Here is a 57,671-nt window from a genome sequence, read left to right as displayed (position 1 = left end):
CCTGTTTCGATATAAAAAATAAAAAATACGTGGACTTCCTTGTCAATGATAAGCTGGATAAGGATTTTTACCAGAAAGTCAGAACAATAAAAGCAGGCATCAACAATCAGATATGGCTTATATCCGACAATAAAATAAGGCTTGTAAAAGTAAATCCCATCGATAAAAAACATAAGCAACCGGAAATAGAACCCCTGAAAATAGGCGACAGTTACGAATTCCTTTCAGACGAATTATATCCTAAACTGGCTTTGGACGAAAAAGGCAATGCATGGATCACAGGAAGAGGGTATCTCTCTGCTTACAAAAGGAATAATAACGGGGAGCTCGTTTTTGCGGGAGGAGGCGATAATTATATAGGCACAGGAGTCCGGAATATTTGCTACAACGACTCCCGCCTGTGGATCACCTACGAGAAAGACCTGAAAGAATACCAGATAGAAAATAATAAATACATATTGCTGAATCAGCTTGAAATAAACACGAAGAGCGAGCTTGTATCACTATGGGTCGACAATAAATATGTATGGGTCATGTCGAATGAAGTGCTTGTACAGGTTTCCAAAAACAGTAATCCTTTGCAATTTACAGAACATAAACACTCCTCGTTTAATCCTCGTTCTGCAGGCAATGACATGAACAATATGTTTATCGACCGGAACAATAACCTGTGGATTTCGACCTGGGGTGGCGGAATTTCCTATGCTAATATAGAATCACGCTTCTTCAATACGATTCATTACAGTCCTCTGCCCTCTCAGAAAACAGTTAACTCAGAATTCATCAGCTCAATGCATTACAGCAGTGACGGACATGTATATATCGGCAGTAAACAGGGGGGACTGAGCAGATTCAACGTTAAAAGCAAACAAACAGAGCCTGATTATTGTGTTTCAGACCAGTTATTACCCAGTATAACAAGTATACAGTCCGACGCAGACAATGTGTATGCCGCTGTAAAGAATGATCTGGTGATAATAAATAAAAAAAGCAGAAGTATAACCGCTTCTCTCAGGACGGTAAACGAAGGTTATATTTTCTGGCTGACATTCGACAAATATAACCGTTTATGGGCCGCGACTCATTCGGGCTTGCAATGCTTCGAAAAAGTAAATGGCAAATGGGCAAACACGCAGGTCTACACAAGTTCCACACACGAGCCTTATAGCCTATCTACTAACCAGTTGCATAATATTTATTCGGACACTGTGAAGAATGAGCTCATTGTTACCTCTGCCATGGGTATTAACAGGGTGATATTTGACGAGATGGGAAATCCAAAACGGATTGTAAAATATCTGGCCCGTGAAAATTACGAATACAGCCTCAGCAGCAACTATGTCTGGCCTATCGATAAAGGGAATGATTCAATATACTGGATCGGAACAATGGGAAGCGGCCTGAATAAGGTCATTTTAAAAGACAATCCGGACGGGTCGTATGACTATGTAGCCACGAATTATGGAAAAGAAGCGGGAGCTACATCAAATGATGTGGAAAGTGTTGAGGTGGATAAATTTGGCAATGTGTGGTGCGGTGGATTTTACCTTAGCTGCTTTGACGACCAGTTGAAAAGATTCAATGTCTTTGATACCAATGACGGGCTGCAAAGTGAAGTTTTCGGGACATCATCGTCATGCAAGGACAGTGAAGGCAACCTCTACTTCGGAGGAGCAAACGGATTTAATTATTTTACTCCCAAGCCACAAACGGCAGACACAGCTTCATATCATATTTATTTCTCCAGATTATATATAAACGGAGAACTGATAAATTCCGATATAGAGTATTCAGGAAACTTAACGCTAGATTATCCCGACAATAACTTTTCAGTCGATTTCACATCCTTACTGTTCGACCTCAAACAGCATATACGCTATAGATATAAACTGGAAGGGTATGACAATGACTGGCGGTTTATAGAAACAGGGAAGAACCCGACAGTTTCATATCAGAAAATCCCGTATGGAAAACATAAATTGCTGGTAGAAGCAGGGAACTGGGGTAACTGGAACGGAAAACAATATACCCTGACTATCTATTCTCAACCTCCATTCTGGAGAACATGGTGGGCTTATGCATTATATGCTCTCTTACTTGTGCTATTGACCTATGTTGGTATAAAGTATTTTTTGAGATGGGTACAAATGAAGAACACTATTACCATGCAGCGGGAAGAGGAAAAACGGAAAGAAGAAATGATAGAGATGAAAATGCGCTTCTTTACCGATGTTTCACACGAATTCAGGACACCTCTGACTCTGATCAACTCGGCCATAACCGAAATTGAGGAAACCCAGCATATAGGCCCGGATAAATATCTTGATGTAATAAAACGTAACGCTGGAAAATTACTGAAACTTGTAAATGAATTACTGGACTTCCACCGTTCTGATATAAAAGTCGAAAAGATCAATGCGACTTATATCTCTATCCCGGAATATATACAATGCATCTATGAAGAATTTAAGGCCTGGGCAGAGTCTCTTCAGATCAATATGACGTTAGACTTACCTGCCACCGATATAAAAATGTGGATGGACCAGGGCCATTTCAGTAAAATTCTGTCAAATATAATTTCTAACAGTATACTCTACTCCAAAACAGGAAGCGAAATAAATATAAAGGTATCTGTAAATGATTTTGAAAAGTTCGAACCTAAACATAAGAATTCTTTCCGGAATACATCTGCAATGCTGGGCGGAGAGCAGCTTATTGTCTCTGTCAGCGATAGGGGAATAGGAATTGAAAAAGATTCATTATCACGGATTTTTGACCGGTTTCAAAGGCTGGACGGTAGCACAAGCAATAAATCAGGTTCCGGAATCGGGCTCTCTTTAGTTAAATCGCTGGTAGAACTTCATCATGGAGGAATAGTGGTGAGCAGCACAATAAATGAAGGCACCGAATTTACCATTGCCCTGCCGCTAAACGACAACTATCTGTCAAAGGAAGAAAAGTCTGATGAATCTGATTTCAGCATAGAAGAATATCTATCAGATTATGCCCTTGAGTATGAATCTTTAGAAGCAACAGAAACAACGGCAATACATAACGAAGAAAAGCCTACAATACTGATAGCTGATGACAACTACGAGATTCTTATGGTATTACGCGAATACCTTGTAAAAGAATACAATGTTATTATGGCTGTAGATGGCCAGGATGCTTTGGATAAGTGCAATACCCATTTTCCCGACATAGTTATTTCGGATGTCATGATGCCAAAAATAAGCGGCATCGAGCTATGTACAACCCTGAAAGAGTCTCTGCGCACCGGCTTCATCCCAGTGATCTTATTAAGTGCAAAGGCATTGATTGAGCATCAGATAGAAGGAATAGAGACCGGAGCGGACGCATACATACCCAAACCTTTCAACTTCAATCTATTGAAGGCCACCATCCGCAATCTGCTAAAGAAAAGCCAGCAAATCAAAAAGTCGATGCCGGCTGACAATATAAGGCAGAATATAATAGAGAAAAAACAAGACAAACTGTTTGATAAACTGACAGAGCTGGTGAATGCTAATTTAACGAACAAGGACTTTTCTGTCGATCACCTGTGTCTTGAGCTCGGTTTGAACAGGACAAAATTATATGAAACCATTAAGACTACGACAGGTATGTCATTGGGTAACTATATCCGTAAAATACGGCTCGACAGGGCGGCGGAATTACTTAAAACGACTGCTATGTCAGTAAGTGAGGTGGGCTATATCGTAGGGCTCGAAAGCCCGTCCTATTTCACCCGGTCGTTTAAAGAGCAATTTGGAGTATCTCCATCAGAATATATTAAAACAAAATAATAAAATATCTAAACAAAATAATGCCTTATGAAAAAAGTAATTCTTAATTTAATAGGACTAATTTGCACGATAAGCTTCATAGCCCAGGAAACCAGGGAAATTGACTTATTACCCGGCGAAAAATGGTGGGGAGGAGCGACCGGGATAGGCTATATGATGCCATTCGAAAATAATACAAATAAAGTAGATCTTAGAACACAGGATTTTAATAATCAGACGTCTCCATTGTTAGTGTCAAATAAAGGACGCTATATCTGGAGCGATTCTCCGTTTACTTTCCAGTTTAAAAATGAAAAGATCGTATTATCTTCTCAAAAGGGAGCGATAGATTGTGTCGAAGCGGGAAAGACATTGAAAGACGCTTATCTGGGTGCTTCTCAAAAGCATTTTCCGCCATCAGGAGTTCTTCCTCCCGATTTATTTTTCTCTAAGCCTCAATATAATACATGGATCGAACTTATATATAATCAGAATCAGGAAGACGTTCTTAAGTACGCTAAAGATCTAATTGACAACGGATTTCCTCCGGGAGTATTGATGATCGACGATAACTGGCAAAAATACTATGGCAATTTTGAATTCAGACCTGATAAGTTTCCGGATCCGAAAGCAATGGTCGACCAGCTTCATGCGATGGGCTTCAAGGTTATGCTGTGGGTAAGTCCGTTCGTCTCTCCTGACACACAAGAATACAGATACCTGAGAAATCAAGGCTATCTGGTAAAAGACCGGAATAAAGACCGGCCTGCTATCCTGGATTGGTGGAACGGCTTGAGCGCATGCTACGATTTAAGCAACCCCGATGCCTACAACCACCTGTTGAAAACATTACAAAATATGCAATCGGATTACGGTATAGATGGATTTAAATTTGATGCAGGAGACCAGGAAAGATATCTGGAAGAAGACATAAGAGTATACGACAATAAATCGTTCGACACGGAACAAACATATCTGTGGGCCAAGCTGGGACTCGAATTCCCGTATAACGAATACCGTGCCTGCTGGAAACTGGGTGGCGAAGCTTTGGTACAGCGCCTGGGTGACAAACAATATTCGTGGAGAGATGTGGCTAAGTTAGTACCCGATATGGTCGCAACAGGATTAGTTGGCTATGCGTATGCCTGTCCCGATATGATCGGCGGGGGTGAGTATTCAAGTTTTCAGGGAGTTGATCCTGCTAAATTTGATCAACGGCTGATTGTACGTTCCTGCCAGATTCATTCCATGATGCCTATGATGCAGTTTTCGGTAGCTCCATGGCGGATTCTCGATAAAAGTCATCTGGATATTTGTCTCAAGTATGCCAAATGGCACGAAGAATTAGGTGACTATATATTGTCTCTGGCACAGCATTCATCAAAAACAGGCGAACCGATAGCCAGGCATATGGAATACATGTTCCCTGACGAAGGTTTTGAAGATTGTAAAGACCAGTATATGCTAGGAGATAAATATCTGGTTGCTCCTATCATGTCAGAAAATGATACCCGTACGGTAAAATTGCCTAAAGGAAATTGGACAGATGATCTCGGCCAAAAATATAAAGGAGGGAAAGTATATACAATTACGGTTCCTATCGACAGACTTCTATGGTTTGAAAAATCTAAGTAAAAAATATGAATCAGTAGTTAAAAAAATTAAGTAGCCGGGTAGTTACAGTTTTCACAATCCAACTACTTAGTCACACAACTATCTAAAATGAACATGGGCAAGATCATAATAAGACCTTGCCGGAGAGAATATTATGCCTTTAAATATGAAAACGAAAATGAAAAAAAAACTATATATTACTGTAATACTGGCTTTTGCTATAACAATAGGGATTGTAGCTTGCGGGAAAAGAGATGATTCAGGACACGCCGAGGATACCGATAAGCCTGTGAATAAAAACCTAGAAACAATAACTTTTGCCGAATCAAAGGAAAATATCCCTAATCCTGAAAGGGGTTTATATACTTACAAGGAATTTATCACAGGTGAAACATCTACATTAACTGCCAATGAAGTAAGGACATACAGAAAAGACCAAAGCATCACTTTGTTCTATACTATTTACTATATGCCTGATTTCAGGAACAAACCAATATCAGACGACTATCTCCAACGGATAAGAGCCAATATGCAGGCACTGAGGGATGGAGGCGGCAAAGCTGTATTAAGGTTTTCGTATACCAAAAGCGAAAACGATAAGCCCTGGGATGCTCCATGGGAAATAACGAAAAATCATATTGAACAACTAACCCCTATCTTTCAGGAATATATGGATGTAATAAGTTTTCTTCAGGCCGGATTCATCGGTGTATGGGGGGAATGGTATTATACCGACAACTATATTTTTGAACCCAAAGAGAATGAATACGCCCCCCGTAAGCAGGTTTTAGATGCCCTATTGAAAGCGCTGCCAAAAGAGAGAATGGTATGTATACGTTATCCCAAAGCTAAAATCAATATTTTGGGGATAACACATGCCGATTCCATCACCATTGCAGAAGCCTACAATTACTCAGACCGTTCACGGATTGCCGGACACAACGATTGCTTTCTTGCCGACGACGACGACACAGGCACATTCAATAAGAACATGAGTCACAGGAAGTACTGGGAAAACGAATCCAGATATTATGCGATGGGAGGAGAGACCTGCGCGCCATCTTCGTACGCAGAATGCACGAATGCAATGATCAATTTCAGAAAATACCATTGGTCATACCTCAACATCGATTACAGGACAGAAGTTATTGAAGACTGGAAACTCAATGGTTGTTTTGATGAAATTCAGCGTCTGTTGGGATACCGGATAGTTCTAAGTAAGGTTGAATATGAACCGGAGACAACAAAAGGGAATACACACGAAATGACTTTAACTCTTAAAAATATAGGATGGGCAGCCCCCTACAATCCCCGTAATGTAGAAATTGTGATGATCTCTACTGACGGGAAACAAAAGAAAGTATTCAAACTGGACGAAGACCCGAGATTCTGGTTTACCGACAAGGAAATAAAACTGGATGTAAAAGTTGAACTGCCTTCGGATATGCAAAGTGGCAAATATAATGTCTGCCTTAATTTACCCGATCCGACAGAAACACTCTATTCCAAGCCTGAATTTAGCATACAATGCGCCAATAACGGTGTTTGGGATAGCTCGACCGGATACAACAAACTTTACGAATTGAAAGTGAAATAACACTATTCTTAAAGAAGGGCCGGATCAGTGATCCGGCCCTTCCTGCTATTCTAAAGACAAGCGGTATAAATTGCTATTCCGCTGTATAAACCCCAAACTCTGATACAATTTATTTGCTGCAATCCTGTCAGTCCCTGATGTCAGGTTTATACTTGAGACATTTAGTTTTTTTGCATAATCTATTGCATGGCAAACCAACTCCTTCCCTATATTTTGTCCACGGGCGCTGCTGTCTACAACAACATCTTCTATCCATGCTTTGGATCCGGAAAGGGTTTTCATTATAACCAATGTAAGTGTACCGACTATACCGGGATTACAGCCGATAAACAAATACGTGTTTTTTGATTCTATTATTGTTTCCATGTCCTTTCTGTCAGGAACCTGATTTTGATTTGTCAACTGGGGAATCAATAATGAAAAAGCATCGATAATTTCGGGGGTTATCTTTGTTACTCGTTTAATTTCAATCATAGGCCGGTAGCTTCGTTTTTGAATTTAAAGATACAATATTTTTAGTTTTTCCATGATTTACATTCATATTTATCTTATCCATTTTATCTTCGATCATTTTACATATAAATAAAAACAAAGGGGCTGTCCCAAAAGTAATTTTTGATTTCTTTCTGTCATCCTGAACGGAGTGAAGGATCTTCTTTTGAGAGTTGAGATTCTTCGTTACACTCAGAATGACAAAAGAAAGTAACACTTTGATAGTGTAATCTTACTTTTGGGACAGCCCCTTTGTTTTATTATATCCTTAATTCAGTTTCCTTATCAATCCTTATGGGAACGACCCAGATAATAGGATAAAAAAAACGAACCTACCTGAAGCGCCATCAGTACCATAAATGCATTCCGGCGTCTGTTTTTACGTTTCAGTTCTTTCAATTCCGCCTTTTTCTCTTCATACAATAACTCTTTATCTGTTTCCATAAGCCTATCTTATTTTTTGTTTCTTTCTATATAACAACCGGATCGTGGATTTTGTTAAAAGAGAAATATTAAAAAGAATCAATCCAGTAAACGAAGTTGCTCTCTCAGACGGCTTATCTCGGTCTGCATATTATCCATTCTGTCCAGCAGATTGCGGATAACATCTATCCCTTCTATATTGATGGAAAGGTCGTAATACCAGCGTGCATATTCTTCCAGCGGTTTAAACTGGGAGTCATCGATCCAATACTCATTATCTATGAAATGAAGCTCAATAAGATTCTCTTTTTCTAACAGATATAAAAAATCCGTTTCTATTCCGTTTTTGGAGCAATATTCTGTTATTTTAATTATATATGGACTCATAACTCTGTATTTCTTATTGTGACTTCGCCAGTTTTTCAAACAATTCTTTTTGCTCTGCAGTCAGGTTGACAGGAATAGTAATATTGTAGGAGATAATTAAATCCCCAAACTTCCCATCCTGTTTATACACTGGGAATCCTTTTCCTTTCAACCGCACTTTCGTCCCGTTCTGCGTTCCTGCCGGAATCTTCAGTTTTACTTTTCCGGTATAAGTATCTACGGTTTCCTCTCCACCCAAAACGGCAATATATAAACTGATATCAGCGTTAGTGTACAAATCGTCCCCCACCCGCTTAAACCTGCTATCTTCTGCTATTACAAATGTAATATACAAGTCCCCGTTAGGACCTCCATTTGCTCCGGAACCTCCCTGGCCGGCAAGCTTGATAGTCTGGCCGTCCGCAGCTCCGGCAGGAATGGTAATCCTCAGGTTCTTACCGTTAACAGTGATTGTACGTTTATGTGTTTCATAAACATCTCTCTGGCTCAGATGAAGTTCCGATGTAAAATCCTGCCCTCTGAATCCTCTTGCACTACGGCTTCCCGATGATCTTGCACTGCCGAATAATGATTCGAAAAAGTCGGAAAAACCGCCATCGTCATCTCCGCCGAAACTGTAAGAACCTCCGCTAAAGCCTCCAAAACTACCGAAATCGGCGAATCCGCCATGCTGGGATTGATACTGACGGGCTTTTTCGTACTCCTCGGCATTCTTCCAGTTCTCACCATATTCATCGTATTTTTTACGCTTTTCGGGATCGGAAAGCACTTCATTAGCTTCATTTATCTGTTGAAACTTTTTCTTCGCTTCTTCATTATTCGGATTAATGTCGGGATGATATTTCCTGGCCAGCTTGCGATAAGCCTTTTTTATCTCATCCGCACCGGCTGTTTTGGAAATCCCCAATATGCTGTAATAATCAATAAATGCCATATACTTACTTCACTTTTTCTCTGTATACCAATTCTTTATATATCTTCAGGCAAGCCCACGCGTCAATGGCCGCATACATCTTCTGCGCATCGGAAAGTGTATCGGCTTCCCAGTTTGACAGGCGTTGCCCTTTCGATATTCTTTTTTCAAAAAGTATGCCATAAATACGTTGCAGTCCATTATCTTCGATACCATAATCTTTCACAAAAGACTGTAGCTCAATAAAATTAGAAGGTACAATCGGTTTGCGTTTATGAATAGCAGAGAAATCATCTTTGAGTGAAAGTCCGATCTTTTTTATCGCCGGATTTATAAGAATATTGCCAAGGCAATCGGGCAATCCGATCACATTCAAACGGAAAAGGAAGCAGGTATCATCGGTGGATAATTGCATAAGAGCTATTTTATGCGAAACCCCTTTTTTGAAAGCCGGACGTGTCTCGGTATCGAAGCCAATGGCATTGTATTTTTCGAGATAGGCACATGCTTTTTCGGCTTCTGCTTCGCTTTGTATAATAATTATCCGGCCCGAAAAGGTTTCCTGAGGCAAAACAGACAGTTGTTCTTTTGAAATCGTATTCACCATAATTCCTCCGTATCTTCAGGTTCAAAGCCTTCGTCCTCTAAACTCTCATTATCCTGGGAATATTTAAGCGAATGCAGCGCACGCAATACATTTACCAGCTTTTGTCCCCAGTATGCCTTAAAATTCTCCGCACAGAGGTATAAGGCATCATTCATATTTTCGGTAATTCCCCGTTCAAATACAGTAACAAAATTCTTCAGATCCTGGTATATATCGGCAAGGTCTTCGCTGATACTGGCCGAGATCGGGGTCTCGCTGTATTTCATATCCTGAAGGAATACCTCGAGGTAAGTATCATTATTGAGGAATATGTTGTATAATTTAGACGAAATATAGTTATAATCACTTTCCATTACACTAATCTCCGGGGCGTCGTCGTTGACTGTATCGGTCTCGGGTACAAGAGTCGCTTTGAGATAAAGCAATGGCAATATCTTTGTTAATTTATCGGTAAGTTCCGATTCTGTTGTTTCCGCAAAATCCTCCAGAAAGGCGCAATATTGAACTGCTACAGTAACAAATTCAATAGAATCGCGGGAATATACTATTTCTTTTAAATGTTCAGTCATCATTCTCCTTGTTTAATAAGTTAACAAATTTAGAAGATAATTTGTTAACAAACGAAAGGGAAAAGTTTTTTTAATCATTATTCCCTCTTATCTCTTATAATTTATTCCGGCCTTACGCGCCTGTGCATGCTGCATGCGCCGGGGTACAGTATAAAGTTTGCCATCCTTAATAAAGCTTGTTCCGGTTTGTTTAAACCAGAAAGAAATATCCTTTTCCACACATAGATCGTGGATTTCCATCACCCAGTCGAAATCACAGGAACGGGTAACCTGTCCCGATTCGCCACCGACGGTAACATGCTCTATCCACTCTTCTATATTATATGGTCTCAGGTCTATCCTGCCCAGCATGGGTTCACAGATTATTATTTTGTGCTTTATGGGAGCTTCGCGGTAAATAGGCAGTCGGTAATCTGCCCTGTCCTGATTTTCCACAGTACAACAAATAGTCATATTATCGTATCCGTCTCCCCAATCGTCGGGTAAACAAAGATGAAAACGATCGATACGCTTAGTGATCATGAGGAAATTCAGGTCGCTTCGTTCCTTTATCATCTCCCATGCTTCGGGACGCCATTCGTCAGCAGCATCGATAAAAAAATCGGAAGTGAAGCATAGGTATACATCATTTCCCGGAGGTATCTTATATTCTCCGTTTCGCTTTTTACGGACAGGAACATCGAAATTTTTGGTTTTAGTAACAATAGTGCTATCTATGCCTCTACGGGCATCGCCCCTGTAGACATAACAATTCCTGCAACCTTCGCTCAGTTTGTGGCAGCCATGCCACGGATTCCATATCGACGCCATTGTTTATATAATAAAACCTAAAAATACAAAAAGCAGGGTGAATATTCACCCTGCCTCGTACAGAAATAACACTCCAAACTTTATTTACCCAATTCGCTCAATTTTTCTTTACCGTTCTCAAACCCATATTCGAGACGTTCTTTTACATATTCTGCCTGATTTTTACTTACATCTACCAGATTCTTAAAATTCTTCTTTGTTTTTCCTGCAAATTTGTTCATATCGTTACACACGCCATCAAGTTTTCCTTGTTGATACAACTTGTAGATAACAACTCCTGCGGCTAAACCAATGGCTGTTCCTATTAAAATCTTTTTCATAATCGTTTCGCTTTTATATTCTTACATATTGAATTATTCTTTTTTCTTCTGGAACAATGATATTATCCATAGCAGGACGATGGCACCGATTGTAGACATCACCAGATTTCCCAGGAGAGAATCGACACCCAATCCCAGCAGCGTGAAGATCCAACCACCTAATAATCCGCCGACAACCCCGACTATCAGATTCAGTATAAGGCCGAACCCACTACCTTTCATAATCTTTCCGGCAATAAAACCTGCCGCAATACCTATTATTATTGACCAAATAAATCCCATGATGTTATATTTTTAGTTTGTAATTGGTAGAGAATATTGAATCTCCATGTTTCTTTATATAACACAGCGAATGTTAAGAAAGTTCTGAAAAAAGGCACATAAAAAAATAGAGAGTGTAAGAAAACGCCCTCTATTCTATCATTATAGAAAAAATAATTCTATGTTTATTTCTTTATATAATCCTGCAATGCTTTCACATATTTGTCGAATGCATTAATACCCCCGGGCGTAATTTTGCATACAGTACGAGGCTTTTTGCCATCTATAAATTTCCTGACCTCTATATATCCCGCTTCACTAAGTTTGTCTATCTGTACGCTCAGGTTTCCGGCCGTAGCTCCTGTCTTCTCCCGGATGAAGACAAAGTCGGCTTCTTCGACCGATAGCAGCAAAGATATAACAGCCAGCCGCAGTTGAGAGTGCAAAAGAGGATCGAGATCTTTAAACATTTACTTTTGCTTTTTTATTTAACATATGTCCGGGAAGGCTGAAACCAAGAATCATACAGATGGCGAGTATGACAAACTGGATTTCTACGGTTTTCCCGAATAGTGGAAGTAATAACATACACAGAATGGCACCACACCATAGAGTAAAAGCACCCCACAAAAAAGGTTTAAACCTTGTTGTAGCAGCTGTAGCATATTGCGCCAAGCCTGTCAGGGTCAATATAACAGGATTAAACAGCAGACTCAGAATCCAGGTTTCGGAAATGTATATAAGACCGAAGATAACTATAAGTAATACAACGACCGAGATAGTGAAAGCCTTCCATGTCTTGCCAACGATTGTATCCATATATGTCCTTACAATCGCTTTTTTATCTCTCTTCTTTTCGATGAAATGCTGGATAATAGCATAAGGGATCATCAGCATCCAAACCCAGAAAGAGAAATATGGTTTATCCAAAGTATGTATCAATATAATATTAAGGATGGCAATCGTGGCAACCGTATATCCGGCCATTACCATTGACGATGCTGCTCCGATCTGTATATTGCTGTTAACCTGGGCAATCATCTGGTTGATGACTTTCAGGCTGTCCTGTTCATTAAAATCCTTTTCCATATCAGTAAGTTTTACTTATGCGCCGCCTCTGCTTCTTCAGAAAGAACAGAGGCAGCAAAGTTAATCATTTAACAGCAGATACAAGATTTATTGTTACTGAAGTATTTCCATTCACATCAAAACTACACTCATCAAAATTGGGAGCACGTTTTATCAGCGCGGGATCTACATTATTGCTGAATCCATATTTTTCCTGCGGTATGCCCCACTCACCCAGATCGAGCTTCCCGTTTTTATTCCCATCCTGATAAATAGCTATGGCATGCCGCCCATTTTCAACATCTTCAAAAATAATTGTCATAGAATTGCTGTCTATTTCAATTATTTTTCCCGCAATGGCTTTATTAGAGAGAAACGGCACATTTGAATCATAGAGTGCGACGTACAAATCGCCTTTAGGACTATCTATCCCTGTTACATTTACAGTCATACTGCTTTGTGCGTTTACACCAACGAAGATTCCTAATAAAATACTGATTAATACCAACTTTTTCATAATACAATCTGTTTTAAGTTATACTTTTGTTATTTATTTAATCACAATCACAATGCAAATATAAAGTAGTTTATTTTATAAACCAAATTATTTTGTAAATTATTTTATTATAAAATTAAAAATATTGCATAATCCATTGATTATTTATATATTTATATCAGTATTAATTTAAGGTAAAGAGTTATGGATGAGTTAGTAGTTGTAAAAACATCGGATTTTGAGGCAGATTTGCTTATTGCCCAATCTTATTTATTGGACAATGGGATTGATTGTGTTATAAATAAGGGGTATATAACAATATCTATGCCCGGCAGAGGTTCGGCTTCGCTGGAGGTGCGTTCCGAAGATTATCAGCGGGCAATGGAACTTTTGATAGAAGGCGGGTTTGCTAATAGCGAAGAAGATTAATACTCCTCGTATTTATCAAAATAAAAAGTTCCCGGTCGCTAAAATCGGGAACTTTTATTCTTATTTATATCAATACTATTTCAACAGGCTTTGCGGATCGAGGTGTGTACCTTCTATGTCCTTAAAGTACCTGTAAGTACCTACTTTCAGTTCTTCGGTGGCAGCTTCATCACAAACGATGATCCCTTTAGGATGCAATTGTAATGCAGTGATTGTCCACATTTGATTTACTGAGCCTTCAACCGCCTGAGCCAAAGCCCTGGCTTTGTTGTGCCCGTTAACCATTATAAGTACTTCTTTGGCATCGAGCACCGTACCAACTCCGACTGTAACAGATGTTTTCGGAACTTTATTAACATCATTGTCAAAGAAACGGGAATTAGCGATGATTGTATCTTTAGTCAGCGTTTTAATACGTGTACGCGAAGATAATGACGATCCCGGTTCGTTAAACGCTATATGGCCGTCAGGACCTATTCCGCCTAAAAACAGATCAACGCCACCCACAGCCTTCATTTTGGCTTCATAAGCTTCACATTCTGCGGTAAGGTCTGCGGCATTACCGTTCAGTATATTCACATTCGAAGCCTCTATATCGATATGGTTGAAGAAATTCTCCCACATAAATGTGTAATAGCTCTGCGGATGGTCTTTAGGCAGACCTACATACTCATCCATATTGAATGTGATGATATTTTTGAACGATACCCGCCCTTCCTTATTATGCTTAATAAGTGCTTTATACATACCAAGGGGAGAAGATCCGGTTGGTAATCCGAGCACAAATGGTTTTTCTTTTGTCGGTTGTGCCGTATTGATTTTAGACACGACATAATTAGCCGCCCATTGGGATAAGGAATTGTAATCAGGTTGAATAATTAATCTCATGATGTTTATATTAGTAGTTAGTAGACAGTAGACAGTAGTTAGGCAAAAAAAATACTTTTCTACTGTCTACTATTTTATTATAAAGGATGATACTCTACAAAAGCCTCAATAGCTTCATAAGAGGCAAGCCCCAAATGCCTGTACAATTCGGCGGTAGCCTTGTTCCTATCCTCTGAACGCTGCCAGAACAGGCGCTCATCGTTACCAAGGAACGGTGCACTCTCCATTTGTGACTGATGCTTCAAAATCGCATTACGTTTAGAGCGAAGTTCCTCCGGAGAAATAGGCACAGCCATTTCTATATGGTCTATTTCCCACTCTGCCCATGCTCCCCTATACATCCAGAAACGGCAATCTTTCAGCCATTCTGCACCCTTCAGTTCATCCACAGCAGCTAATATAGCATCCAGACATACCTTGTGTGTTCCATGTGGATCGGCAAGGTCTCCGGCCACGAATACCTGATGAGGTTTCACCTCTTCCAGATATTTTTTCACGATCTCGACGTCCGGTGCGGATATCGGATTCTTTTTCACACGTCCCGTTTCATAGAACGGAAGATCGAGGAACCGTACATTCTTCGTATCCACTCCTACATAGCGGCAAGCCGTTGTAGCTTCTTCGCGACGGATATAACCTTTCATGAACAGGATATCAGGAGTATCAATATCCCCTTCTTTTTTATCGTGCAACAGATACTGAAGTATCTCTGCATATTTCTTCTTCAGGACTTCATTACCAGGATCGTATTTTTTCCTTACATCTTCGAGCAAAGAAACATAGCGGATCACTTCTTCATCACCTACCGCAATATTTCCAGACGTCTGATAAGCGACATGTACATCATGCTTCTGATCGACAAGTCTCCGGAATGTACCTCCCATCGATATAACATCATCGTCGGGGTGCGGGCTGAATACAATAACTTTCTTAGGGAAAGGCTTAGCTCTTTCGGGACGGTTTGTATCGTCTGCGTTCGGTTTTCCGCCCGGCCATCCGGTAATTGTATGTTGCAGATCGTTGAAAATCTTTATATTCACGTTGTATGCAGAACCATACAGAGCAAGTAGTTCTTCCAGGCCGTTATTCTGGTAGTCTTTATTTGTCAGTTTCAAAATCGGCTTATCAACTTTGAAGCACAGCCAGACTATAGCCCGGCGGATAAGTTTGTTGTTCCAGTCGGCACTGGTCACAAGCCACGGATGATTGATACGGGTTAGTTCGAATGCCGCATTCAGGTCAATATATACACTAGCATTCTCGTGGGCTTGCAGGCAGGAAGCAGGGATAGCGTCAGACATTACTCCTTCTACCACATCCTTCACACTCTTGGCCTTATCTTCTCCCCATGCAATCAATGCAATTTCTTTAGCTTTCATAATGGTGGAAACCCCCATTGTTATAGCGCTCGGCGGCACAAGATCGATAGAGCCGAAAGTATTTACCGCTTCTTTTTTAGACTGCGTGTCCAGCAGGATCAGCCTGGTCTGCGAACTCATGCTCGATCCGGCAATATTAATACCGATATTTCCGGCACGTCCCAGCCCCAACAGCAGGTAGTCTATTCCACCCAAACGCTGAATAGTAAGTTCATATTCCCTGCAATAATTCAGGATCTCTTCTTTCGGAGTAAAGCCGTCAGGAGAGTATATATTTTCAGGATCGATATCCACATGATCGAGGAACGACTCTTTCAACAGATGAAGATTACTGTTTGCCTGGGTAATCAAGGGATAAAACTCGTATATGTTAAATACAACGACGTTTTTGAAACTTAATCCTTCTTCCTTGTGCAGACGGATCAGTTCCGAATAAATTGTTTGTGGAGAATGTCCTCCGGGCAGTCCCAGAACAAACGAAACTCCTGAATTTTGTTTTTCCTTTATTTTCTTTGCTATTTCTCCGGCTATTTGCAGAGATGCTTCTACAGACGATTCAAAAATTTTTGTAGGCACTTTTTCGAAACGGGTAAGGGCTGAAAGCTCAAACTCATTCTCGGGTCGGTAGTATCTGGGCGATACCCTGTCTAATACGATTTGCGAACTTAAATCTAATCTCATATCAAAGGTTTATTTTATGTAAATAATAATTATTAAATTCAAAATAAAAATTGTCGTTGCATTCTTGTCATGCTGACGACAGGAAGCATCTCCTATATGAGGATCGAGATCCTTCCCTTTAGTCAGGATGACATGCGACAGTAAATATTTTAGATTACTTATCTTCCTCCTGTTTAAAATACGAGTGCCGCCGCACCCAACAGGTTAATATCTTCTCTTTGGGAAACCAGGATGTTGATGTTCTCAATCGTTTCCTTGAATGGGAAACTCTGTATATTATCGAACATACTTTGAGAAAATAATTCGTAACCTATTATTAAATCACCTCCCAGAATTATAGCCTGAGGATCATACACAAGCAGGAGGGTTTTGATAAGTTCTCCGATATGCCGCCCCAATTCGTTCCACAAAGAGAGCATTTCCACATCTCCCTGCAAGGCCAACCGGTAAGCATCACCGACCGTAGTCCCGTTCATGACAAAGAACTTCTGTCCGCAATACCTTTCAAAATCGTAATGCAGATACGGCAAACTACCAATTTCCCCGGCTCCTGTATTAGCCCCTTTGTACAATTCGTTATTTATAATAATTCCCGCGCCCACACCTATACTAAGGGTAACGCACACAATATCGTGATAGATAGTCCCCTCGCCATAATAGCGCTCTCCGAATGCAAAACAGTTGCAATCGTTATTAACAAATACAGGGATACCAAATTCATCTTCAAGGATTTCCTTTATCCGGATCTTTTGCCACGACGGAATATTTGTCACATTCTGCACTATTCCTTTATCGGTTTTCACTATACCCGATATTCCAAGCCCTATTCCACGTATGTTTGAATTGATTATTTTTTGTATAAGTTCAATCAGATGTGCGACTATAACTTCCTTCGGTGCATCGGCCTTCATCGGAGCCTCAATCTTACGATAAATTTTTCCTCCGTCCACGATTCCCAATCGCATGCTTGTACCGTCTATATCTATTCCTATCCTCATAACATCAAGATAAAATCATATTGTAATTCAGAGAGTTTAGCCTCCCTTTGCTTTTCACTAATTAGACTATACAAATATAAGCATGAAAAATTTAACATCATCAAATTATATGTTAATTAACACCTGGTTTTCTATTCAATATGTCAATGAGCGTATTTATAATCTTTATCATAAATTGAAGATATTATCAAGCACATAATTCTTCAAGACAAAAATACACTTACTTATTCATCTTTCAAAAGTATATCACCGCATAATCCATCTATATAAGTTTAAATACATTAAAATATGTATTTGAATATTAATTTACGATTGCCAATTTTCTACCATGCGATGAATAAATCGGATAAAATATATAACTTTACGCCTGATATAATAAACGGTAAGCTATTGTGGATTATTCACAAACAGATATAAAGTATTTAGCCGGAGTAGGCCCTAAGAAAGCAGAAATACTGAACAAAGAGATTCAGGCGTTTTCTGTGGAAGACTTGTTGTACTATTTCCCATACAAGTATATCGACCGCAGCCGCATCTATTTCATACACGAGATAGACGGCAACATGCCTTACATACAACTAAAAGGACATATCACCGCTTTTGAAAGTTTCGGCGAAGGCCGCAGGAAAAGGCTGGTCGCTCATTTCACCGACGGCACCGGGTTCATCGATCTGGTTTGGTTTCAGGGGGCAAAATTTATAGCTGACAAATACAGGGTAAATTCTCCCTACATTGTTTTTGGCAAACCCACCCTTTTTGGTGATAAATTCAATATAGCACATCCCGATATAGACCCGTTCATCAATGAGGAAGAGCGACAGACGGGGCTGATGCCTTATTATAACACCACGGAGAAAATGAAGAACCATTATCTGAATTCGAAAGCGATGCAGAAGATAATGGCCGCCGCATTTGCTTCTGTGGTAAAGAACCTGCCGGAGACATTACCTGAGGGTGTTATCAGTGAAGCTCGTCTGACAGGCTTGAAACAGGCGATGCGAAACGTGCATTTTCCCGAGAGCACACAATTGTTGCGTGAAGCGCAATATAGATTGAAATTTGAAGAATTATTCTACATACAACTGAATATCCTGAGATACACAGCCGAAAGAAAATCCAAACTCAAAGGGTTTGTATTTACCCGTGTTGGCGACAATCTGAATACTTTTTACGAAAAGAACCTTCCTTTTCCCTTAACAAATGCACAAAAGCGCATCATTAAGGAGATCCGGCAGGATATGGCCACAGGCGAACAGATGAACAGGCTGCTGCAGGGTGATGTGGGTAGTGGAAAAACTTTGGTGGCATTGATGCTGATGCTTATCGCTCTGGATAACGGCTTCCAGGCATCGATGATGGCGCCGACCGAGATTCTGGCAACACAGCACTATCACACTATAAAAGAACAGCTGGCCGGAATGGATGTGAATGTGGAACTATTAACAGGATCAACCAAAAAGAAAGACAGGGAAAGAATTCACAACGCTTTGCTCACCGGAGACCTGCATATATTAATAGGAACCCATGCCCTGATAGAAGATACCGTCCAGTTCTCCAATCTGGGACTGGTGGTAATCGACGAACAACACCGCTTTGGCGTGGCACAACGGGCAAAGCTGTGGTCAAAGAATGTAAATCCTCCGCATATACTGGTAATGACTGCAACACCTATACCCCGCACACTGGCTATGACTGTATACGGAGACCTGGATGTATCGGTAATTGATGAACTGCCACCGGGACGCAAACCGATCCAGACAATCCATCAATATGACAAAAGACGGGGAGCATTATACAATTCTATCCGCAAACAACTACAGGAGGGCAGGCAGGTCTACATTGTGTATCCATTGATAGAGGAGAGCGAAAAGCTCGATTTAAAGAATCTTGAAGAGGGTTTTGAACACATAAAAGAAGTATTTCCCGAATATACGATTTGCAAAGTTCATGGAAAGATGAAACCAAAGGAAAAAGAAGAGGAAATGCAACGCTTTGTGAAGAACGAAGCACAGATAATGGTAGCGACAACCGTCATCGAAGTCGGCGTAAATGTACCTAACGCTTCGGTAATGGTGATAGAATCGGCTCAGCGGTTTGGCCTGTCCCAATTGCATCAGTTACGTGGCCGGGTTGGGCGCGGCGCCGACCAGTCTTACTGTATACTGGTTACCCCGTATGAGCTATCAGCTGAGACCAAGAAACGCATAGACATCATGGTAGAGAGCAACGATGGTTTTGTGATCGCCGAAGCCGATCTGAAACTCCGGGGGCCGGGCGATCTGGAAGGTACACAGCAAAGCGGTATTCCGTTCAATCTGCGGATAGCCAATCTGGTGCGTGACGGTGAAATACTGCAATATGCACGGGAAGTGGCGCAAAAAATACTGGACGATGATCCGAACATGGAGAAACCCGACAACCTCATACTCCGCAGGCAATTACGAAAACTGGGAGGCAACAGGTATAACTGGGGACTGATCAGTTAGTTTCCTATTCTCTATACGATATATTAACGAAGTTTTTATTCCTGTAATTATGGCTTTTCATAGTCAAATACCTATCTTTATCGTTTGATCTAAAATATATGGGCATGAAAAAGTATATAGTTTTTATATTCAGTTGCATTCTTATCGGAGGCATAATCACAAGTTGCGGTTCTAAACCAAAGACCGAGGAGAATAATCAGACAGGAACAACGACTACACAGGTAAGCACCGAACCCGCAAAGGATAAATATAAAAAAATAGCGGAAAAATTGAATAAGGAAATGCCGATGGTGATTCCGGGCGGATTGAGAATGGACAAAGCCGAAGCTGTTTCGAAAAGGGAATTCAGATATAAATATACATTCACAAAAGAGCCTGCTGTCTCGGCTGAGGAATTTATACGGAATACAAAACCTGCTCTGACGCTGGGCTTGCAGCCGATGAAAGATATGGACGACTTCCGTAAGGATAAGATTATCCTTATTTACTCTTATCACAAGATGGACGGAAGCCTGTTTGCCGAAATAAGATTAAATCCCGAAGAATATACAAAATAAGGCCACATACCTCCTATTTATCCTCCATTCAAGTATAGAAACGGCTGATGGTTGTGGCTTTAAAATATAACATTAAATACAATCTTTCAATTAAAATATCGAGATGGTAAAACATATTGTAATGTGGAAGCTTAAAGATGAAGCCCACGGAAATGACAAAGCAACAAACGCAAAAATGATAAAAGAAAGCCTTGAAGCCCTTGACGGGAAGATAGAAGGTTTGATGAAAATAGAAGTAGGCATCGATTTTCTGGGTGAAGGAAACTTTGATGTAGTCCTTTATTCCGAGTTGTCAAAGAAAGAGGCGCTGGACACATATCAAAACCACCCTCTGCATCAGGCACTGCTCCCTTTTATCCGTGAAGCGGTATCGGATCGTAAGGCTGTAGATTACGAAGCTTAGAATTATAAAATTGAGTTTTTATTTATAAGGTCATTTTTACTACGCGCAATCGCAGATTGCTTGTCATTCTTTTGGCCAAAGCCCCAAAAGAATGCAAAAAGTCTTTGGTGGCCCGTCCTTCGTGCTACCCGTTACAGGCTCATGGGCTAAATTAAAAGATTGTCCTGCCGGACGCTTTTAATTTCACGCCCCTTTCTCCTGACGGGTGCCCAGCACTACGGCCTAATGCCACCGGGCAAAGCCACGAGTGCGTCAGCTTCCCGTGCATAGGTTTGCAAGCCGGGCACCTGACGGCTGAAGACGGCGTAAAACGGGGTGCTGTCTGAGCCGAAGGCAAGTTCAGCCCGTTTAGCCGGCAAAGCCAATGTCAGGTCGGCGGTAAACCAGCACTAGCCTTTTGGTTCGTTTTGGGCAATGCCAAAATGAACAAAGAAAATGACCATTTTATTTCAGCAATAAAATTTTGCACTATTGACTATGCACGAAGAAATAATAAAGGAGATACGCCAACGATGCCGCATGGCAATGAATGGTATTGTCTCCGCCAGCATGCGCGAGAAAGGATTGATGTATAAGCTGAATTTCGGCTTGACGATTCAACAGATAAAAGACATAGCCAAAGATTATCAGCAAGACGCTTCATTGTCCGAAACAGTGTGGAAAGAAGATGTGCGTGAACTGAAAATACTGGCCACTATGCTTTATCCTGTTTCTGAATTTACAGAAGCAACTGCTGAAAGATGGATCGGGGAAATAACAAACCAGGAAATACGGGAACAGCTTTGTCTTAATTTACTACAAAATTTCCCGTATGCTTCAAATCTTGTGAAAAGATGGAGCAGTAGTACTGATATGGATAAGCGTACTACCGGATATTGGTTACTGGCACGCCTATTCCTTGCTAAGAAAATGGATAAAACTAATTTGGATTTGTTCCCCTTTATCAACGACGATGTGATTTCTGAAAATACACTTCTTCGCAATGCCGCTCTGTTAGCCCTAAAGCATATAGGACGGCAGTCGAGAGAGGTGTCGGACAAAATATTAGATGATCTATCTATTTATAAGGATAATACTGATCCGATAAAGCAGGAAGTATATAACAGCTTGCATTTTGAATTCGATTATTACTTTAATGGATAATCTATGTGGACTGTTATTTCATCCATACTCTTAGGTTTGATTATAGCTATTCCTGTATATGTCTTGTTAAGCCATTTCAGATCAGGGAGAAGAGCAGGTATTTTTTTACTTACTTTATCTTTTATTTCTTTTAGCTGTATTATCTGCGCATTGCTATTGATTCTTCTTTTTTCCCAAGGACAGGATATTTACGCTATGATCGCAATGATTCTATTAGTAATCACAACTATCATTTCCACTTTGATAGTATTGGTTAAACTATTCCAATATATAAGGTACAAAAGAAAAAAATGAGTTATGAATACTGAAACTCATAACTCATCATTTATAACTACTGATTCGCAAAAATTAGGTATTTTCTTTTTCTTCCGCTCTTTCGATAAAATCCTTCAGCTTTTCTACCATATTGGAGCTGCCGCAATAAAATGGTGTGCGCTGATGCAATTCGGTCGGCTGGATTTCCAATATGCGGTTCTTTCCATCGCTGGCGCTACCTCCTGCCTGTTCGGTGATGAAAGCCATAGGATTGCATTCATATAACAGGCGTAGTTTGCCCTTAGGAGTCTTATGTGTGGACGGATAGAAATAAATCCCCCCTGTGATCAGGTTGCGATGGCAATCAGAGACAAGGCTGCCTATATAACGGGCGGTATAAGGGCGGTCGTCTTTTTCTTCCTGGCAGTATTTTATATAATCTTTGACACCCTGAGGAAAATGCACATAATTACCTTCGTTTACCGAGTAGATTTTTGCGTTTTTGGGACATCTCATATTAGGGTGGGAGAGATAGAAGCTTCCTATCGCAGGATTTAGTGTAAAGCCGTTTACTCCACGGCCTGTAGTGTAGACTATCATAGTGGATGTGCCATAAAGGATATAACCTGCGGCTACCTGATTGACTCCGGGCTGAAGAAAATCTTCCATTGTTACAGGAGATCCTATAGGCGAAACCCGGCGATAGATGGAAAAAATAGTTCCAACCGAAACATTCACCTCAATATTGGAAGATCCGTCGAGTGGGTCCATTAGCACAACATATTTATTATTATGTCCTTCGTCCAGTCCCTGAATGGTGATAAAGTTGTCATTTTCCTCCGAAGCTATGCCGCAAACAATTTCTCTGTTGACCAATGTTTGTATAAATACATCATTAGCATATACATCCAGCTTTTTCTGGTCTTCTCCCTGTACATTGGTAGTGCCAACAGTGCCTAATATGTCAACCAAACCTGCCTTGTTTACTTTGTAGCTGACAACTCTTGCCGCCAATAGAATTGAGTTTAACAGCCGGGACAGTTCTCCGGATGAATACTTGAAGTCTTCCTGCTTTTCGATGATAAACTCATCCAGAGTTTTTCTTGCAACATTCTTCATAATGGTTTATGTTTTAAATTTATTATTTAATGCTTCAAAGTTATAAGTTTATTTCATTTGTTCAGCGAATAAGGGGATAAGGTTTATTTATCTGCCTATAAGATGTGTCTATTTGATAGTTTTAGCTGTGATCGGAATTGGATATATTTATCTATGTAAGAAAGGAGCCCCCTCTGGCTCCCCCAAGGGCAGGGCTGTTAAGTTCTGAAATTTATACCCTCTTTGTCAGGTTGAACAGAGTGAAACATCTCTTGTAAGATAAGAGATCCTTCGTTTCACTCAGGATGACAGCAGAAAATAACAGAACAAAGCAGAGAACTTAACAGCCCTACCCCCAAGGGGGGAGAAACAGAGAGAGTATAAATTAAAATTATACTTTGCGGCTTAACGACTTTGCGAGAAAACCTGTCAGGCATGTCAGGTTTTAACTAAAAAGCCAATAGCTATTAGCTAATAGCCAACAGCTAAAAGAAGTGTCAGGTTTTGATTGAAAAAGCTGCAAAAGTGTAATATTTGCCTCGCCTTCGCTTCGGCGATCGTTGATTGTAACTTTTTATCCAAAAAGCTAAAAGCTGAAGTTTGTCAGGTTTGTCAGTTTTTGAATATAAATCCTTTGCTGCTGATTTAATTAAAATCTACCTTTGTGTACAAAAAAATAGGACATGGCTGTATTATATTATTCTGACGGGGTTAAGGTGCCTTCATTCAAGAGGCGGGAAATGACGAATTGGATAAAATCGGTTGCTGCACTGCACAATAAAAAAGTGGGTACTATAGCTTATATATTCTGTAACGATGAAAAGATTCTGGAAGTGAATAAGCAATATCTTCAGCACGATTATTATACCGATATAATAACATTTGAGTATAATGAAGAAGATAGTCTTTTTGGCGACATTTATATTAGTCTCGATACAGTTAAGAGCAATTCTGAGCAATTTGATACGGACTATAACGAAGAGCTGTATCGTGTGATTATCCATGGCGTTTTGCATCTGTGCGGAATTAACGATAAAACGCCTGAAGAGCAGGAGTGTATGACCCGTTGCGAAAATGAAGCACTGAAATTATTATAAGAAATCATGCAAAAATATTTAGGTAAATTATTTTATATTGTTCCCGTTTGCTGTCTTTTCCCTTTCTTTTCAGCGCCTTTGGCCTTATTCTTGGGTATTTTGCTGGCTTTCTTTTATAAAGGAAGAGAAGTCTTTGAAACGGGTAAGCTTACTAAGTATCTCTTACAAGGGTCTATTGTATGTATGGGATTTGCTATGTCGGTGAGTGATGTTGTGCAAACGGGGAAAACAGGATTTATGATTACAATTGTGTCTGTGGCTGTTACCATGGTTAGTGGAATTATATTGGGGAAAATCCTTAAGGTAGAGAAAAATACTTCAACTCTTATCTCCGGCGGTACGGCTATTTGTGGAGGAAGCGCCATAGCGGCTATTGCTCCGGTTATAGATGCGAAAAATAATCAGATAAGTTTTTCATTGGCTGTTATCTTTGTGTTGAATGCAATAGCCTTGTTCCTGTTTCCGTTGATCGGGCATCTATTACAGATGGATCAGACCCATTTCGGTTATTGGGCAGCAATCGCTATACACGATACCAGTTCGGTGGTAGGGGCTTGTTCTGCATATGGCGAACAGGCTTTACAAGTGGGTACCACTGTAAAGCTTACACGTACATTATGGATTATTCCGCTGGCTCTCTGCATTGCATTCTTTAACAAACAAAATGCTTCGAAAATTAATATTCCCTGGTTTATTTTGCTATTTGTTGTTGCTATTGTTATTGGCAACTATATACCGGGTATGGAGGAGACCAATCAGCATCTTAGCTGGCTGGGGAAAAAGGGAATGATGATATCCTTGTTTTTTATCGGGACTTCTATTAATATAGCAGAAGTGAAAAGGACAGGTGTTAATACATTTTTGCTTGGAATACTGTTATGGGCTATTATCGGGATTTTATCCTTCTTCTGGATTAAGCTCGCTTTTTAAAATAGAAAGAGCGAATCATCCAGATCCACTCTTCCCTAATTAGCTATTTGCATGTAGCTATGCAAAAGACTTCCCTAAAATAATTGTAAATAAGCTAAGTCTGGTTGGGAAATTCTAATGCCTAAAAACCTAATGTATACTAAATTTTCCTGTTGCGATAATAGCGCAGGCCGAATTAGTAAGTGTTATGTTATATTCTCCGTAGTTCCAACTTGAAGTACTTATCAATACTTCGTTAGAAGATGCCGGAGTGAGCTGTCTAAGATAAACAGGCGCTCCTGTATTATCGGTTATTTTGATATTTATTTTTTCTTCAAGCTCAATGTTGACTTTCAATGTAAAATTGCTTTGGTAGACCTTTATTGGCTTGAATAAGGAAATTGTTCTTATCGAAGCTGAAGGGTTTGTTAGTTTGCCAGTTTCAGGTAGTACCTTTATGATAACTTCACCCCAATCGTCGCTGTCACTCATGACTTTGACCCCATGGTCTCTTAAACTAAAATTGTTGAATGAATACATACCCATATTAATTAAAATGATAGAGTCAATGTTAATAAAATGAAATATCCCTTCCTTACAGTTTAATTTAAAAATTGGTGTGTGAAGTAATCGTGTTTTGTATTTATATGGACAAAGCTAAAGTTTAGAGAAACGAAAAACAATATTTTTTACCTAGATATAGATTGTTTTTTTATTATTTATATTTATGGTATTGAATATTAATATATTATATTAAATATGGTGTATTTAGATATAGATTTTATTTTTAATATTATTGTAAATTCTGTTGTGTTTTTTCTTTTTTTTTATTAACTATGAACTTCATTTCAGATGTTCCTTAATATATTATCTATGAAATCAAGAAGTCTCATTTTCTTTATCTATATAACAGTTGTATTGATAACAAGTTCTTGCGATAAGCAGGATTACAGCGTAGAGGAAATACTTAATAGATCGGAAATGCTAATAGAACATGATCCTGATAGTGTGTATAAGTTGCTTACAACTGAGATGCATCCTGAAAATTTGAATGAAGATTTATATGCGGAATATGTATTGTTGTTGGTTCAGGCTAAAGATAAAACGCAAAAGAGTCTTCATAATGATACGATTATATTCAAGGCAAAAGATTATTATATAAAAAATAGAAATAAAAATAAGGCAGCACTCGCCTTATTTTACTCCGGACGAGTATTTTCTTTGAATAATCAGAAGCAAAAAGCCAGAAATGCATACGTAGATGCCGAAGGCTATCTCAAAGACAGTGATGATTATACATTAAAGGGTTTAATAAAATACTTTATTGGAGATTTATATTTTGATCAATTATTGAAAGATGAGGCAATAAAGCAGTATAAAGAAGCCTCTATCTACTTTAATAGATCAGGAAAATACGGAAATGAGTTGATGACATTTGAGAAATTGGGTATAACTTTTCTGATGAAAAAGGAAATAGATAGTTGTCTCTATTATTATAATAAAGCTATATCCTTATCTCAGAGCCAAAATGATTCTATAGAGCAAGCCAGAATGTCTAGAAGTATAGGTTTGGTATTCAGTCAGCTAGGAAATTATGAACAAGCGCGTCTATATTTCAGAAAATCAATTTCTTATTTCAAGAATCCGGGAAATAAAGCAAATACTTATCTGGATATAGCCTATTCTTTCAATGATAGCAAGAATAGAGATTCTACACTATACTATGCGAACAAATCACTAGAATTGATAGGAGATAATGACTACGAACTGAGGCAGGCTATATATCAGTTAATTATAGAGATGGAGAAACAAGATAGTGATTATGGTAAAACTTATCATAAAAATTATAATAAAACCCTTTTTCGAATACTGAAAGAGACAGACAACCAGGCTATTCTGGATGTCCAGAAGAAGTATGATTTCGAATTGATACAGAATGAGAATAACAGATTACTCATTCATCGGCAAACAGCCTTTCTCATTATACTGGGATTGATTGCTGTGATACTTGCGTTAAACTTATATTATTCCAGAAAAAATATAAAGAATAAAATAGCATTAGCTGATGCAGAACAGAAAGCCTCCCAATTAACAGATATGGCCGATTCATTCGGTGAAAAGGAAGATTCTTTCAAGAAGTTATTGCTTCAGCATTTTAATATTCTCAAAAAGGTGGCGTTAATTGAAACTCATCTGAAAGAAGAAGAGAAGAAGCAAGGACGGAAATTATTGAAGAAGGTTAATGAGATTATCTATAACGAAGGTTCTGTTGATTGGGATCTGATCTTAAAAACTATCGATCAGCTGTGCAATCGATTCCCTACTGTACTATATAAGATCTGTCCTCAGTTGGATGATTCTGAATTCAAGATATGCTGCCTTACTTATGCAGATCTGAACAATGCGGAGATAGCTATAATAATGAGGCTTAGCGTTAATACTGTCCAGATGAAGAAATCCAATGTCCGTAAAAAACTGGGAATAGAAGGGTATGGTAATCTCAAGGTTTTCTTATCAGAATATGTGAAATGTTAGAGCATTTTAATATTATTTTAATTATTCTTGTTGCTATTAGATACAAACTTTGTTTGTACCTTTGCCAAAATAATAATAAACTCAACTAAAAGAAACATTTTAGCTCAATCGAGAGGCCTAATCTAACCTAATATTATAAATGAATAAGATCGTAGATAAAGAGTATTTCTCAGAGAATGTAGTCAAATTTGAGGTTGAAGCTCCTTTGATAGCGAGAAGCCGTAAGGCCGGACATTTTGTGATTGTCAGGGTTGGCGAAAAGGGAGAACGCATTCCACTCACTATTGCGGCATCAAACACCGAACGCGGAACAATAACTATTGTGATTCAAGCCGTGGGCGAATCTTCAAAGAAAATATGCAGCCTGAATGCCGGAGATTATATAACCGATGTTGTCGGCCCATTGGGGCAAGCCACCCATATCGAGAACTATGGAACAGTCATTTGTGCCGGAGGCGGAGTCGGGGTTGCGCCGATGCTGCCTATTATAGAAGCAATGAAAAGAGCCGGCAACAAAGTGATCTCGGTACTGGCTGCCCGCACCAAAGATCTTGTGATTCTGGAGAAACAGGTTGCCGAATATTCCGACGAAGTGATTGTGATGACTGACGACGGATCCTACGGACATAAAGGACTTATCACAAACGGTATCGAAATGGTCATCGGGCGCGAAAAGGTAGACCTTTGTGTGACTATCGGCCCTGCCATCATGATGAAGTTCGTATCTCTTCTCACACAAAAATATAACATTCCTACAATGGCATCACTGAATACGATCATGGTCGATGGAACAGGTATGTGCGGCGCTTGCCGTGTAACGGTAGGAGGAAAAACCAAATTCGTTTGCGTGGATGGACCTGAATTTAATGCACACGAGGTGGACTTCGACGAAATGCTGATGAGACTGAGAGCATATAACTAACTATCTATTCAAAAGAAGAAATGACAGAGCAAGAATATATACAGGCGCGCCGTAGTGAGCCTTGGAGAGAAGAACTCCGTAAAACCATAAAAGCCAAAGAGCGTGGTGATATACCCCGGGTACATATGCCCGAACTCGATCCTGAGTACAGAAGCCATTCCCTAAAGGAAGAAGTGAATCTGGGACTATCGGCAGAGCAGGCCGTGAAGGAAGCCGCCCGATGTCTCGATTGTGCCAATCCCACCTGCATGGAGGGTTGTCCGGTGGGGATACAGATTCCTTCGTTTGTCAAGAATATCGAGCGGGGCGAGTTCCTCGAAGCGGCCAAAGTCCTGAAAGAGACCAGTGCCCTGCCTGCTGTGTGCGGACGTGTTTGTCCTCAGGAAAAGCAATGCGAAGCCAAATGCATCTACATTCAGAAGATGAAGAGAGAGCCTGTGGCTATCGGTTATCTTGAACGCTTTGCCGCCGATTACGAACGTGAAAGCGGACAGGTGGCAGTTCCCGAATTGGCTCCTGCAAATGGAATGAAGATCGCTGTTGTCGGTTCCGGACCTGCGGGACTTTCTTTCGCCGGAGATATGGCTAAGCTGGGATACGATGTAACTGTATTCGAAGCACTTCATGAAATCGGAGGGGTTCTCAAATATGGTATTCCTGAATTTCGCCTTCCAAACGAGATTGTTGACGTGGAAATCAATGTGCTTCGCCGGATGGGGGTGAAGTTTATTAATAACTGCATCGTCGGAAAGACCATTTCCTATGAAGACCTTCATGCGGAAGGATTCAAAGGTATCTTTGCCGCCAGTGGAGCAGGGCTGCCTAACTTTATGAATATACCGGGCGAAAACCTTATCGGTATCATGTCGTCCAACGAATTCCTTACCCGTGTCAATTTGATGGATGCATCCAATGACGAAAGCGATACCCCTGTCCAAAAAGGCAAACGGGTAGCCGTTGTGGGGGCAGGAAATACAGCGATGGACTCTGTACGTACGGCTAAGCGTCTTGGCGCGGAAAGAGCGATGATCGTTTACCGCCGCTCCGAAGAGGAGATGCCGGCCCGTCTCGAAGAAGTAAAACATGCCAAAGAAGAGGGTATAGAATTCCATACATTACATAATCCGATTTGCTACGAAGGCGATGAAAAAGGCCATGTGCAACGGATGCAGCTTCAGAAGATGGAACTCGGCGAACCCGACGCTTCGGGACGCCGCAAACCTGTGCCTATCGAAGGTGCCACCGAGTGGTTCGATGTGGACGAAGTGATCGTCAGTGTAGGGGTTTCTCCAAATCCACTGATTCCGTCTACCTTCAAAGGTTTGCAGATATCCAAATGGGGAACGATCATTGTCAATCAGGAGACTATGCAGTCCGATCTGCCCGATGTGTATGCAGGGGGCGATATCGTGCGTGGTGGCGCTACCGTGATTCTTGCCATGGGTGACGGACGTAAAGCCGCTGCCGCTATGGATAAAGCGTTGAAAGCTTAAAGTATTATACATAATGAGAGAAGAGATTGTGGTTTGCTGCGATCTCTTTTTTCATCAATATACACTTCTAATAATACTTTTCACCATTTTGTATCATTACCATGGTTCTGGCAATACGGTCAGCCTTAGCCTGTTCCGTTTTGGCCGAATTTATCCAATCGATAAAAGCCTTTTTCTGTCCATCGCTATAATTCTCGAATTTCGCCAAAACACCATCTTCATACTCCATGCACAAAAGTAATTCTTCGGGAATTATCAGTGGTGTTTTATCTTCGTATATAGTAACGTGCACAGTATCAGGTGCCTGTTTTTTAATATTCTTCCTCACCTCAGCCTTTACAGCTAAGCCTACACGTCCGTTTCCAAGAGGCATCATGTTTACGTTGGAAAACTCATAATCATCGATCTTTCCTTTTACTTTCAGCATGCCAAAAGGTGTTTTTGGCATTGGAATCTCCGGAATTTCGACGAAAGTCCAGGCGCCTTTATCTCCTATTTTTTGTAACTGATAATCGTTATCGACTAGTGGTTTTTCTGTTTCCATATTCCAAAGATAATTTATTTGAAATAAAACCTTATGCCCGGCATAGATTGATTTATCCTGTGGTCAAAACCTGACAAACCTGACAGATTTTATTACTCAACCGAATGAAAATCATCTATATTATCAGGTATCTCAATTAATGGGCTATAATCTGTTTTCCATATATCCAACTCATATAGTTCTCCTTTTTTATCAGTGTTTAATGATACTATAACAGTGATTCCGTCTATATCCTGAAATTGAATATCGCTTGCCTGCTTACCAAATAACCTTTTTTCATTTTTATCATACCTTTGCGGTAAAAGGAATAAGCTTCCCATCCCTCCATCAATCATTGGTAAGACCATAAGGTCTTTATCCCAATCAGCAGGAATATGGATCGAAGATTTATTTACCAGTATCTTTAGAAGCATTAATTCTTTAGTAGTAGGCTTTCTTTTTATGTTCATAAAGCTGATATATATTTTATCTCCATTGTTCATTTCTGTTAAAGAAATTTCTGCAAGTTAATAAAAACCTGTCAATTAGCAATCACCGGAGCGAAGGTGAGGCAACCCTGACAGATTATTCAGTTAGCGGTTAATGGTTATCAAAGTATTGGCTCAGCCGACACTTCATATTTATAACTGAATCACTTATTTTTGTCATCCTGAGGCACAAAGAATCCCGTCTATATAGGGAGGAGATGCTTCCTGTCGTCAGCATGACAAACACAATACGGTCATTCAAAATGCATTTCATTCTTAACGGACTCTGTCGAACGTTGTTTCTGAATTCTTAACGATTCTTAATTCTTAATTTTTAGTTCTTCATTCTTCATTTATTCTCATTTTTTCATCATTCTCAATTCTCTTCCTCTCCTCTTCGGTCGCCATCCTGATGACTTCACTATCCGCTCCGTTCAGATGTTTATCCAGCTGAATAAATAAGTCTGCCTCATGTTGGTTATTTACATAGATAATTTGCTGCCGTAGTTTCGGCTTTTCCTGCCTTTCTTTCTCTTTGCGTTTTTCCTCCTGTTCCAGCACATACTTGATTGCCGCTAAGTTCGGCGGATATTGTTTCTTCTTTACTACCCGTGATTTCTCGATCTGTATATGCGGATTGCTTTTGGCGGGTTCATATACCACTTTTTCTTCTTCCAGTGTATAACCTTCCAGTTTCTTGCGAAGCGAAGCACGGGCGATGGACACCAGCATCTCGTCCCGCTGGCGCATGGCTTCATCAACCGCTTTCTTAAATTCGGGTTTGGTGTCGAGCCACTGGTAGTAAGTTTCGCGGGAGATACGTGCTACCATGCATAGTTCTTTTACTGTGTAAATGTCGGATTCGATCAGGGATAGGATTTCCGATACTAGTTCTTCTGTGTACTTAGCCATAATTTTATATATTTGTAGTTAGTCGTTAAAGTAGCCAGAGTAGTTAAAGCATATCAAAAAAATCCACCTGACTACTTTAACTTCTTTGACTACTGAGTTTTCAGTATAGATAAACAACTTTTTATTTGATAAAATGATAGAACTCAGTTACACCTTAGACAAAGACGATTATCTCGCTTTTCAGTTATTTGCTGCAACAAAGAATCCATTATTTAAGAGACAGCATCGCAAATCAAGAATTCTTGTTTTTCTGCTTTTTGCTACAGTAGGTGCAGTATTTCTAAACTTCGATACAGGCCTGGCCTGCTATATTTTTATCTTCGCGGCAATTGTTTTCCTGATCTACCCTTTCTTTGGCAGACGGTACAGTAAAAGCTATTTAGAGAAACACGTGGAACAAACGTTCGATCCTGATTGTAGAGTGGTGTCTGTTAGCATAGACGACCGGAATGTAAACATGGTGGATAAAAAGTCAACCGGTTCTGTTAAACTCAGTGAATTGGTCGGTATTACTGAAATAAAAGATTATTTCTTTATGCAGGTCAATAAAGCCTCTTACATCATAATACCCAAAGGAAAAATAGAAAACGTTGACGCCCTTCGCAATCATTTATTAGAATGCAGTAAAAAACTGAATATAACCTATTCTGACGAAATGGACTGGAAATGGAAATAGTTCGCATAGTACATGACAAAAATAGAATATAAACCTATACTACCCTTACAGGGCGTCCTTTCAGGGTTTATGTTTCCCGACCCAAGGCGTTGCCATTGGGCTATATTATGTAGCCCTTTCAGGCCATCCGGAAAGAAAACAGGCTGAAAGCCTGATATATTCTAGCCCGGGGCGTTGCCCCGGGTATTTATAGCCCAAGAGGTTGCGCCCTGTAAGGGCAACATAAAGTCAGGACGACTACATCCTTCAATCCGTAATAATTCAAAAAAACAAGCTGAGATACTATGTTATTTAGAACAATTCTTTAATTTTGTATCCGGTATGAAAAGATTTGCTCAACGCATATTGTTATTGGTTGCTGCCGCTACCGTGTTTATCACAGGCATGGGGGTAACGATCGTGAATTGTCAATGCATAGCCTGCGACAAGCAGCCCATTTTCATGTCCACTCAACAACTTTGTTGCTCATCTACGGCACAGGCCGAACAAACAAAAGCATGCTGTGCATCACAAGGTAGCTGTCATACTACAGGCCAGACAGAATATTCGAAAGATAAGCATTGCGCTATATCCCGTGTGGCTATCGATATTGATGCGTCGTCGTTTCGTCCGCATGTATCTACGCCTTTCGTGTGGATATCCGATGCACTTTTTGTTCAGCCAATCAGCGTTTTGCCCGATATTGTAGAGCATGACGATGAATATATTTATTATAAAACACCGCCTGACACCCCTCCCCGTGAGTATCTCTCTTTTATAAGGGTTCTTATCATTTGATTTTGTATTTATATGATCTGATGTTGTGTGCGCATTTGTGGCGCACCTGAAGTATTTGTATATAAATCACATAAATTTGAAAATCAAATGAAAACAATAAAAATAACTATATTACTACTATTAATACCTGTCCTTACTTTTGGTAAAGACATCCTGAAAGGATATATACTCGATGCGCAAAAGCAACCGCTTATAGGAGCTTCGGTACGTTGGGAGAGTGCGAAAACCGGAGTTGTGACCGACGATAAAGGTTTTTTCGAAATCCCCGGAACTCCGCATAAAGACCACATGCTGGCAATCTCTTATGTCGGTTTTAAAGATAAAGTGGTGCATATTCACGATTTTGCCGAAATACAAAATATCACCCTTGATGAGAATAACGAACTGGGAGAAGTCGTGATTGAGAAGACTGTCCCCGGTACAATAAAATCACGCCGGGAAGTTCTCCAGACCGAGAAGATCACGACAAAGGAATTACATCGTGCAGCCTGCTGTAATCTTTCGGAAAGTTTCGAAACCAATCCGTCGGTAGACGTATCGTTCAGCGATGCGGTTACAGGAGCCAAGCAAATCCAGTTGTTAGGTCTGGCGGGTACTTATGTGCAAACCCTCACCGAAAATTATCCTAATTTCCGTGGCCCTGCTTCAACTTACGGACTCGATTATATTCCCGGCCCATGGATGGAAAGTATACAAATTTCGAAGGGCGCCGCATCTGTGAAGAACGGATATGAGTCTATCACCGGACAGATGAATGTGGAATATAAAAAGCCTAACAGCGCCGATCCTCTTAGCCTTAACTTTTTCGCCAGCGATGCGGGACGTTATGAAGGGAATGCCGATGCTGCATTTATATTGAATGACAAACTCAATACAGGCGTATTTCTTCATTATTCCAATGAAACAGCCTCGCATGATGATAACAATGACAGTTTCCTCGATGCTCCTAAAAAGCATCAGTTCAACTTTATGAACCGCTGGCATTATATGTCGGGGCGCTACGCTTCGCAATTCGGTATACGTTTCCTACAGGATTACCGTACCAGCGGACAGACCATGCATACATTGAACGATGCTTCCGTCAACAAAGACAATCCGTATGAAATATCGGTGAAAGCCAACAGGGGAGAATTCTATACAAAGAATTCTTATATACTTGACGAAAAACGTAATGGTAATATCGCCTTGATCTTTACAGGATCATACCAGGATCAGAAATCGCAATTCGCAGCGCAGAAACTGAATGTATATGCGAACAACCTGTATGCTTCGCTGATGTATGAAACCCAACTCGGAAGAATGCACCAGTTAAGTACGGGGCTGAGTATGAACTGGGACAAGTACACGCAGACCATCGCATTGAACAATCCTTTGGCACCGCAGCCCGAAAATGAAACGACAACAGGGGGATATGCCCAATATACATTCAACCTGAATGATAAGTTTATCGCCCTGGCAGGACTAAGGGCCGATTATAGCTCGTTGCACGATAAAGTATTTGTAACTCCCCGCGTGCACCTGAAGTATATGCCTGTGGAGTGGCTCAATCTGCGTGCATCTGCCGGAAAAGGCTACCGTACCGTGTTTGTGATGCCCGAAAACAGTTTCTATATGGCAAGCAGTCGCAAGATTATCATAGAAGATAACCTGAAGCAGGAATCGGCATGGAATTACGGAGCCAGTGTTTCATTCCATATCCCGATAAAAGGAGAAGACCTGACCATATCCGGCGAGTGGTACCGGACTGATTTCGATAACCAGGTGGTGACCGATGTGGACAGTGACCCGCATGCCGTAATGTTCTACAACCTGAAAGGAAAATCTTATGCGAACAGTTTTCAGGTAGAAGCTTCCTACCCGTTGTTCAAAGGATTTAACCTGCTTGCAGCCTACCGCTGGATGGATACTAAAACGGACTATAACGGCAAATCGATGAAAAAACCATTGATCAGTGATTACAAAGCTTTGGTTACAGCTTCGTATGAAACAAATCTGAAAAAATGGATGTTCGACCTCACTGCCCAGTTTAATGGTGGCGGACGTATGCCTACTGCTGATGCGGCAGATCCGCTATGGGGAAATACATTCGGGTCGTATACGATACTGAATGCTCAGATCACCAAACGGTTCCGTACATGGAGTGTCTATGCGGGAGCAGAGAATATCACCGATTATAAACAAAAGAATCCGATCATTGATCCCGAAAATCCATTCGGAGACAACTTTGATGCCACAATGGTATGGGGCCCTACCATGGGACGTAAATTCTATGTGGGATTCCGTTATACGATAGGAAAGTAGGAGAAGAGTTGTAAGTTATGCCAATCAGTAGTTGAAATTATGATTGTAATTAATTATAATAGTTTCAACTACTGATTGGCATAAAAATTCCAAACGGCTTCAATATAAGCACTACCATCCATTTTAATATATTTCACATTTAAGTATACATTTTTTCCACAAAAATGCAAACTCCAGTTTACATTTTTAGTATATTTGTGTCGATTTTTAATTTAGGTTAAAAATCCCGGAATTGAGAGTAAATACAAAACAACAAATATATCATGGATTTAATTAATCAAATTGTAGAACGGGCTAAATCGAACAAACAACGCATTGTTCTTCCCGAAGGAACCGAAGTAAGAACTCTCAAAGCCGCAGACTTGCTTATCGGCGATGGTGTTGCCGACATTATACTTGTTGGAGACACAACAGAAATTAAAAATATGGCAGTGAATCTTGGTCTCAAAAACATAGACAAAGCTACCATAGTCGATCCTAAAGATTATGAGAAAAAAGAAGTATATACCAATCTTCTTTTCGAACTCAGAAAAGCGAAAGGTATGACCATAGAGCAGGCAGCGAAACTAGCCGCTGACCCTTTATATATTGGCTGCCTCATGATTAAGAACGGTGATGCCGACGGTGAAATCGCAGGAGCACAAAACACAACAGGCGATGTACTTCGCCCTGCGTTGCAGATCATAAAGACTGCGCCGGGAATGAGTGTCGTATCAGGAGCATTCCTCATGTTCACCACTCAGAAACAATACGGTAAAGATGGCCTCATCGTCATGGCCGACTGTGCCGTTACCCCCGACCCTACAGCTGCCCAACTGGCAGAAATCGCCGTTTCCACCGGACATACAGCCCGTGCCCTTGTTGGAGAGGAGCCACAGGTTGCCATCCTGAGTTTCTCTACAAAAGGAAGCGCAAAACATCCGATGGTAGATAAAGTGATAGAAGCTACTCAACTGGCACAAAAACTGGATCCGACAATGGACATCGACGGCGAATTGCAAGCTGACGCAGCTCTTGTTGCCGCAGTGGGACAACAGAAAGCTCCGGACAGCAAAGTTGCCGGAAAAGCCAATGTTCTTGTCTTCCCTACACTCGAAGTGGGAAATATAGCTTACAAACTGGTTCAGCGCCTTGGCGGAGCAGAAGCAATCGGCCCCATCTTGCAGGGTATGGCCGCTCCAGTACACGACCTTTCGCGCGGATGCTCGGTTAGCGATGTATACAATATGGTGGCTATTGCAGCTAATCAGGCTATTGCAGCTAAAAACAAGTAAGAAGCCCCTCCTATCCTCCCCATAGGGGAGATTTCCCCCTCCGGGGGCTAGGGGGACATATCATAATTCATAACTCAAAAAATACCTATGGCAGAAATAATAGAAGCTATTGAAGAATATGGCTTAAGTTCAAAGCATAAAAAGAGATCGTTATTCTCAAAGATCGGCGTAGTAGGATGTGGCCGCGACGGACGCCACATAGTCAGCCTCACGGCACTATCCGGCATGGAAGTCGTTTTCATAGAAGTATCGAACGACAGGATACAGGAAGCGCTGAAAGATATAGAAAACGGCCTCGACACGAAGATTGAGAACTGGGGACTGACTCAGGGAGAGAAACGTGCCACAATGGGACGTATCAAAGGCTCCCTCAACTACAGCGACCTCAAAGGCTGTGATTTTGTTATCGAATGTATCCGTTACGAAGCTAACGGAGAGCGTAGCACCGAGTTACGTAAAGAAGTTTTTCGCAATCTCGAACTGGTGTTGGCTCCCGATGCTATCATCGCAACCAATGCAACAACAGTCATTATAAGCGAACTGGCTGCAGAACTCACTCACAAGGAGCGCTGCATCAGCCTGCACTTTCCTATCACCCACACCGAAGCAAAATTACTGGAAGTTGTACGGGGAACGTTTACGTCGCAGGAAGCGATAGATAAAATATTCCTGTTTGCCAACATGATCAAATACACCCCTATTCCGGTTCACGAAAGTAGCGGGCTTGTCAGCTTCCGTATACTTATCATCATGCTGAACGAAGCATGTGAAATATGGATGGAGAATGTAGCACCCCTCGAAGATATAGATAAAGAGTTTACTATCATATACGGACAACGTTTCGGTGTATTCCAACTGGCAGATATCATCGGTATCGAAAAACTGGTGATGATGATGGAAGACATGTTCCATGAATATGGAGACAAAAAATACAAAGCCTCTCCTGTGCTATGGCGCCTGTATCGCTCTAAGCAATTAGGAAAATCCACAGGCCGTGGATTCTATATTTATGACGAATCGGGAAAACAGATAGGACCAAACAACTTAATATAATAACATGAAAATATTAGTACTGAACTGTGGTAGTTCATCCATAAAATATAAGCTTTTCAATATGGAAAGCAAAGAGGTGGTGGCTCAGGGAGTAGTTGAAAAAATCGGATTGAAAGGTTCGTTCCTTAAATTTCCTCTTCCTAATGGCGACAAAGTTGTACTCGAAGGAGAGATACTTGAGCACCAATCGGGTATTGAGTATATACTAGGTGTATTGCTAAGCGAAAAATACGGATGCATCAAATCGCTGGACGAAATAGATGCCGTAGGGCATCGCGTCGTACATGGAGGAGAAGAATTCAACAGTAGTGTTTATATTACTGATGAAGTAATAAAGAAAATGGAAGAATGTATAGAGTTGGCGCCCCTGCACAACCCGCCTAACCTTGCCGGTATTTATGCCGTAAAAGAACTGATGGGAGATATTCCTCAGGTTGGAGTGTTCGATACGGCATTCCATCAGACCATGCCACCGGAATCATACATGTATGGATTGCCATATTCTTTATACGAAAAATATAGCATACGCCGTTACGGATTTCATGGCACCAGCCACAGATACGTATCCCGTCAGGCTTGTGAGGCATTAGGCGTACCATACGAAAGCCAACGAATCATCACTGCCCATATCGGCAACGGAGGTTCTCTGGCAGCTATAAAGGGTGGAAAATCTATAGATACATCGATGGGAATGACTCCGGTTGAAGGCTTACTTATGGGTACCCGTGCCGGAGATGTAGATGCCGGCATTATATCTTTTATTATGGAAAAAGAAAACATCGGTACACAGGCTATCTCCACACTGATCAACAAACACAGTGGTTTGCTGGGTGTTTCGGGAGTTTCTTCAGATATGCGTGAACTACAGGCCGCAATCGCAAGCGGCAACAAAAGAGCACAACTGGCATTCGACATATTCATTCACCGTGTAAAGAAATACATTGGTGCATATACTGCTGTTCTCGGTGGACTTGATGTCCTTATCTTTACCGGGGGTATCGGGGAGAATTCATCCATAACCCGCGAACTGGCATGTAAAGACCTTGAGTATATGGGAATAGAACTCGATCTGGATAAGAACAACGAGATACACGGCGATGAGGCTGTCATAAGCACTCCTGAATCGAAAGTAACTGTCATCGTAGTTCCTACTGATGAGGAATATATGATTGCCGCCGATACAATGACGATCGTTAATAAGTAAATAGCTTATTCTCTATAAACGAAAAAAGGAAGTCTGAATATCAGGCTTCCTTTTTTATATGATAAGGTAACGTTTATTTACTCATTTCCCGCGATTTATCACCAAGATATCCCCCATGGTGCCGTTTGGCATAGTCGGCGGGGGTGAATCCTATTTTCCTCATTGTCCCCACTACCAGGATATCACCGATCACAGTCATTATAGTTGTGGATGTTGTAGGCGTCAGCCCAAGAGTACACACTTCATCGGGCCGGCCAGTCAATATACAGATATCGGCTTTTTGTGCCAGCAAACTGTCGGGGTCGCTGGTGATAACTATAAACTTTATACCGGGGATCAGGTTCTTTGCCAAAGAGATCAGTTCAACTATTTCCCTTGTTTTCCCCGAGTTGGATATTGCCAGAAAAATATCGTTGTCCTGTAAAATACCTAAATCGCCATGCTGCGCCTCACTCGGATGCAAAAACACAGCAGGAGTACCTGTAGAGCTGAATGTAGTAGCGATATTCTGTGCTATCTGGCCGGCCTTGCCCATGCCACTGGTCACAAGCTTTCCTTTTTTCACATTCACCTGTTCCACAATAAGGTCGATGGCTTTTTCATAAACATCGCTTATAGGGATGTGTAATATTGCATTGGCTTCATGCGCCAATAAAGAATGTATTTCTTCCGTGTTCATAAGGTTCTTTTTATCGGGCAAAGATACATCTTTTATCTGTTATCTTGCAAAAAAGGCCTGAACGGATTTTGCCATTCAAGCCTCTATTTATAAGTAACAGAAATTAATTCGTTTTAAACTTATACTGTACTTTCGACAAGTCTTCGTTGGCTTTTTCTATCTTGCTTTTCAAAGATTCTTTGTAAGCAGCAAGCCTTACCTGCAAATTCTCATCTCCGGTAGCTATCATCTGTAATGCCAGGATCGCAGCATTCAGAGATCCGTTTATACCTACTGTAGCAACAGGAATTCCGGGAGGCATCTGCACGATGGCCAACAAAGCGTCCATTCCATCCAGCGAAGCATCGATAGGCACTCCGATCACCGGGATCGAAGTCATGGATGCGATAACACCAGGAAGATGGGCAGCCATACCTGCCGCAGCAATTATTACTTTAATGCCTCTTTCTTGTGCAGCCTTGGCAAAACCCTCTACCCGCTCAGGGGTACGGTGGGCAGATAATGCATTCATCTCGAAAGGGATCTCCATTTCATCGAAAAATTTCGCTGCTTTTTCCATCACGGGAAGGTCGGAAGTACTTCCCATTATAATACTAACAATAGGTTTCATTTATTATTTTCCAATTAATTTTTTATAATCTGCCGCAGAAAGCAAACCGTCGAGTTCGGCAGCATCGCTTAACGCGACTTTAATAATCCATCCTTTACCATAAGGATCTTCGTTTATAAGTTCTGGTTTGTCTTCGAGGTCAGCATTTACTTCAAGAACTTCACCCGATACCGGCATCAATAAATCCGAAACTGTTTTTACAGCTTCAACACTACCGAAAACGCCATCTTTAGCAATTGTTTCACCTTCTGTGGTAACGTCTACATAAACAATCTCACCTAATTCGCCCTGGGCAAATTCTGTAATACCTACCAATGCAGTGTCACCTTCTACTTTGATCCATTCGTGATCTTTTGAGTACTTTAAATTTTCTGGAAAGTTCATAGTCTTATATATTTAATAATTAAATTATAGATTCTTCATATACATTATAAGTCCCCAGTAAGCACCTATCCATACACATACATAGGATACAAAAAGGCCTACCACAAAACCTGCATATACCTGTGCCGGAGTATGCCGTTTCAACATCAGGCGTGCTACTCCTAAACATCCTGCTAAGATAAACAAAATGATGAATAAAACGAATGGATTAAGCCCTTTTACGTGATAACAAACTGACAAAGTGCAACCAATCAATCCACCTATACCCATCATATGGGCACTTATCTTCCATCGGATGTTAACTATGGCGGCAATTACTACTAAAATCACAGGTGCTGCCAATGTGGACAGAAACCACATATATAGCTTAGCCGAATGAAAATAATATATTAAAAGCAAGTATGCCAGGAAGACTGTCAGGTAAGGTAAAAAACGATCGCGCTTATCAGTGAGTTCGTAGTCTTTTATCAACCCTGCTCTTTTCAGGAAATACATACCGCTGACAGGCACAAAACAGGTGAGGAAAAAGACCGGCGAGACGAAACGGACAAACTGGTTCGCAAATATCAGGTTAAAATCCGTATACAGGAATAACAGCAAGACGCCATATACCCCCATCAGCATAGGATGTAACACAATAGATATAATGCGTGGGATCAACGGCTCTTTCACGCCGGTGTTGTCCAAAGATTGTTTTCTTATAATTGTTTCGCTTGCTCCGAACAGGTTATTTTTTTCTTGTATCATATTTCTTTTCTTAACCGGGCAACAGGCAAATTCATTTGTTCCCGGTATTTGGCTACAGTACGACGGGCAATTATATACCCTTTTTCCTTTAATATTTCCGACAGGCGATCGTCTGTCAATGGCTTCTTCTTATCCTCGTTCTCAATGCATTCTTTCAGGATAGCCTTTACCTCACGGGACGAGATCTCCTCACCACTGTCGGTCTGCATCGATTCCGAAAAGAAATATTTAAGCGAATATATTCCGAAATTCGTCTGCACATACTTACTGTTACTCACACGCGATATAGTGGATATATCGTACCCCGTACGCTCGGCCACATCTTTCAGTATCATTGGCTTCAGCTGGGTTTCGTCTCCCGACAGAAAAAAATCGTACTGCATATCCATTATAGCTTTCATCGTGCGCTGCAACGTATCTTGCCTTTGCTTGATAGCCTCTATGAACCAACGGGCAGAATCCAGTTTTTGTTTGACGAACAAGACGGCATTCTTACTGTCATTCGACATGCTCTCTTTGTTATCGGCATACCCCTTCAGCATATCGGAGTATTCCCGGCTGACACGCAGATCAGGGATATTCCTGTTGTTGAGGCTCAGAAACAATTCTCCGTTATAAGATTCGACAATAAAATCGGGAACGATTGTGCTCAGGGTGGCTTCCATAGAATCGCCCCAGCTATTCCCCGGTTTAGGATTCAGGGTAGTGATCTCCTGAATTATATCTTTCATTTGCACCTCATCAATACCCAGATGCTTTATTATCTTATCGTAATGTCTTTTCGAAAATTCGTCAAAATAATTTGTTATGATGTCAATGGCAACTCCTGTAGTTTCTGTTTTCTCTTTCCTTTTCAGTTGTAGCAACAAACATTCCTGCAAAGACCGCGCACCTATACCTGCCGGCTCGAAATCCTGAATAACATTCAAAAGCTCTTCAAGCCGGGAAACTGACACATCAATATTCTGTTGAAAAATAAGATCGTCTGAGATAGCAGATAAAGAACGGTCCAGATAGCCGCTTTCATCGATATTACCGATTATATATTCGGCTATTTTTTCATCCTCTTCCTTAAACTCACATTCTCTTAACTGCTCCAACAAATATTCATGGAGTGAAGAAGCTACCGAGAAAGGGATTTCTTCTTGTCTGGAAGACACTTGTTTATTTTCTCGAAGCTGATAATCAGGGATTTCTTCTTCGTTCATATAATCGCCAAGGGTAATATCCTCTTGCGATATGTTACCATCATCATCGGCACTGTAATCATCGTCAAATTCCGATGCATCTTCTGTTGGCTCCAGCCCTTCCTCGAGTGCGGGATTATCTTCCAATTCTTGTTTTATACGCTCTTCCAATTCTATAACAGGCAGCTCAGTGAGCTTGATAACCTGCATCTGCAAAGGCGAAAGCCTCTGCTGTTGTTTTAGTTGTAATTGTTGTTTCAGAGCCATAAACTAGTGCGCATAATCTATTAAGACAAAGATAATAATAAAAACAATATTTTGTATGGAAAGGTTTTAGAGAGGTGGTAAATAAAATAAGAAAGCCCGGTGTTGCCGGGCTTTATACACTTCATATTCTATTTATTAGAATTTATATCCTACTGTAAGGTATGCATTCATGTTACGAACTTTAAAATTACTAGCATCCACGGTTATAGTCCCTTCTTCATCGATTTCAACATTTTTCCCAAAATCTGCTATATTTAACAATCCAAGGTCATAGCCGAGTCCAACATTAAATTGACCAAACTCTACCCCAACTCCAAGACCTAAACCGAAATCAAATCTTTTCATTTTCAAGCCAACCGCATCTACTTCATCACCAAAAGCATCAATACTTCCTTCGACTCCACCTTCTTTAACTTTCCATTTTCCGCTTACAGCATATGCAAGGTATGGCCCGGCATGTAAATTGAGTCGAGTATTTTCGGAGATATTCAATTTATAACCTACATGTATAGGAAGTTGTAAATATGAAAGATTTAATTTCATTTTAAAATCATCACCATCTTTTGCACCTTTTGTAGTGAAATCCAATCCTGTTAATAAATATAAATCCGGAGCTAAAGCATAATCCATTGTTACTCCGGCATTAAATCCTATTTTAGCGTCCATATCCAGATCACCATTAAAATTTGAAAGACTCATACCTGCCTTTACTCCGAAAGTAAGCGGTTTTTCCTGTGCATTAGCACTCATTCCGACTAGGACTGCCACTGCTATTAAAGCTGTTTTGATAAAAGTTTTCATAATCAATTCAGTTAATTAAGATAAATAATCGTGTTTAGTTTAACTTTTTCAAGTATCCGCAAAGATATATTCTTTTTTATGTTTTTTGTTTTTTTATATAAAAAAAACAGCAAACTGAAACTGCATTTTATTCCAATTGCTTTATCTATAAATATGAGAGTAGGTAGTAGAAGCGATCTTTGACAAGGATAAAGTTGACAAGTAAACGAGATACAAGTAAACGAGATACAAGTAAACAAGTTTCCCCCGCCGGTGCGGACATCTTGTCCGTGCTTCCCCGAGCGATCTTTTTGCTTCGCAACACACAGACTGGAAGTCTGCGCGAGCAAGGGGAGAGTAGGTAGTAGAAGCCCCCTCTGGCTCCCCCTAAGGGGCAGGGAGAGTATAAATTAAAATTATACTTTGCGGCTTTGCGAGAAAACGTGTCAGGTTTTGATTGAAAAAAACTTCAAAAGTGTAACATTTGCCTCGCCTTCGCTTCGGCGATCGTTGATTGTAACTTTTTTGAAACACAGAGTAAAAAGAGTAATTGGAGTTCTTTGTTGATTACCATCATTGGCACATTGGCATATTTACTAATTAGCACATTGAACGGAGCGTAGCGAAGTGTCTGGTGTGTCAGGTTTTGACAATCGCTACTGCTTATTCACGTAATTAACAAGTAAATATTTATCTTTGCATTCCATTTCTATAACTAAAAACAAATGAGCCGAAAAAAAAAGGAACTGCCACTGATAGAAAACGTTGAGATAACAGACATCGCTGCTGAAGGAAAAGCAATAGCCAAAATAGACGATATGGTTGTGTTTATACCCTATGTTGTACCGGGAGACGTAATCGACCTGAAGCTTACCCGCAAAAAAAATAAATATGCAGAAGGGAAACCTGTCAGGTTTGTCAGGTTTTCGGAAAACCGCAGGGAGGCGTTTTGCGAACACTTCGGTATTTGCGGGGGGTGTAAGTGGCAGATACTGCCCTACTCTGAACAGCTGAAATATAAACAAAAACAAGTCGTTGATAATCTTACACGTATAGGCAAAATAGAGTTGCCCGAAATACAGCCGATATTAGGCTCTGAAAAAACAGAATTCTATCGCAACAAGCTGGAATTCACCTTCTCAAACAAAAAATGGCTTACACTGGAGCAGATACAGTCAGGGGAGACATTCGATAATATGAATGCTGTCGGCTTCCATATCCCGGGCATGTTCGATAAGGTGTTGGATATAAACAAATGCTGGTTGCAGGATGATATTTCGAACCGGATAAGGAATTTTATCCGTGAATATTGCCACGAAAAAGAATATACCTTCTTCGATCTGCGTAACAGGGGCGGATTGATGCGAAATATTATTGTCCGTACATCCACAACAGGAGAACTGATGCTCATTGTAATATTTTACGATAACGACAGGGTGCAGAGAGAAGACCTATTGAATGCAATTGCCGATAAATTCCAGGAAATAACCTCTCTTTTGTATATTATAAATGAGAAAGCGAACGATACCATTACCGATCAGATCGTCCTTACATGGAAAGGGAATGATTTCATCTTCGAAGAAATGGAGGGGTTAAAATTCAAGATCGGCCCGAAATCATTCTACCAGACAAATAGTGAACAGGCTTATAATCTGTATAAAATAGCAAGGGATTTTGCCGGACTAACAGGAAATGAACTGGTGTATGACTTGTATACAGGAACGGGAACTATTGCGAATTTCGTCGCCCGACAGGCTAAAAAAGTAGTCGGAATAGAATATGTGGAAGATGCCATAGAGGATGCTAAATTCAATTCCTCAAACAATAAGATAGAAAATACCCTTTTCTATGCCGGAGACATGAAGGATATTCTTACAGAGGATTTTATCAGCGAACATGGTCGCCCCGATGTAATCATCACCGATCCACCACGGGCAGGAATGCACGATGATGTGATAAAAACAATATTATTCGCCAATCCCGAAAGGATAGTTTACGTTAGCTGCAATCCGGCTACACAAGCCCGTGACCTGTCACTTATGGACGAAAAATACAAAGTGGTAAAAGTGCAGCCTGTGGATATGTTTCCACATACGCATCATGTGGAGAATGTAGTGCTGCTTGAAAAACGGTAACCGAAGAAAGAATAGATTAAAAACCGTTACAATTTTATTATAATCATTACCTTTGTAATCATAATATTTTCACCTCATAATAAATTATTCTACTTATGAAAAGAGACACTGCAATTTTTGACATCATCGAAAGAGAACGTCAGCGACAACTGAAAGGAATCGAACTTATCGCGTCAGAAAACTTTGTAAGCCAGCAAGTAATGGAAGCTATGGGCTCGGTATTAACCAATAAATACGCCGAAGGCTATCCGGGGAAAAGATATTATGGGGGATGTGAAATAGTAGACCTCAGCGAACAACTGGCAATCGATCGTTTGAAAGAAATATTCGGAGCAGAATGGGCAAATGTACAACCGCATTCGGGCGCGCAGGCAAATGCCGCTGTATTTCTTGCATGTATGCAGGCCGGAGATAAATTTTTAGGATTGAACCTCTCACATGGAGGGCACCTTTCTCATGGTTCACCTGTAAACTTTTCGGGACTTATGTTCCACGCCTTAGAATACAATGTACGCCAAGATACAGAACAAGTAGACTACGAACAACTGGAACAGGTGGCCCGTACCGAAAAGCCAAAAGTAATTATAGCTGGCGCATCTGCTTACTCCCGTGACTGGGATTATGCACGCATCCGCAAAGTAGCAGACGAAATAGGCGCAATATTTATGGTAGACATGGCGCATCCTGCCGGATTAGTTGCCGCAGGATTATTAAACAATCCGCTACCTCACGCACACATAGTAACTACAACAACACATAAAACACTTCGTGGCCCTCGCGGTGGCGCTATCTTATTAGGTAAGGATTTTGAAAACCCATGGGGCAAGAAAACACCGAAAGGAGAAGTGCGGATGATGTCGGCATTGCTTGACTCTGCTGTATTCCCGGGAATACAGGGTGGCCCACTTGAACATGTGATAGCAGCAAAAGCAGTATCTTTTGGTGAAGCGCTCGATCCTTCCTATAAAGAATATCAGACACAGGTGAAGAAAAATGCCGCAGCAATGGCACAGGCATTTATGGACAAAGGATATAAAGTCGTATCAGGTGGAACAGATAACCATTCGATGCTGATAGACCTTCGCCCAAAATTCCCTGAACTGACAGGAAAGTTAGCAGAGAGAGTTCTTGTGGAAGCCGATATTACAACAAATAAGAACATGGTTCCGTTCGACAGCCGTAGCCCGTTCCTTACCTCGGGACTTCGGTTTGGCACACCAGCTATCACAACACGTGGGGCAAAGGAGCCGCTAATGGGTGAGATCGTGGAAATGATAGATACCGTTCTTTCAAATCCTGAAGACGGAAACACGATAAAATCTGTTCATGAAAAAGTAAATTCCATAATGAAAGATTATCCTTTGTTTGCCTGGTAATAACAAATCGGGAAGAACAAAACAATAGTCTTTCAGTAAAACCCGTACAGACCAGTGAATACATATTCACTGGTTTTGTTATATTTATATCATGGGTTCAATTTATTTGTTTTATTTTTCTCCTTATTTTTTGTAGTATTGAAAATTCATTATATCTTTGCACCGCAATACAGCAAAAACGGGATGTAGCGCAGTCCGGTTAGCGCACCTGCTTTGGGAGCAGGGGGTCCCAGGTTCGAATCCTGGTATCCCGACGAAGAACGAAAATTTATATAATTAGAAAAGTCACTTAATCAGTGGCTTTTCTTGTTTTAATGCGGTTTGTAATGGGTTTCGCTAATAATGAAACTGTCCGCACTTGTTCGTCATTATCCATAGTTATTCACTAAAAGTTCTCCCAAATGCCTAAAAGGGTGAACTTTTGGGTGAACCAATCTTACAATAACAGAATCAATGTTTTACAATAATTTGTTTATATCCTATTTTCCCATAGGATTTTCAAATATACATTTTATTTACTGATTTTGGTGATTAGTAATTAAAATATAGAGTATAATTTGTAGATATAAATATATGGATTATTTTAAATGACATGTATTTGATATAAACCTCGAATAACAATAACGTAATCAAAAATTGCGGTTAAAATAGCATGTGAACCTCTATTTCTGTAAAACAAATATTAAATTTCATTTCAATATTTTACGAATTTCATCTAAGAAATCATTTCGTTCATTTTGAGAACATGTTCTCAATGCTTCTGTAAGAGCAGCTATTGGAGATTGTTGAATAGCTTGAAATTTTTTTGCTCTTTTTTCTACATTTTGAAGCCTAAATAATTCACAATATGTGATAGTCTCGCTTCCTTTTGCTGTTAATGCTATGTATACAGAGTCTTTCTCAATTCTTATGTGGTTTGAGTACCTGTCATAATGAGGATGTATAATCTTAAATTTATTACCAGTTTGAGGATAACGGACAATATTATTATTCAAAACATTTTTCATCCCTTTAATTGTATTGCATCCTGGACAACTCAAAGCTAGATTTCTACCGTAAAATGTAAATTGAGGGTAACTTGATTTCGGAATTATGTGTTCTATATCAACATTTTTTAAATCAAATCCTAATTCCTTTTTGCAATAACAACATCTATTATATTGCTCTTTTCTTAGATGTTCAATTATACTTTTCTTAATATTATCAAAAACACTTTTTTCCCAATCTAAATGATCCGAAAAATTATCTTTAATTGTTGCACTTTCATCTTGGGTGAATGTATATTCATTCTGTATTGTGCTCATAATCAACCTTCCTTAAGAATTATAGCTGCTACGCTTTTTAATGGGTCATTATCTTTTATTAGAGGATAATATTCCTTAATCTGACACTTTATCTTATTATACTCACTTATGTTTCTATTGTTATTCGCAAGTAATTCAAGTCCTTTAGAAATGAGCTGAGATAAATAATAGTTTCTCGTTGTAGGTAGTCCGAAAACATTTAATAATACATCTTCCGCACTCCATCCGAATGTAGATTCCTTCATTATCTCTGAAATTATATTTCCTCTTTTATTACTGCGTAAAGCAACAACAGTAGATTGTTTTGGAGGTAGATCTGTAACTAAAAAGTGCGAGTGTGATGCGATAATAATATGACAGCCTGTAAAATGAGAAAATATTTTATTTAATAATTCTATGTATTTCGCCTGCCAAATAGGATGAAGGCTTATTTCAGGTTCATCTATTAATACTAAACTGTTGTGGTCTAGTAATGGTATAAGAGCAAGAAGGGTAGATAAAATATTAGCTTCTCCTGAACTTGCTTCATTAAAACTGAATTCTAATCCTCCTTTTTTATAGATTTTAATATCATATGATCCAATAATATTAAGTTTCCTCAGAATGTTAAGCATTCTATATTCATAGGTATTACCATAATATTGGCTTTTATCATATGAATAACGTTCAATATTTTTTTCAGAAAAGTTAATTAAGATTTCACCAAATCCTTGTTTACCCAATTTTGAATGATTTAAGAAATCACATATTTCATCTCCAACAGTATCTATAATTGCTTCCGTTTTCTCACTAAAATCTATGCTATCTCTTTTGTACAATCTTTTCTGATCTATATAATGAGACAGAGTTTTTTTGTTAATTTTATTTTCATTGAGAGAGAAAAAACTTTTCGGAATTTTATACTGTAATTTTAATATTGGTTCAAAGTCTAAATAATTAAAAACATGTCTGTAATATTGAGATATTTCCGTTTCAGAATAATATTCAAGTAAAATATCTAAAGCTCTATTGATAGATGCTTTATTTGAAAAAAATAAATTCTTACTTCTTGTCCCTAAGTAAATATATTTAGAATTGTTGTATATACTTTTAAGGGGATTGTTCTCTGTCCTATATCGGTTGTATACTGATTCATATCTTTTAAATGAGTCATCTAGGGGAAATTTATCAGAAAGGCTGTTGGTAATAGCAATGACTTTAGTAGGCAAAGTTTCAAGATTTATTTTTGAATCAAATAAATTATGGTTGTATTTATTATTAAATATAGACTTGTATACTTTGGCTATATTACTGAGCACACGACTTTTTCCTGTTCCATTATTTCCTATTATCAATGAGAAATAATTATCACAAGTATTATTATGATGCAAAGGATTAATTAAATCCACTGTATCTGAGTGAAAACTACCATCATCTATACTTATATTAAATAATCTGAATGCAGTCATCTTTAAAATATTTTTCATTTCTCTCCATACTCCCTAATCTTCCCCTCACAAATCCTCTTTGTAATATCCCTTAAAAGTTCCACTTTCGGAATCAGTGCATCAATATCCTCTTTTGTAACAATAAACTTAGGATTATAGCGGGCTTCAACATAAGCAGCTTTGATAAGGTCGAATAAACGCTTTTCTTCCGTAGGGTGAAGAGGAAAAACATTAGCCAAATCGGGCGAATAGCTTTTAACCGATGAAGATAATTTAGATAGATTATGTTGTTTGTTACTTTTCAATGTAAAAACTAAGCGAATCGCATAATAGTAGTTTTCACAAGCTTGATGTAAATAAAAAGAAGATTGTACGAAGCTATTTCTGTTATAAGAGTTACTTGCATCTATTAAAAATTCATTTGCTCTATTGTATTTCTCATTAAAATATTCTTCTGCCTGTTGTTTGATTTCAGCATAGTTTAATTTCCGTTTACGAGCCAATTTAGACTTCTTATTGTCGTAAAGCATTATCCCCTCTTCCTTTATCTGGGTATAAAAATACCTACCCTCTTCAATGGCTTTATTCAGATTCTTAATATCCTCATTAAGAAATTGTACGGGCGTTTGTGTTTCGGGCTTTGTATAGTATTTATCATCTATATTATCTAATCTGCTGCCTGCAAGTTTATCAGATATGCCATGAGTAACCACAAGAATATCATAATCGGATATTTTGGTAGTCTTTATTCCAAACTCCATGCGTTCGTCATAATCTACATATTCATTCCTTGCATAACTGCCAAAAAGAATAATCATCTGTGTTTCGGGTATCTTCTCCAAAACTGCTTTTATCAGATAGTTTAAATCTTCCTGTTTCTCTTTGGGTAAATATGATATAGACTTTTTCATTCGTTATTATTTTCTTATTACTCAAAGATATGGAAAAAGTGGATTCAAATATTAACAATTTTATCCTAATATTCTATCTTTGTACCAATAGCCTTATTTTATTTGCTTTGTTTGTTCGTACGAAGCAATTAGAGCCAAAGACAACTACTAAATAAATAGGATTCTTATACTATTATTAACCCGATTGACTAATCAGGTTTAAAAACGAACAACTATGACTTTAGATTTAGAGCCAATAAAGATTTTCCTTTCGGAAGATACCACACCAAAAGCTTTCGCTAAACTACTTGATGAGTTTTTACTAGAATATTTTAAAATGCTTGTCAGATTACAATTATTGGATGAAGATGATAAAACAATTCATGAACAGTCCGAAGAATTTATACATTATATAAAACTCTTAAGGGATATTTTACCCAATTGTGAAAAATAAAATAAGAATAAACAAGATTATTAAGAAGCCACAAAAATAGTGGCTTTCTTTATATTATATCTTATTATCCCCAAAAGTCTCCACAATGTAGAGACAATCTTTTCATTCCCTTATTTTATATATCTCAACTTTTTCCAATTTTTCATCCTGAAACCGTCCATTTCCATTCATGTTTTTGAAATGAAATTATCTATATATAGTATTAATTAAAAACACAAAACAATGAAAGGATATTTAAACCTGCAACAAACATGTAACGCACTCGGCGTAAAACGGACAACACTTTACAAAATCATCCATGAGGGTGCATTTGTCGGCAAAGACGAAACAATCGTACACCGCAATAAAAGGTGGTTCCTAGAAAAAGCAATAGATAACTACATCCAGTCTGTTATCAAATCCAATACTATAGAGCTGCATACCACAAAACACAAACATTAAACTTTTTTTCTCCTTTCGGCTTCGCCCTATGGATTTATTTAAGCTATAATATTTCAAACTTTTTTTATACAAGTTACATCAACAAATAAAACATATCTACTATGGGAATCATACTCAAAGAAAACAACCTGATATATACAAAGATGAAACACGATAAATTTCTCGGTTCATCAACATACAAGTATAATAAAGCAACAAACACCATTTACAAGAAAGTAAAATTAAAAGCCAATATCCCCCAATCCGATATACAAGAATTAAATCAAAATAAAGACTATGTTACTGACAATGAGTTTAGAGAGAGTATAAACGACTTTTACAACGATGGACACCAGTTCTCCCGATTTAAGAATAAAGATGAACAATTGCACCATGAAAAGCCCAAACGACCAAAGAAAACTATCTATACACTCAATAAAAAGAAAGTAAGAGAAAAATGTTCCGCTTTCTTCGGGCTTCGCAAATCAAAGAAATTTCTGGCATTTTATTCTATTTCCTTTCCTCAGAACTTCCCTGATGAATTTGCCTATAAATGCTTTAATACCGTATTAACCCGATTAAGGAAAAAGTGCGGTTTAAAATCTTACTTATGGGTTGCTGAACGGCAAAAGAACGGCACAATACATTTCCATATGCTGACAAACACATTTATGCAGATTAGAATAGTCAATTACTTTATGGCAAGGGCGATTAATAACCAGATAAGAAAAAAAGAGAATAAAGGAAAGATAAATGTCAACTTCGATATACAAAAATACAACGGAGTAGATGTAAGACACGTAAACAATAACAGAAAAGCTTTAAACTGTTACCTGACTAAATATGTATCAAAGAATACGATATCATTCTACAAGCTTCCTTATCATTCCAGCCACGATATAAGTGAACTGTTTACTGCCGAAACATTCGTCAATGAAAATACGAATGATTTTAAGCCAATCAAAGAAACATTAAAACATATCAAAACTTTTGTAGTGGATAACGAATGGTGTACAATAGAATACTTATGTCAGAAACAGGATAACGGTAAATACTTTAATCCGCCTGATAGTTGGTATTGGCTACGAGACTTTTTAAATGAGCAGATATATAAGAATCATTATGCAAAAGTGAAGTTCGATAATATGCCATTATCATAAAACTAATATAATGAAAAACACACCTTAAAATACCAATTCAAGAAATAAGAACACAAAAGAATTATAACTATGCATAGAACTGTCACATTAAAAGACCTGATAAAATATTATGAATGTAGCCTTTCAACTGCAAAAATCCGATTGAAGCAAATTAAAACTGCCTGTCAAAAGGATAGAATAACGGTATATGATTTCGCTATATATGAGGGGTATCCGCCTGAGGTGATTAAGGATTATTTGAATGGATAGAAAATTTATTAAAGATAGTTATTGCGAAACAAGCTGTTGCATACATCTAATAGGGAAATAAACTGTTGCCTAATTGTGTAATTCAATAGGCTAACAGGTTGTTGGCTTTTTCTACAGTCTAATTCTGTAACAAGCTGTTGCAGTTTCTTAATTATCATGAAAAACACACCTTAAAAATAAAACCGAGATAGCTCATTACTATCCCGATTCGATATTTTAATAAGAATTATTCTTTTATCTTTTTCTTATTAGTCTCTGGTGATTGCCGACAATCCCATATGTCAGATATATTTATAATATCATTTTCTATATAGTAGATAACCTTATATGTTTTTGTGACAACAAGTGAACGATAAGTTTTATCTCTACTCATTAATAATGGTTCAACAGCTGCTAGCTCAGGGAATTCTTTCAATCTTTCAACAGAAGTTCTTATTTCCGTTATTAATTTAAGAGCTGCATTTTCAGCATATTCTTTTTTATAATAAGCAACTATATCTTTTAAACTCTGCCTTGAGGGAGCAAGCCATTTTATAACCATGTTTCTACTTCTTGCATAAATTTATCATGCTCTATACCGCCACCATTCGCAGCTTCTCTTTCCGCTTCGTCTAATCGGCTGTTTAACTCCTCTAATGTATATTGACAAGGCATATCTTTATTCGCTTTTTTCAATTTATGATAATAGGCGCGCAGCTTTTCCAATATAGCACTATCTTGTTCATTGTCTATATCTTGTTTTATTTGTGCTTTTAATTCTAAAGTAGTCATAATACGCTCCTTTCTATTTTTATTTATAATACAAATATACTATTTATCTTTTACCTATATAACGTTTTTAGGCTTTTTACAGTTGTAAGGTATGGTTAAATAAATGGAATAGGGTAGCATAAAACTACCCTATAATTTATATTAACTTACAAATCGGTTGTCTGTTCCTATTTCTAAAATCTCATTTCTTACAGTCTTCGCTGATAATTTGGCATAACCTAACGTTTGAGTGATTTTAGCGTGCCCCATTGCCCTTTGAATGACTGCAACAGGAACACCCTTATTAATTAAATAAGTGCCGTATGTGTGCCTTGCTGTATGTGATGTTAGCTTCTTATCAATGCCTACATGCTCGGCTAAAACCTTTATATAATCGTTATACTTTTGATTGGATATTCTTGGTAAACAATAGTTATACTTCTCCAAAATCTCTTGGGCTTCTTTAAACAAAGGAATAATATAAGATTCATCTGTTTTCACTCTACTTGCATTGATTATAGGCTCATTATCTACATAACTGATTTTATCTTTACTGAAATTCTGCATGTCAACAAAAGCTAAACCTGTCATACATTGGAATAAATACATATCCCTTACTTTTTCTATTTTGGTAGAGGTTGGTGTATAATCTATGATTTTCTTGATTTCTGATTCACTTAGAACAATAGGGTCTTTTGATTTACCTTTCTTGATTTTAAATTCATAATAAGGATTTTCGGTTAAATATTTCCGTCTTTTAGCTTCTTTAATATAACTATTCAGTGTGTTATGTCTTTTGTATAAGATTGGTTGTGATTTTAAAGTCTTTCTAAGGAAAACGTCAAAATCAGCAATGTTAGGATAGGTAATATCTTTGAAGTGCTTAATCTTGCCGAAACGAACCAAACCTAATAATAAGGTTTTATGGGTTTTTAATGTGCCTGCTTTAATAGGCTTTTTATACATCTCTTGTTCAAAAAACTCTAAGAATGTCATGTTCTCCTCTTTCTTTTTATCCCAATTTTCAATATCATCTATACAAGTGCATTTTTCGGAATGGACAAATGCTTCAATCTTGTTATAAATCTCAAATACCTTTGATTTTACAATAATTGCATTAGGATGATTTTTAACCGAAAAACCGCCATTCCCTGAATACTGACTTGGTAAAATTTTCACACCTGTATAAATATACCTTTTTCTTTTACTCTAACGTTCCAATACTTCAATGTGAACTAAGCCTAATTTCTTAGGGTTGTTTTTGGTTTCTCCCTTTCTGTCAAATACAATACGAATGTTTAAAATGTTCATAATTAAAAAATTTGTGATTCTGTATTGTATAGATAAATTCGCCTGAAAATCTCCCACTTTATTTAACTTATTGATTACTAATAGTGGTTAATAGCTCTGGTATCCCGACGAAATGAGAATCAAGCACTTAGTAAAATCTAGGTGCTTTTTTGTTTTCTATAATTATGTAGTTTCTCTTTGGTTTGTAATGGTTGAGTTAAACCAAGAGTTAAACCAAAAACTCAATGAAAACTACTGTGAACATCCTCTGTTACAGGTCTAAAACTCTTTCCAATGGAGAGCATCCATTGATGATAAGAATCTGCAAAGATGGAAAGAAAAGGTATTAGAGCCTAGGCATATCAGTTCATCCAGATAATTGGGATTTCAAGAAGAACAAGCCAAGAAAGAATTGCCCTAATAAAGAATTAATCAATAAAATCATATTAGATAAGGAGTTAGAATATCAGAAACAAATATTGGAACTCAATTCTGACAATAGAGATTTTTCTGCAATGAGCCTCATCTCATCATTGACTGAAAAAGTAGAACATAAAACTGTGCAGGAATTCTATATGCAGCCTATAGCATCATTTAAAGGCCCAGGAAGGCAAGGAAATGCTTTGGTATATAAAGATTCGTACAACTCAATAAGAACCTTCACAAAAGGCAAAATGAATATTCTTTTCAATGATATTGATGTCAATTGGCTAAATGAATATGAAAAATGGCTTAGAGAGAAAAAATGTGCTAAGACAAGTATCAGTCTATCATTTAGAACTCTACGAAGTGTATATAACAAGGCTATCAAAGCCAAATTTGTAAGGAGAGATTTGTACCCTTTCAATGAGTTTAAAATATCGAAATTTGATACTACAACAAAGAAACGAGCCATATCTAAAAATATAATAATTGATATCCAAAAACTAGATTTGACCAAGGAGAGATATTATGTACAATTTTCCAGAGATATCTTTATTTTCAGTTATTTATGTGGAGGTATCAATTTCACAGATATAGCACATCTTACAAATGAAAATATTTCAGATAAGCAGATGTCTTATATCAGAAAAAAGACCAAGAAAAAAATTAATATACCTCTCCAGAAGAATGCATCAGAGATAATTCAAAAGTACCAGCAAAACAATAGTGTGTATGTCTTTCCAATTTTAAACCTTTACCATGTTACAGAGGTTCAAAAGTACAACCGAATACACAAGGTCATGGGTAAAGTGAATAAAGCACTAAAGGAGATATCTAAGATAGCAGGAGTAGATATAAATATCACTTCGTACACAGCTAGGCACAGCTATGCTACTGTATTGAAGAACTCTGGTGTAAATATAGCTTTGATTGGTGAGACACTGGGTCATTCAGACTTAAAGATAACGCAGATATATCTTGATAGCTTTGAAAATGGTCAAATAGATGCAGCGATGAAGAATTTGTTATAAAAATCATTGTTTTGGCATGAATATTGTATGTTAAAATATTAATTAAAGGTGGCAGGCTGGTTTGTTCCAAATAATAGCAAATCAGTCTGCACACAAAGCGTAAAATTGAAATATTGGTTTATTTCCTAACATAATGGAGGTGGAGAATCTATGAGCAGACAGGTTCTGTTACTAAAACTGCATTACGATGCGGTATTGCCAGAACTACTCTTTATCGTTGGATAAAACGGTATCAAGAAGAGGGCAAATCAGGATTGTCAGATAAGTCGAAACGTCCTTTAAACC

Annotated in this window: 57 protein-coding genes, 1 tRNA gene and 1 pseudogene (1 of these 59 running past the window's edge); 27 read left to right on the top strand and 32 right to left on the bottom strand. The window is 39.0% G+C overall.

What is annotated here, in order from left to right:
* The 3 genes from GGR21_RS14755 to GGR21_RS14745 form a co-directional block, all read left to right on the top strand.
* Positions 1-3,806, top strand: partial view of a hybrid sensor histidine kinase/response regulator transcription factor gene (locus GGR21_RS14755; protein ID WP_183307996.1) — the 3' portion only. 319 nt of this gene lie to the left of the window's left edge; the window shows 3,806 of its 4,125 coding nt (coding positions 320-4,125); its start codon lies beyond the left edge, outside the window; it ends in the stop codon at positions 3,804-3,806.
* A gap of 27 nt (positions 3,807-3,833) precedes the next feature.
* On the top strand, positions 3,834-5,420 hold the full coding sequence (locus tag GGR21_RS14750; RefSeq protein WP_183307995.1) for a glycoside hydrolase family 31 protein: 1,587 nt from the start codon (positions 3,834-3,836) through the stop codon (positions 5,418-5,420).
* A 157-nt stretch (positions 5,421-5,577) separates the two neighbouring features.
* Positions 5,578-6,996 (top strand): DUF4832 domain-containing protein, encoded by a 1,419-nt coding sequence (locus GGR21_RS14745; protein WP_183307994.1) that lies wholly within the window; start codon positions 5,578-5,580, stop codon positions 6,994-6,996.
* 45 nt (positions 6,997-7,041) lie between these two features.
* Here the strand turns inward: GGR21_RS14745 and GGR21_RS14740 are convergent, their stop codons facing one another.
* From GGR21_RS14740 to GGR21_RS14685, 12 genes are all read right to left on the bottom strand, one after another.
* On the bottom strand, positions 7,042-7,470 hold the full coding sequence (locus GGR21_RS14740; RefSeq protein ID WP_183307993.1) for a GNAT family N-acetyltransferase: 429 nt from the start codon (positions 7,468-7,470) through the stop codon (positions 7,042-7,044).
* 303 nt (positions 7,471-7,773) lie between these two features.
* Positions 7,774-7,932, bottom strand: a complete 159-nt coding sequence (locus tag GGR21_RS14735) for a hypothetical protein (protein ID WP_183307992.1) — start codon at positions 7,930-7,932, stop codon at positions 7,774-7,776.
* Positions 7,933-8,010: 78 nt separating this feature from the next.
* Positions 8,011-8,298, bottom strand: a complete 288-nt coding sequence (locus GGR21_RS14730; protein ID WP_183307991.1) for a chaperone modulator CbpM — start codon at positions 8,296-8,298, stop codon at positions 8,011-8,013.
* 13 nt (positions 8,299-8,311) lie between these two features.
* Positions 8,312-9,232 (bottom strand): DnaJ C-terminal domain-containing protein, encoded by a 921-nt coding sequence (locus GGR21_RS14725; RefSeq protein WP_183307990.1) that lies wholly within the window; start codon positions 9,230-9,232, stop codon positions 8,312-8,314.
* Between the two features lie 4 nt (positions 9,233-9,236).
* Positions 9,237-9,818, bottom strand: a complete 582-nt coding sequence (locus GGR21_RS14720) for a 3'-5' exonuclease (protein ID WP_183307989.1) — start codon at positions 9,816-9,818, stop codon at positions 9,237-9,239.
* Positions 9,812-10,387 carry a DUF5063 domain-containing protein gene (locus GGR21_RS14715; protein ID WP_183308071.1) on the bottom strand — a complete coding sequence of 192 codons (576 nt, stop codon included), beginning with the start codon at positions 10,385-10,387 and terminating at the stop codon, positions 9,812-9,814. Before GGR21_RS14715 ends, GGR21_RS14720 begins: the two co-directional genes overlap by 7 nt.
* An 87-nt stretch (positions 10,388-10,474) precedes the next feature.
* Positions 10,475-11,197, bottom strand: coding sequence for a DUF5131 family protein (locus GGR21_RS14710; RefSeq protein ID WP_183307988.1), 723 nt, complete (start codon positions 11,195-11,197; stop codon positions 10,475-10,477).
* 80 nt (positions 11,198-11,277) lie between these two features.
* Positions 11,278-11,517 carry a YtxH domain-containing protein gene (locus GGR21_RS14705; RefSeq protein WP_183307987.1) on the bottom strand — a complete coding sequence of 80 codons (240 nt, stop codon included), beginning with the start codon at positions 11,515-11,517 and terminating at the stop codon, positions 11,278-11,280.
* Between the two features lie 33 nt (positions 11,518-11,550).
* Entirely contained in the window at positions 11,551-11,799 is a 249-nt protein-coding gene (locus GGR21_RS14700; RefSeq protein ID WP_183307986.1) for a GlsB/YeaQ/YmgE family stress response membrane protein, read from the bottom strand.
* Between the two features lie 164 nt (positions 11,800-11,963).
* Positions 11,964-12,248 carry a winged helix-turn-helix domain-containing protein gene (locus tag GGR21_RS14695; RefSeq protein ID WP_183307985.1) on the bottom strand — a complete coding sequence of 95 codons (285 nt, stop codon included), beginning with the start codon at positions 12,246-12,248 and terminating at the stop codon, positions 11,964-11,966.
* Positions 12,241-12,867: a hypothetical protein gene (locus tag GGR21_RS14690; protein ID WP_183307984.1), complete on the bottom strand. Its 627-nt coding sequence runs from the start codon at positions 12,865-12,867 to the stop codon at positions 12,241-12,243. Before GGR21_RS14690 ends, GGR21_RS14695 begins: the two co-directional genes overlap by 8 nt.
* A gap of 64 nt (positions 12,868-12,931) precedes the next feature.
* The gene (locus GGR21_RS14685) at positions 12,932-13,363 is read right to left on the bottom strand and encodes a DUF2141 domain-containing protein (protein WP_183307983.1); all 432 of its coding nucleotides are present in this window, start codon (positions 13,361-13,363) and stop codon (positions 12,932-12,934) included.
* Between the two features lie 183 nt (positions 13,364-13,546).
* On the opposite strand from GGR21_RS14685, the gene GGR21_RS14680 reads away from it, so the two are divergent.
* Positions 13,547-13,771 (top strand): DUF2007 domain-containing protein, encoded by a 225-nt coding sequence (locus GGR21_RS14680; protein WP_183307982.1) that lies wholly within the window; start codon positions 13,547-13,549, stop codon positions 13,769-13,771.
* Positions 13,772-13,846: 75 nt separating this feature from the next.
* Here the strand turns inward: GGR21_RS14680 and nagB are convergent, their stop codons facing one another.
* From nagB to GGR21_RS14665, 3 genes are all read right to left on the bottom strand, one after another.
* Positions 13,847-14,659: a glucosamine-6-phosphate deaminase gene (gene nagB, locus GGR21_RS14675; protein ID WP_183307981.1), complete on the bottom strand. Its 813-nt coding sequence runs from the start codon at positions 14,657-14,659 to the stop codon at positions 13,847-13,849.
* A 77-nt stretch (positions 14,660-14,736) separates the two neighbouring features.
* On the bottom strand, positions 14,737-16,719 hold the full coding sequence (locus GGR21_RS14670; RefSeq protein WP_183307980.1) for a glucosamine-6-phosphate deaminase: 1,983 nt from the start codon (positions 16,717-16,719) through the stop codon (positions 14,737-14,739).
* Between the two features lie 173 nt (positions 16,720-16,892).
* Complete coding sequence (locus GGR21_RS14665; RefSeq protein WP_183307979.1) at positions 16,893-17,717, bottom strand: ROK family protein; 825 nt, start codon at positions 17,715-17,717, stop codon at positions 16,893-16,895.
* 389 nt (positions 17,718-18,106) lie between these two features.
* On the opposite strand from GGR21_RS14665, the gene recG reads away from it, so the two are divergent.
* The 4 genes from recG (at position 18,107) to GGR21_RS14645 (ending at position 22,306) form a co-directional block, all read left to right on the top strand.
* Positions 18,107-20,203 carry an ATP-dependent DNA helicase RecG gene (gene recG, locus GGR21_RS14660; protein WP_183308070.1) on the top strand — a complete coding sequence of 699 codons (2,097 nt, stop codon included), beginning with the start codon at positions 18,107-18,109 and terminating at the stop codon, positions 20,201-20,203.
* A gap of 104 nt (positions 20,204-20,307) precedes the next feature.
* The gene (locus tag GGR21_RS14655) at positions 20,308-20,760 is read left to right on the top strand and encodes a hypothetical protein (protein WP_183307978.1); all 453 of its coding nucleotides are present in this window, start codon (positions 20,308-20,310) and stop codon (positions 20,758-20,760) included.
* 103 nt (positions 20,761-20,863) lie between these two features.
* The gene (locus GGR21_RS14650; RefSeq protein ID WP_183307977.1) at positions 20,864-21,163 is read left to right on the top strand and encodes a Dabb family protein; all 300 of its coding nucleotides are present in this window, start codon (positions 20,864-20,866) and stop codon (positions 21,161-21,163) included.
* Between the two features lie 477 nt (positions 21,164-21,640).
* Positions 21,641-22,306: a DNA alkylation repair protein gene (locus GGR21_RS14645; protein WP_183307976.1), complete on the top strand. Its 666-nt coding sequence runs from the start codon at positions 21,641-21,643 to the stop codon at positions 22,304-22,306.
* Positions 22,307-22,654: 348 nt separating this feature from the next.
* Here GGR21_RS14645 and fbp read toward each other — a convergent pair whose 3' ends face one another.
* Complete coding sequence (gene fbp, locus GGR21_RS14640) at positions 22,655-23,680, bottom strand: class 1 fructose-bisphosphatase (protein WP_183307975.1); 1,026 nt, start codon at positions 23,678-23,680, stop codon at positions 22,655-22,657.
* Between the two features lie 662 nt (positions 23,681-24,342).
* On the opposite strand from fbp, the gene ybeY reads away from it, so the two are divergent.
* Together ybeY and GGR21_RS14630 are read left to right on the top strand one after the other, a co-directional pair.
* Positions 24,343-24,756 (top strand): rRNA maturation RNase YbeY, encoded by a 414-nt coding sequence (ybeY, locus tag GGR21_RS14635; protein ID WP_183307974.1) that lies wholly within the window; start codon positions 24,343-24,345, stop codon positions 24,754-24,756.
* Between the two features lie 6 nt (positions 24,757-24,762).
* Complete coding sequence (locus GGR21_RS14630) at positions 24,763-25,686, top strand: YeiH family protein (protein ID WP_183307973.1); 924 nt, start codon at positions 24,763-24,765, stop codon at positions 25,684-25,686.
* A gap of 129 nt (positions 25,687-25,815) precedes the next feature.
* Here GGR21_RS14630 and GGR21_RS14625 read toward each other — a convergent pair whose 3' ends face one another.
* Positions 25,816-26,211, bottom strand: a complete 396-nt coding sequence (locus GGR21_RS14625; protein ID WP_221233012.1) for a DUF3244 domain-containing protein — start codon at positions 26,209-26,211, stop codon at positions 25,816-25,818.
* A 327-nt stretch (positions 26,212-26,538) separates the two neighbouring features.
* Between GGR21_RS14625 and GGR21_RS14620 the strand changes: the two genes are divergently transcribed.
* From GGR21_RS14620 to gltA, 3 genes are all read left to right on the top strand, one after another.
* Positions 26,539-28,200 carry a tetratricopeptide repeat protein gene (locus GGR21_RS14620; RefSeq protein ID WP_183307971.1) on the top strand — a complete coding sequence of 554 codons (1,662 nt, stop codon included), beginning with the start codon at positions 26,539-26,541 and terminating at the stop codon, positions 28,198-28,200.
* 139 nt (positions 28,201-28,339) lie between these two features.
* Positions 28,340-29,122, top strand: coding sequence for a sulfide/dihydroorotate dehydrogenase-like FAD/NAD-binding protein (locus GGR21_RS14615; RefSeq protein ID WP_183307970.1), 783 nt, complete (start codon positions 28,340-28,342; stop codon positions 29,120-29,122).
* Between the two features lie 20 nt (positions 29,123-29,142).
* On the top strand, positions 29,143-30,615 hold the full coding sequence (gene gltA / locus GGR21_RS14610) for an NADPH-dependent glutamate synthase (RefSeq protein WP_183307969.1): 1,473 nt from the start codon (positions 29,143-29,145) through the stop codon (positions 30,613-30,615).
* Between the two features lie 67 nt (positions 30,616-30,682).
* On the opposite strand, the gene GGR21_RS14605 is transcribed toward gltA, so the two are convergent.
* The 3 genes from GGR21_RS14605 to GGR21_RS14595 all read right to left on the bottom strand — a co-directional run bounded on the left by GGR21_RS14605 (position 30,683) and on the right by GGR21_RS14595 (position 32,538).
* The gene (locus tag GGR21_RS14605; RefSeq protein ID WP_183307968.1) at positions 30,683-31,159 is read right to left on the bottom strand and encodes a DUF1905 domain-containing protein; all 477 of its coding nucleotides are present in this window, start codon (positions 31,157-31,159) and stop codon (positions 30,683-30,685) included.
* Between the two features lie 92 nt (positions 31,160-31,251).
* Entirely contained in the window at positions 31,252-31,641 is a 390-nt protein-coding gene (locus GGR21_RS14600; RefSeq protein ID WP_246348084.1) for a DUF6984 family protein, read from the bottom strand.
* Between the two features lie 327 nt (positions 31,642-31,968).
* Positions 31,969-32,538 carry a hypothetical protein gene (locus GGR21_RS14595; RefSeq protein ID WP_183307966.1) on the bottom strand — a complete coding sequence of 190 codons (570 nt, stop codon included), beginning with the start codon at positions 32,536-32,538 and terminating at the stop codon, positions 31,969-31,971.
* 133 nt (positions 32,539-32,671) lie between these two features.
* Between GGR21_RS14595 and GGR21_RS14590 the strand changes: the two genes are divergently transcribed.
* The 6 genes from GGR21_RS14590 (at position 32,672) to GGR21_RS14565 (ending at position 39,823) form a co-directional block, all read left to right on the top strand.
* Positions 32,672-33,214 carry a YcxB family protein gene (locus GGR21_RS14590; RefSeq protein WP_183307965.1) on the top strand — a complete coding sequence of 181 codons (543 nt, stop codon included), beginning with the start codon at positions 32,672-32,674 and terminating at the stop codon, positions 33,212-33,214.
* A gap of 321 nt (positions 33,215-33,535) precedes the next feature.
* The gene (locus tag GGR21_RS14585) at positions 33,536-33,991 is read left to right on the top strand and encodes a hypothetical protein (protein ID WP_183307964.1); all 456 of its coding nucleotides are present in this window, start codon (positions 33,536-33,538) and stop codon (positions 33,989-33,991) included.
* An 87-nt stretch (positions 33,992-34,078) separates the two neighbouring features.
* Entirely contained in the window at positions 34,079-36,292 is a 2,214-nt protein-coding gene (locus GGR21_RS14580) for a TonB-dependent receptor (protein WP_183307963.1), read from the top strand.
* Positions 36,293-36,555: 263 nt separating this feature from the next.
* On the top strand, positions 36,556-37,566 hold the full coding sequence (gene pta / locus GGR21_RS14575; RefSeq protein WP_183307962.1) for a phosphate acetyltransferase: 1,011 nt from the start codon (positions 36,556-36,558) through the stop codon (positions 37,564-37,566).
* 87 nt (positions 37,567-37,653) lie between these two features.
* Positions 37,654-38,619 (top strand): 3-hydroxyacyl-CoA dehydrogenase family protein, encoded by a 966-nt coding sequence (locus GGR21_RS14570; protein ID WP_183307961.1) that lies wholly within the window; start codon positions 37,654-37,656, stop codon positions 38,617-38,619.
* A 4-nt stretch (positions 38,620-38,623) separates the two neighbouring features.
* Entirely contained in the window at positions 38,624-39,823 is a 1,200-nt protein-coding gene (locus tag GGR21_RS14565) for an acetate kinase (RefSeq protein ID WP_183307960.1), read from the top strand.
* Positions 39,824-39,896: 73 nt separating this feature from the next.
* Here the strand turns inward: GGR21_RS14565 and GGR21_RS14560 are convergent, their stop codons facing one another.
* From GGR21_RS14560 to GGR21_RS14535, 6 genes are all read right to left on the bottom strand, one after another.
* Complete coding sequence (locus tag GGR21_RS14560; protein WP_183307959.1) at positions 39,897-40,502, bottom strand: SIS domain-containing protein; 606 nt, start codon at positions 40,500-40,502, stop codon at positions 39,897-39,899.
* 103 nt (positions 40,503-40,605) lie between these two features.
* Positions 40,606-41,112: a 5-(carboxyamino)imidazole ribonucleotide mutase gene (gene purE / locus GGR21_RS14555; protein WP_183307958.1), complete on the bottom strand. Its 507-nt coding sequence runs from the start codon at positions 41,110-41,112 to the stop codon at positions 40,606-40,608.
* A 3-nt stretch (positions 41,113-41,115) separates the two neighbouring features.
* A complete protein-coding gene (gcvH, locus tag GGR21_RS14550) occupies positions 41,116-41,496 on the bottom strand; it encodes a glycine cleavage system protein GcvH (protein ID WP_183307957.1) in 381 nt (126 codons plus the stop codon).
* Between the two features lie 24 nt (positions 41,497-41,520).
* On the bottom strand, positions 41,521-42,243 hold the full coding sequence (locus tag GGR21_RS14545; RefSeq protein WP_183307956.1) for a hypothetical protein: 723 nt from the start codon (positions 42,241-42,243) through the stop codon (positions 41,521-41,523).
* The gene (gene rpoN, locus GGR21_RS14540; protein WP_183307955.1) at positions 42,240-43,697 is read right to left on the bottom strand and encodes an RNA polymerase factor sigma-54; all 1,458 of its coding nucleotides are present in this window, start codon (positions 43,695-43,697) and stop codon (positions 42,240-42,242) included. Before rpoN ends, GGR21_RS14545 begins: the two co-directional genes overlap by 4 nt.
* A 135-nt stretch (positions 43,698-43,832) precedes the next feature.
* Positions 43,833-44,498, bottom strand: coding sequence for a porin family protein (locus GGR21_RS14535; protein WP_183307954.1), 666 nt, complete (start codon positions 44,496-44,498; stop codon positions 43,833-43,835).
* A 704-nt stretch (positions 44,499-45,202) separates the two neighbouring features.
* Between GGR21_RS14535 and rlmD the strand changes: the two genes are divergently transcribed.
* The 3 genes from rlmD (at position 45,203) to GGR21_RS14520 (ending at position 48,242) form a co-directional block, all read left to right on the top strand.
* The gene (gene rlmD, locus GGR21_RS14530) at positions 45,203-46,612 is read left to right on the top strand and encodes a 23S rRNA (uracil(1939)-C(5))-methyltransferase RlmD (protein ID WP_183307953.1); all 1,410 of its coding nucleotides are present in this window, start codon (positions 45,203-45,205) and stop codon (positions 46,610-46,612) included.
* Positions 46,613-46,707: 95 nt separating this feature from the next.
* On the top strand, positions 46,708-47,988 hold the full coding sequence (gene glyA, locus GGR21_RS14525) for a serine hydroxymethyltransferase (RefSeq protein ID WP_183307952.1): 1,281 nt from the start codon (positions 46,708-46,710) through the stop codon (positions 47,986-47,988).
* Positions 47,989-48,167: 179 nt separating this feature from the next.
* Positions 48,168-48,242, top strand: a tRNA-Pro gene (locus GGR21_RS14520).
* Positions 48,243-48,677: 435 nt separating this feature from the next.
* Here GGR21_RS14520 and GGR21_RS14515 read toward each other — a convergent pair.
* From GGR21_RS14515 to GGR21_RS14505, 3 genes are read right to left on the bottom strand one after another with little or no spacing between them, the layout of a single operon-like run.
* Positions 48,678-49,292, bottom strand: coding sequence for an HNH endonuclease (locus tag GGR21_RS14515; protein WP_183307951.1), 615 nt, complete (start codon positions 49,290-49,292; stop codon positions 48,678-48,680).
* 2 nt (positions 49,293-49,294) lie between these two features.
* Positions 49,295-50,740 carry an AAA family ATPase gene (locus GGR21_RS14510; RefSeq protein WP_183307950.1) on the bottom strand — a complete coding sequence of 482 codons (1,446 nt, stop codon included), beginning with the start codon at positions 50,738-50,740 and terminating at the stop codon, positions 49,295-49,297.
* Positions 50,741-50,754: 14 nt separating this feature from the next.
* Positions 50,755-51,630, bottom strand: a complete 876-nt coding sequence (locus GGR21_RS14505) for a HEPN domain-containing protein (RefSeq protein WP_183307949.1) — start codon at positions 51,628-51,630, stop codon at positions 50,755-50,757.
* 214 nt (positions 51,631-51,844) lie between these two features.
* Between GGR21_RS14505 and GGR21_RS14500 the strand changes: the two genes are divergently transcribed.
* The 3 genes from GGR21_RS14500 to GGR21_RS14490 all read left to right on the top strand — a co-directional run bounded on the left by GGR21_RS14500 (position 51,845) and on the right by GGR21_RS14490 (position 53,643).
* The gene (locus GGR21_RS14500; RefSeq protein WP_183307948.1) at positions 51,845-52,063 is read left to right on the top strand and encodes a hypothetical protein; all 219 of its coding nucleotides are present in this window, start codon (positions 51,845-51,847) and stop codon (positions 52,061-52,063) included.
* 222 nt (positions 52,064-52,285) lie between these two features.
* Positions 52,286-52,504 (top strand): helix-turn-helix transcriptional regulator, encoded by a 219-nt coding sequence (locus GGR21_RS14495; protein ID WP_183307947.1) that lies wholly within the window; start codon positions 52,286-52,288, stop codon positions 52,502-52,504.
* 101 nt (positions 52,505-52,605) lie between these two features.
* Positions 52,606-53,643, top strand: coding sequence for a rolling circle replication-associated protein (locus GGR21_RS14490; protein ID WP_183307946.1), 1,038 nt, complete (start codon positions 52,606-52,608; stop codon positions 53,641-53,643).
* Between the two features lie 475 nt (positions 53,644-54,118).
* Here GGR21_RS14490 and GGR21_RS14485 read toward each other — a convergent pair whose 3' ends face one another.
* The 3 genes from GGR21_RS14485 to GGR21_RS14475 all read right to left on the bottom strand — a co-directional run bounded on the left by GGR21_RS14485 (position 54,119) and on the right by GGR21_RS14475 (position 55,821).
* Positions 54,119-54,433, bottom strand: a complete 315-nt coding sequence (locus GGR21_RS14485) for a type II toxin-antitoxin system RelE/ParE family toxin (RefSeq protein ID WP_183307945.1) — start codon at positions 54,431-54,433, stop codon at positions 54,119-54,121.
* A complete protein-coding gene (locus GGR21_RS14480) occupies positions 54,424-54,663 on the bottom strand; it encodes a hypothetical protein (RefSeq protein ID WP_183307944.1) in 240 nt (79 codons plus the stop codon). Before GGR21_RS14480 ends, GGR21_RS14485 begins: the two co-directional genes overlap by 10 nt.
* A gap of 141 nt (positions 54,664-54,804) precedes the next feature.
* Complete coding sequence (locus GGR21_RS14475; RefSeq protein WP_183307943.1) at positions 54,805-55,821, bottom strand: site-specific integrase; 1,017 nt, start codon at positions 55,819-55,821, stop codon at positions 54,805-54,807.
* Between the two features lie 356 nt (positions 55,822-56,177).
* Here GGR21_RS14475 and GGR21_RS14470 point away from each other — a divergent pair.
* Together GGR21_RS14470 and GGR21_RS20990 are read left to right on the top strand one after the other, a co-directional pair.
* Positions 56,178-57,386, top strand: a pseudogene (locus tag GGR21_RS14470) (site-specific integrase).
* Positions 57,387-57,532: 146 nt separating this feature from the next.
* A partial coding sequence (locus GGR21_RS20990) for a helix-turn-helix domain-containing protein (RefSeq protein ID WP_183308069.1) occupies positions 57,533-57,671 on the top strand: 139 nt, incomplete at its 3' end.

The sequence above is a fragment of the Dysgonomonas hofstadii genome (genome assembly GCF_014196915.1).
GTDB classification, from domain to species: domain Bacteria; phylum Bacteroidota; class Bacteroidia; order Bacteroidales; family Dysgonomonadaceae; genus Dysgonomonas; species Dysgonomonas hofstadii.
Note: the sequence above shows the minus strand (reverse complement) of the source record. Positions and strands in the feature narration are given on the sequence as shown.

What these genes read in the sequence shown, in the direction of transcription:
- GGR21_RS14750 (WP_183307995.1), top strand. Translation starts at nt 3,834, where the DNA reads ATGAAAAAAGTAATTCTTAATTTAATAGGACTAATTTGCACGATAAGC.
- GGR21_RS14745 (WP_183307994.1), top strand. Translation starts at nt 5,578, where the DNA reads ATGAAAAAAAAACTATATATTACTGTAATACTGGCTTTTGCTATAACA.
- GGR21_RS14740 (WP_183307993.1), bottom strand. Translation starts at nt 7,470, where the DNA reads ATGATTGAAATTAAACGAGTAACAAAGATAACCCCCGAAATTATCGAT.
- GGR21_RS14735 (WP_183307992.1), bottom strand. Translation starts at nt 7,932, where the DNA reads ATGGAAACAGATAAAGAGTTATTGTATGAAGAGAAAAAGGCGGAATTG.
- GGR21_RS14730 (WP_183307991.1), bottom strand. Translation starts at nt 8,298, where the DNA reads ATGAGTCCATATATAATTAAAATAACAGAATATTGCTCCAAAAACGGA.
- GGR21_RS14725 (WP_183307990.1), bottom strand. Translation starts at nt 9,232, where the DNA reads ATGGCATTTATTGATTATTACAGCATATTGGGGATTTCCAAAACAGCC.
- GGR21_RS14720 (WP_183307989.1), bottom strand. Translation starts at nt 9,818, where the DNA reads ATGGTGAATACGATTTCAAAAGAACAACTGTCTGTTTTGCCTCAGGAA.
- GGR21_RS14715 (WP_183308071.1), bottom strand. Translation starts at nt 10,387, where the DNA reads ATGACTGAACATTTAAAAGAAATAGTATATTCCCGCGATTCTATTGAA.
- GGR21_RS14710 (WP_183307988.1), bottom strand. Translation starts at nt 11,197, where the DNA reads ATGGCGTCGATATGGAATCCGTGGCATGGCTGCCACAAACTGAGCGAA.
- GGR21_RS14705 (WP_183307987.1), bottom strand. Translation starts at nt 11,517, where the DNA reads ATGAAAAAGATTTTAATAGGAACAGCCATTGGTTTAGCCGCAGGAGTT.
- GGR21_RS14700 (WP_183307986.1), bottom strand. Translation starts at nt 11,799, where the DNA reads ATGGGATTTATTTGGTCAATAATAATAGGTATTGCGGCAGGTTTTATT.
- GGR21_RS14695 (WP_183307985.1), bottom strand. Translation starts at nt 12,248, where the DNA reads ATGTTTAAAGATCTCGATCCTCTTTTGCACTCTCAACTGCGGCTGGCT.
- GGR21_RS14690 (WP_183307984.1), bottom strand. Translation starts at nt 12,867, where the DNA reads ATGGAAAAGGATTTTAATGAACAGGACAGCCTGAAAGTCATCAACCAG.
- GGR21_RS14685 (WP_183307983.1), bottom strand. Translation starts at nt 13,363, where the DNA reads ATGAAAAAGTTGGTATTAATCAGTATTTTATTAGGAATCTTCGTTGGT.
- GGR21_RS14680 (WP_183307982.1), top strand. Translation starts at nt 13,547, where the DNA reads ATGGATGAGTTAGTAGTTGTAAAAACATCGGATTTTGAGGCAGATTTG.
- nagB (WP_183307981.1), bottom strand. Translation starts at nt 14,659, where the DNA reads ATGAGATTAATTATTCAACCTGATTACAATTCCTTATCCCAATGGGCG.
- GGR21_RS14670 (WP_183307980.1), bottom strand. Translation starts at nt 16,719, where the DNA reads ATGAGATTAGATTTAAGTTCGCAAATCGTATTAGACAGGGTATCGCCC.
- GGR21_RS14665 (WP_183307979.1), bottom strand. Translation starts at nt 17,717, where the DNA reads ATGAGGATAGGAATAGATATAGACGGTACAAGCATGCGATTGGGAATC.
- GGR21_RS14655 (WP_183307978.1), top strand. Translation starts at nt 20,308, where the DNA reads ATGAAAAAGTATATAGTTTTTATATTCAGTTGCATTCTTATCGGAGGC.
- GGR21_RS14650 (WP_183307977.1), top strand. Translation starts at nt 20,864, where the DNA reads ATGGTAAAACATATTGTAATGTGGAAGCTTAAAGATGAAGCCCACGGA.
- GGR21_RS14645 (WP_183307976.1), top strand. Translation starts at nt 21,641, where the DNA reads ATGCACGAAGAAATAATAAAGGAGATACGCCAACGATGCCGCATGGCA.
- fbp (WP_183307975.1), bottom strand. Translation starts at nt 23,680, where the DNA reads ATGAAGAATGTTGCAAGAAAAACTCTGGATGAGTTTATCATCGAAAAG.
- ybeY (WP_183307974.1), top strand. Translation starts at nt 24,343, where the DNA reads ATGGCTGTATTATATTATTCTGACGGGGTTAAGGTGCCTTCATTCAAG.
- GGR21_RS14630 (WP_183307973.1), top strand. Translation starts at nt 24,763, where the DNA reads ATGCAAAAATATTTAGGTAAATTATTTTATATTGTTCCCGTTTGCTGT.
- GGR21_RS14625 (WP_221233012.1), bottom strand. Translation starts at nt 26,211, where the DNA reads ATGGGTATGTATTCATTCAACAATTTTAGTTTAAGAGACCATGGGGTC.
- GGR21_RS14620 (WP_183307971.1), top strand. Translation starts at nt 26,539, where the DNA reads ATGAAATCAAGAAGTCTCATTTTCTTTATCTATATAACAGTTGTATTG.
- GGR21_RS14615 (WP_183307970.1), top strand. Translation starts at nt 28,340, where the DNA reads ATGAATAAGATCGTAGATAAAGAGTATTTCTCAGAGAATGTAGTCAAA.
- gltA (WP_183307969.1), top strand. Translation starts at nt 29,143, where the DNA reads ATGACAGAGCAAGAATATATACAGGCGCGCCGTAGTGAGCCTTGGAGA.
- GGR21_RS14605 (WP_183307968.1), bottom strand. Translation starts at nt 31,159, where the DNA reads ATGGAAACAGAAAAACCACTAGTCGATAACGATTATCAGTTACAAAAA.
- GGR21_RS14600 (WP_246348084.1), bottom strand. Translation starts at nt 31,641, where the DNA reads ATGAACAATGGAGATAAAATATATATCAGCTTTATGAACATAAAAAGA.
- GGR21_RS14595 (WP_183307966.1), bottom strand. Translation starts at nt 32,538, where the DNA reads ATGGCTAAGTACACAGAAGAACTAGTATCGGAAATCCTATCCCTGATC.
- GGR21_RS14590 (WP_183307965.1), top strand. Translation starts at nt 32,672, where the DNA reads ATGATAGAACTCAGTTACACCTTAGACAAAGACGATTATCTCGCTTTT.
- GGR21_RS14585 (WP_183307964.1), top strand. Translation starts at nt 33,536, where the DNA reads ATGAAAAGATTTGCTCAACGCATATTGTTATTGGTTGCTGCCGCTACC.
- GGR21_RS14580 (WP_183307963.1), top strand. Translation starts at nt 34,079, where the DNA reads ATGAAAACAATAAAAATAACTATATTACTACTATTAATACCTGTCCTT.
- pta (WP_183307962.1), top strand. Translation starts at nt 36,556, where the DNA reads ATGGATTTAATTAATCAAATTGTAGAACGGGCTAAATCGAACAAACAA.
- GGR21_RS14570 (WP_183307961.1), top strand. Translation starts at nt 37,654, where the DNA reads ATGGCAGAAATAATAGAAGCTATTGAAGAATATGGCTTAAGTTCAAAG.
- GGR21_RS14565 (WP_183307960.1), top strand. Translation starts at nt 38,624, where the DNA reads ATGAAAATATTAGTACTGAACTGTGGTAGTTCATCCATAAAATATAAG.
- GGR21_RS14560 (WP_183307959.1), bottom strand. Translation starts at nt 40,502, where the DNA reads ATGAACACGGAAGAAATACATTCTTTATTGGCGCATGAAGCCAATGCA.
- purE (WP_183307958.1), bottom strand. Translation starts at nt 41,112, where the DNA reads ATGAAACCTATTGTTAGTATTATAATGGGAAGTACTTCCGACCTTCCC.
- gcvH (WP_183307957.1), bottom strand. Translation starts at nt 41,496, where the DNA reads ATGAACTTTCCAGAAAATTTAAAGTACTCAAAAGATCACGAATGGATC.
- GGR21_RS14545 (WP_183307956.1), bottom strand. Translation starts at nt 42,243, where the DNA reads ATGATACAAGAAAAAAATAACCTGTTCGGAGCAAGCGAAACAATTATA.
- rpoN (WP_183307955.1), bottom strand. Translation starts at nt 43,697, where the DNA reads ATGGCTCTGAAACAACAATTACAACTAAAACAACAGCAGAGGCTTTCG.
- GGR21_RS14535 (WP_183307954.1), bottom strand. Translation starts at nt 44,498, where the DNA reads ATGAAAACTTTTATCAAAACAGCTTTAATAGCAGTGGCAGTCCTAGTC.
- rlmD (WP_183307953.1), top strand. Translation starts at nt 45,203, where the DNA reads ATGAGCCGAAAAAAAAAGGAACTGCCACTGATAGAAAACGTTGAGATA.
- glyA (WP_183307952.1), top strand. Translation starts at nt 46,708, where the DNA reads ATGAAAAGAGACACTGCAATTTTTGACATCATCGAAAGAGAACGTCAG.
- GGR21_RS14515 (WP_183307951.1), bottom strand. Translation starts at nt 49,292, where the DNA reads ATGAGCACAATACAGAATGAATATACATTCACCCAAGATGAAAGTGCA.
- GGR21_RS14510 (WP_183307950.1), bottom strand. Translation starts at nt 50,740, where the DNA reads ATGACTGCATTCAGATTATTTAATATAAGTATAGATGATGGTAGTTTT.
- GGR21_RS14505 (WP_183307949.1), bottom strand. Translation starts at nt 51,630, where the DNA reads ATGAAAAAGTCTATATCATATTTACCCAAAGAGAAACAGGAAGATTTA.
- GGR21_RS14500 (WP_183307948.1), top strand. Translation starts at nt 51,845, where the DNA reads ATGACTTTAGATTTAGAGCCAATAAAGATTTTCCTTTCGGAAGATACC.
- GGR21_RS14495 (WP_183307947.1), top strand. Translation starts at nt 52,286, where the DNA reads ATGAAAGGATATTTAAACCTGCAACAAACATGTAACGCACTCGGCGTA.
- GGR21_RS14490 (WP_183307946.1), top strand. Translation starts at nt 52,606, where the DNA reads ATGGGAATCATACTCAAAGAAAACAACCTGATATATACAAAGATGAAA.
- GGR21_RS14485 (WP_183307945.1), bottom strand. Translation starts at nt 54,433, where the DNA reads ATGGTTATAAAATGGCTTGCTCCCTCAAGGCAGAGTTTAAAAGATATA.
- GGR21_RS14480 (WP_183307944.1), bottom strand. Translation starts at nt 54,663, where the DNA reads ATGACTACTTTAGAATTAAAAGCACAAATAAAACAAGATATAGACAAT.